At 34.8% G+C, this 57,671-nt stretch carries 46 protein-coding genes and 3 pseudogenes (1 of these 49 running past the window's edge); 31 read left to right on the top strand and 18 right to left on the bottom strand.

Annotated features, from left to right (window positions below):
- Positions 1-53 precede the first annotated feature (53 nt).
- The 7 genes from F6K18_RS25285 (at position 54) to F6K18_RS25315 (ending at position 7,525) form a co-directional block, all read left to right on the top strand.
- Positions 54-236 (top strand): hypothetical protein, encoded by a 183-nt coding sequence (locus F6K18_RS25285; RefSeq protein ID WP_287525070.1) that lies wholly within the window; start codon positions 54-56, stop codon positions 234-236.
- Positions 237-1,380: 1,144 nt separating this feature from the next.
- Positions 1,381-2,412 carry a chlorophyll a/b binding light-harvesting protein gene (locus F6K18_RS25290; protein ID WP_287525071.1) on the top strand — a complete coding sequence of 344 codons (1,032 nt, stop codon included), beginning with the start codon at positions 1,381-1,383 and terminating at the stop codon, positions 2,410-2,412.
- Positions 2,413-3,669: 1,257 nt separating this feature from the next.
- Complete coding sequence (locus tag F6K18_RS25295; RefSeq protein ID WP_287525072.1) at positions 3,670-3,858, top strand: hypothetical protein; 189 nt, start codon at positions 3,670-3,672, stop codon at positions 3,856-3,858.
- An 81-nt stretch (positions 3,859-3,939) separates the two neighbouring features.
- Positions 3,940-4,452: a flavodoxin FldA gene (gene fldA, locus F6K18_RS25300; protein WP_287525073.1), complete on the top strand. Its 513-nt coding sequence runs from the start codon at positions 3,940-3,942 to the stop codon at positions 4,450-4,452.
- A 660-nt stretch (positions 4,453-5,112) separates the two neighbouring features.
- The gene (locus F6K18_RS25305) at positions 5,113-5,862 is read left to right on the top strand and encodes an alpha/beta hydrolase (protein ID WP_287525074.1); all 750 of its coding nucleotides are present in this window, start codon (positions 5,113-5,115) and stop codon (positions 5,860-5,862) included.
- 303 nt (positions 5,863-6,165) lie between these two features.
- Positions 6,166-6,480 (top strand): hypothetical protein, encoded by a 315-nt coding sequence (locus F6K18_RS25310; RefSeq protein ID WP_375341346.1) that lies wholly within the window; start codon positions 6,166-6,168, stop codon positions 6,478-6,480.
- Between the two features lie 484 nt (positions 6,481-6,964).
- Complete coding sequence (locus F6K18_RS25315) at positions 6,965-7,525, top strand: Crp/Fnr family transcriptional regulator (protein ID WP_287525075.1); 561 nt, start codon at positions 6,965-6,967, stop codon at positions 7,523-7,525.
- Here F6K18_RS25315 and F6K18_RS25320 read toward each other — a convergent pair.
- On the bottom strand, positions 7,515-8,318 hold the full coding sequence (locus tag F6K18_RS25320; protein ID WP_287525076.1) for a phosphorylase: 804 nt from the start codon (positions 8,316-8,318) through the stop codon (positions 7,515-7,517). The two genes, F6K18_RS25315 and F6K18_RS25320, sit on opposite strands and share 11 nt — an antisense overlap.
- A 385-nt stretch (positions 8,319-8,703) precedes the next feature.
- Between F6K18_RS25320 and F6K18_RS25325 the strand changes: the two genes are divergently transcribed.
- The 13 genes and pseudogenes from F6K18_RS25325 (at position 8,704) to F6K18_RS25385 (ending at position 21,495) form a co-directional block, all read left to right on the top strand.
- The gene (locus F6K18_RS25325) at positions 8,704-9,498 is read left to right on the top strand and encodes a class I SAM-dependent methyltransferase (protein WP_287525077.1); all 795 of its coding nucleotides are present in this window, start codon (positions 8,704-8,706) and stop codon (positions 9,496-9,498) included.
- A 1,075-nt stretch (positions 9,499-10,573) separates the two neighbouring features.
- On the top strand, positions 10,574-11,452 hold the full coding sequence (locus F6K18_RS25330; protein ID WP_287525078.1) for a M23 family metallopeptidase: 879 nt from the start codon (positions 10,574-10,576) through the stop codon (positions 11,450-11,452).
- A gap of 1,389 nt (positions 11,453-12,841) precedes the next feature.
- Positions 12,842-13,621, top strand: coding sequence for an MBL fold metallo-hydrolase (locus F6K18_RS25335; RefSeq protein ID WP_287525079.1), 780 nt, complete (start codon positions 12,842-12,844; stop codon positions 13,619-13,621).
- A 442-nt stretch (positions 13,622-14,063) separates the two neighbouring features.
- The gene (locus tag F6K18_RS25340) at positions 14,064-14,564 is read left to right on the top strand and encodes a DUF3122 domain-containing protein (protein ID WP_287525080.1); all 501 of its coding nucleotides are present in this window, start codon (positions 14,064-14,066) and stop codon (positions 14,562-14,564) included.
- Positions 14,565-14,604: 40 nt separating this feature from the next.
- Complete coding sequence (petJ, locus tag F6K18_RS25345; RefSeq protein WP_287525081.1) at positions 14,605-14,940, top strand: cytochrome c6 PetJ; 336 nt, start codon at positions 14,605-14,607, stop codon at positions 14,938-14,940.
- A 547-nt stretch (positions 14,941-15,487) separates the two neighbouring features.
- Positions 15,488-15,664: a hypothetical protein gene (locus F6K18_RS25350; protein WP_287525082.1), complete on the top strand. Its 177-nt coding sequence runs from the start codon at positions 15,488-15,490 to the stop codon at positions 15,662-15,664.
- 8 nt (positions 15,665-15,672) lie between these two features.
- On the top strand, positions 15,673-15,783 hold the full coding sequence (locus F6K18_RS25355; protein ID WP_353735162.1) for a GTP-binding protein: 111 nt from the start codon (positions 15,673-15,675) through the stop codon (positions 15,781-15,783).
- Positions 15,776-16,759, top strand: a complete 984-nt coding sequence (locus F6K18_RS25360; protein WP_287525083.1) for a GTP-binding protein — start codon at positions 15,776-15,778, stop codon at positions 16,757-16,759. The genes F6K18_RS25355 and F6K18_RS25360 overlap by 8 nt, the downstream gene beginning before the upstream one ends.
- Before the next feature lie 123 nt (positions 16,760-16,882).
- Positions 16,883-17,521, top strand: a complete 639-nt coding sequence (gene folE / locus F6K18_RS25365; RefSeq protein ID WP_287525084.1) for a GTP cyclohydrolase I FolE — start codon at positions 16,883-16,885, stop codon at positions 17,519-17,521.
- A gap of 1,178 nt (positions 17,522-18,699) precedes the next feature.
- Entirely contained in the window at positions 18,700-18,921 is a 222-nt protein-coding gene (locus tag F6K18_RS25370; protein WP_287525085.1) for a hypothetical protein, read from the top strand.
- Between the two features lie 124 nt (positions 18,922-19,045).
- Positions 19,046-20,335, top strand: a pseudogene (locus F6K18_RS25375) (ATP-binding cassette domain-containing protein).
- Positions 20,332-20,760, top strand: a complete 429-nt coding sequence (locus tag F6K18_RS25380; protein WP_287525086.1) for a hypothetical protein — start codon at positions 20,332-20,334, stop codon at positions 20,758-20,760. Before F6K18_RS25375 ends, F6K18_RS25380 begins: the two are co-directional and overlap by 4 nt.
- A 333-nt stretch (positions 20,761-21,093) precedes the next feature.
- Entirely contained in the window at positions 21,094-21,495 is a 402-nt protein-coding gene (locus tag F6K18_RS25385) for a hypothetical protein (RefSeq protein ID WP_287525087.1), read from the top strand.
- Positions 21,496-21,718: 223 nt separating this feature from the next.
- Here the strand turns inward: F6K18_RS25385 and F6K18_RS25390 are convergent, their stop codons facing one another.
- Entirely contained in the window at positions 21,719-22,867 is a 1,149-nt protein-coding gene (locus F6K18_RS25390) for a glycosyltransferase family 4 protein (RefSeq protein ID WP_287525088.1), read from the bottom strand.
- 820 nt (positions 22,868-23,687) lie between these two features.
- Here F6K18_RS25390 and F6K18_RS25395 point away from each other — a divergent pair.
- Positions 23,688-24,757 (top strand): annotated as a pseudogene (locus tag F6K18_RS25395) (IS630 family transposase).
- A 1,868-nt stretch (positions 24,758-26,625) separates the two neighbouring features.
- On the opposite strand, the pseudogene F6K18_RS36845 reads toward F6K18_RS25395, so the two are convergent.
- The 8 genes and pseudogenes from F6K18_RS36845 to F6K18_RS25435 all read right to left on the bottom strand — a co-directional run bounded on the left by F6K18_RS36845 (position 26,626) and on the right by F6K18_RS25435 (position 34,915).
- Positions 26,626-28,071, bottom strand: a pseudogene (locus F6K18_RS36845) (amidohydrolase family protein).
- 637 nt (positions 28,072-28,708) lie between these two features.
- A complete protein-coding gene (locus F6K18_RS25410; RefSeq protein ID WP_287525091.1) occupies positions 28,709-30,079 on the bottom strand; it encodes an MFS transporter in 1,371 nt (456 codons plus the stop codon).
- Positions 30,066-30,911: a DNA repair protein RecO gene (recO, locus tag F6K18_RS25415; protein WP_287525092.1), complete on the bottom strand. Its 846-nt coding sequence runs from the start codon at positions 30,909-30,911 to the stop codon at positions 30,066-30,068. Before recO ends, F6K18_RS25410 begins: the two co-directional genes overlap by 14 nt.
- 954 nt (positions 30,912-31,865) lie before the next feature.
- Complete coding sequence (gene deoC, locus F6K18_RS25420; RefSeq protein WP_287525093.1) at positions 31,866-32,546, bottom strand: deoxyribose-phosphate aldolase; 681 nt, start codon at positions 32,544-32,546, stop codon at positions 31,866-31,868.
- 619 nt (positions 32,547-33,165) lie between these two features.
- Complete coding sequence (gene rpsU / locus F6K18_RS25425) at positions 33,166-33,354, bottom strand: 30S ribosomal protein S21 (protein WP_011613894.1); 189 nt, start codon at positions 33,352-33,354, stop codon at positions 33,166-33,168.
- 329 nt (positions 33,355-33,683) lie between these two features.
- The gene (locus F6K18_RS36850) at positions 33,684-33,809 is read right to left on the bottom strand and encodes a hypothetical protein (RefSeq protein ID WP_353735163.1); all 126 of its coding nucleotides are present in this window, start codon (positions 33,807-33,809) and stop codon (positions 33,684-33,686) included.
- 3 nt (positions 33,810-33,812) lie between these two features.
- Positions 33,813-34,244: a Uma2 family endonuclease gene (locus F6K18_RS25430; RefSeq protein ID WP_353735164.1), complete on the bottom strand. Its 432-nt coding sequence runs from the start codon at positions 34,242-34,244 to the stop codon at positions 33,813-33,815.
- A gap of 155 nt (positions 34,245-34,399) precedes the next feature.
- Positions 34,400-34,915, bottom strand: a complete 516-nt coding sequence (locus F6K18_RS25435; protein ID WP_287525094.1) for a Uma2 family endonuclease — start codon at positions 34,913-34,915, stop codon at positions 34,400-34,402.
- 93 nt (positions 34,916-35,008) lie between these two features.
- Here F6K18_RS25435 and F6K18_RS25440 point away from each other — a divergent pair, with 93 nt between their 5' ends.
- Entirely contained in the window at positions 35,009-35,083 is a 75-nt protein-coding gene (locus F6K18_RS25440) for a hypothetical protein (RefSeq protein WP_375341348.1), read from the top strand.
- A 183-nt stretch (positions 35,084-35,266) separates the two neighbouring features.
- Here the strand turns inward: F6K18_RS25440 and F6K18_RS25445 are convergent, their stop codons facing one another.
- The 3 genes from F6K18_RS25445 to F6K18_RS25455 form a co-directional block, all read right to left on the bottom strand.
- Positions 35,267-35,704: a PIN domain-containing protein gene (locus tag F6K18_RS25445; RefSeq protein WP_287525095.1), complete on the bottom strand. Its 438-nt coding sequence runs from the start codon at positions 35,702-35,704 to the stop codon at positions 35,267-35,269.
- The gene (locus tag F6K18_RS25450; protein ID WP_287525096.1) at positions 35,692-35,925 is read right to left on the bottom strand and encodes a hypothetical protein; all 234 of its coding nucleotides are present in this window, start codon (positions 35,923-35,925) and stop codon (positions 35,692-35,694) included. Before F6K18_RS25450 ends, F6K18_RS25445 begins: the two co-directional genes overlap by 13 nt.
- Before the next feature lie 467 nt (positions 35,926-36,392).
- Positions 36,393-37,262, bottom strand: coding sequence for an MBL fold metallo-hydrolase (locus F6K18_RS25455; protein WP_287525097.1), 870 nt, complete (start codon positions 37,260-37,262; stop codon positions 36,393-36,395).
- 1,201 nt (positions 37,263-38,463) lie between these two features.
- Here F6K18_RS25455 and F6K18_RS25460 point away from each other — a divergent pair.
- The 3 genes from F6K18_RS25460 (at position 38,464) to F6K18_RS25470 (ending at position 43,421) form a co-directional block, all read left to right on the top strand.
- Positions 38,464-40,614, top strand: a complete 2,151-nt coding sequence (locus tag F6K18_RS25460) for a Tex family protein (protein WP_287525098.1) — start codon at positions 38,464-38,466, stop codon at positions 40,612-40,614.
- Positions 40,615-41,766: 1,152 nt separating this feature from the next.
- Complete coding sequence (locus F6K18_RS25465; RefSeq protein WP_287525099.1) at positions 41,767-42,561, top strand: radical SAM protein; 795 nt, start codon at positions 41,767-41,769, stop codon at positions 42,559-42,561.
- Between the two features lie 230 nt (positions 42,562-42,791).
- The gene (locus F6K18_RS25470; protein WP_287525100.1) at positions 42,792-43,421 is read left to right on the top strand and encodes a 4Fe-4S single cluster domain-containing protein; all 630 of its coding nucleotides are present in this window, start codon (positions 42,792-42,794) and stop codon (positions 43,419-43,421) included.
- Between the two features lie 1,029 nt (positions 43,422-44,450).
- On the opposite strand, the gene F6K18_RS25475 is transcribed toward F6K18_RS25470, so the two are convergent.
- A complete protein-coding gene (locus tag F6K18_RS25475; RefSeq protein ID WP_287525101.1) occupies positions 44,451-44,888 on the bottom strand; it encodes a hypothetical protein in 438 nt (145 codons plus the stop codon).
- Positions 44,889-45,259: 371 nt separating this feature from the next.
- Positions 45,260-46,639, bottom strand: a complete 1,380-nt coding sequence (gene mnmE / locus F6K18_RS25480) for a tRNA uridine-5-carboxymethylaminomethyl(34) synthesis GTPase MnmE (protein ID WP_287525102.1) — start codon at positions 46,637-46,639, stop codon at positions 45,260-45,262.
- A gap of 355 nt (positions 46,640-46,994) precedes the next feature.
- Between mnmE and F6K18_RS25485 the strand changes: the two genes are divergently transcribed.
- The 4 genes from F6K18_RS25485 to F6K18_RS25500 all read left to right on the top strand — a co-directional run bounded on the left by F6K18_RS25485 (position 46,995) and on the right by F6K18_RS25500 (position 53,625).
- Positions 46,995-47,159 carry a hypothetical protein gene (locus F6K18_RS25485; RefSeq protein ID WP_161564749.1) on the top strand — a complete coding sequence of 55 codons (165 nt, stop codon included), beginning with the start codon at positions 46,995-46,997 and terminating at the stop codon, positions 47,157-47,159.
- Between the two features lie 153 nt (positions 47,160-47,312).
- On the top strand, positions 47,313-47,864 hold the full coding sequence (locus F6K18_RS25490; protein WP_287525103.1) for a DUF2062 domain-containing protein: 552 nt from the start codon (positions 47,313-47,315) through the stop codon (positions 47,862-47,864).
- A gap of 681 nt (positions 47,865-48,545) precedes the next feature.
- Complete coding sequence (locus tag F6K18_RS25495; RefSeq protein ID WP_287525104.1) at positions 48,546-50,759, top strand: protein kinase family protein; 2,214 nt, start codon at positions 48,546-48,548, stop codon at positions 50,757-50,759.
- 652 nt (positions 50,760-51,411) lie between these two features.
- Positions 51,412-53,625: a serine/threonine-protein kinase gene (locus tag F6K18_RS25500; RefSeq protein WP_240039198.1), complete on the top strand. Its 2,214-nt coding sequence runs from the start codon at positions 51,412-51,414 to the stop codon at positions 53,623-53,625.
- A 354-nt stretch (positions 53,626-53,979) separates the two neighbouring features.
- Here F6K18_RS25500 and F6K18_RS25505 read toward each other — a convergent pair whose 3' ends face one another.
- Positions 53,980-54,111 (bottom strand): hypothetical protein, encoded by a 132-nt coding sequence (locus tag F6K18_RS25505; protein WP_287525105.1) that lies wholly within the window; start codon positions 54,109-54,111, stop codon positions 53,980-53,982.
- Between the two features lie 413 nt (positions 54,112-54,524).
- Between F6K18_RS25505 and F6K18_RS25510 the strand changes: the two genes are divergently transcribed.
- Positions 54,525-55,340: an S-adenosyl-l-methionine hydroxide adenosyltransferase family protein gene (locus tag F6K18_RS25510; protein ID WP_124147682.1), complete on the top strand. Its 816-nt coding sequence runs from the start codon at positions 54,525-54,527 to the stop codon at positions 55,338-55,340.
- A gap of 492 nt (positions 55,341-55,832) precedes the next feature.
- On the opposite strand, the gene F6K18_RS25515 is transcribed toward F6K18_RS25510, so the two are convergent.
- Positions 55,833-56,588, bottom strand: coding sequence for a phycobilisome rod-core linker polypeptide (locus F6K18_RS25515; protein WP_287525106.1), 756 nt, complete (start codon positions 56,586-56,588; stop codon positions 55,833-55,835).
- A 206-nt stretch (positions 56,589-56,794) separates the two neighbouring features.
- Complete coding sequence (locus F6K18_RS25520) at positions 56,795-57,385, bottom strand: phycobiliprotein lyase (RefSeq protein WP_287525107.1); 591 nt, start codon at positions 57,383-57,385, stop codon at positions 56,795-56,797.
- A 239-nt stretch (positions 57,386-57,624) separates the two neighbouring features.
- On the opposite strand from F6K18_RS25520, the gene F6K18_RS25525 reads away from it, so the two are divergent.
- On the top strand, positions 57,625-57,671 hold the start of the coding sequence (locus F6K18_RS25525; RefSeq protein ID WP_124147679.1) for an NblA/ycf18 family protein. The gene runs 124 nt beyond the window's last position; only the first 47 of its 171 coding nucleotides appear in the window; its start codon is at positions 57,625-57,627; its stop codon lies beyond the right edge, outside the window.

A 57,671-nucleotide genomic window follows, 5' to 3' on the forward strand; every position in this document is an offset into this window, starting at 1 on the left:
GAGTGGTTGTGGTGTTTAATGTTTTTTTTTTCCAGCCGGAAGAGGGATAAGGAGTGGCCCTTAAATCGGTGATGGGGTTTAGGAGTGGGGTTTTCCGGATTGGGGAGATGGGGAAATGGGGAGATGGGGAGATGGGGAGGTGGGGAGGTGGGGAGGTGGGGAGATGGGGAGGTGGGGAGGTGGGGAGATGGGGAGATAAAGACACCTACAAACAAAAATCTATTCCACAGTTTTAGCTGTGTCAGTCTAGTAGAGACCTTCCATGGAACGTCACTACTGTGGTCTATTCAAATGAAAACTGCTGTAAGTTGTGGAGAATGGCAAATAAAAAGAGTCCCTAATTGCTTTCCAGTCAAGCTGTGAATATTTTCAGTATGACTGAGGGACTCCGTTGTCCTACCAGAGAGAAGAACACCATAAGCAATGTAATTTATATTATTAAATTAATGACAAGTTTTGTCAATACTTTTAGGTGATTAATTTCAGATTCGTTTTGCATCAACCATTTGTAGCAGCAAAATCAAAGAGTTTTATTTCCTCAATTTTAGGGATTCTTAAGATTTCACTGTACTAAGGCCAAAAAAAATAATGATCAAAAATATCAAAAAAACTCTTGACAAATCCATAAATTTATTGAATATTAGTTGCAATAAGTATGTAATATCCTCTGTAACAAGAGGTAAAAGGCCATAACTATCAATCTGGACATCAGAGAAAAAGTATCCAAACTTACTCTAGTCCAGAAGCAAAAAAAATGACCACTGTAATTAGTGGCCAAAGCTATGTATTTTGATTAAGAATATGATATCACAATTAGAACCTTCCACCCATTTCAGCAATACAGAATAGAGCTGAGTCATTACTGAGATGAGCGATCGCATTTCTACATACTGCCATCTGCTCAAATTAGTGACTTGGCCGACACAAAATTAGAATTTATGCTAGGGCAGTCTCCAATTTCATACTGCCATAGTTGTTGACTTTATGAAAGAAAGTTTTACCAAAAATGGTGTAACTTTCTGATAGATTGTCAACCAATTTTATCTGTTAAAATATAGATAATTATTACTGCTCAATATCTGCTTTATCAGTAGTTTAATTTGCATATTTAGTAGACAATAATCTATTAGTAGCCATCTTAAGCATAACTGCCTAAGCATTATTTAGTTGTAAAATTTATTGAACAAAATTATCTTGATATTTTTCAAAATACTCTTCAATTCAATCAATTTTAAAAAAAAAGTAATTAATCATACTGTTTTTATGTTCAATGTGTATAATATATTATTATGTATACATTAAATAACTAATGTATAAAAAATAGTAGTAATTGTTGCCATGACAATTGCTAATCGGACTATAATCCAAGGAAACAAAACCATGCAAACTTATGATAATTCAGAGGTTAAATACGATTGGTGGGCTGGTAATGCTCGCTTCGCTAAACTATCTGGTTTATTCATCGCTGCTCACGCAGGTCAAGCAGCTCTAATTACCTTTTGGGCAGGAGCATTTACTCTGTTTGAAATTTCTCGATATTCTCCTAATTTACCTATGGGAGAACAAGGTTTAATTTTACTGCCACACCTAGCAACTTTAGGTTTAGGTATCGGTAACGGTGGAGAAGTTGTAGATACTTATCCCTATTTTGTTGTTGGTATTGTACATCTAATTTCATCAGCAGTCTTAGGTGCAGGAGCACTTTTTCATACCTTTAAAACTCCAGAAAATTTAAAGGATGCAACAGGTGGAGCTAAGAAATTTCACTTTGAATGGGATAACCCAAAACAGCTCGGAATAATCTTAGGTCATCACCTACTTTTTTTAGGATTTGGCGCTCTATTATTAGTAGCCAAAGCTATGTATTTTGGTGGGCTTTATGATGCGACAACTCAAACTGTACGTTTAGTAACTAATCCCACTCTCAATCCATTAGTAATATATGGATATCAAACTCATTTTGCCAGTGTTAATAGCTTAGAAGACTTAGTTGGAGGTCACGTTTATGTGGGAATTCTGCTAGTTTTAGGTGGGATTTGGCACATTATCAAAGAGCCACTTCCTTGGGCAAAACGGGTTTTAATCTTCTCTGGCGAAGCAATTCTTTCTTACTCTCTAGGTGGAATTGCTCTAGCAGGATTTGTTGCTGCTTATTTCTGTGCCGTTAATACTTTAGCTTATCCTGTAGAGTTTTATGGCCCAGTTTTGGATATTAAGCTTGGGATTACTCCCTATTTTGCTGATACTGTGGAGTTGCCTTTAGGCGCTCATACCGCTCGTTGTTGGTTAGCTAATGCCCATTTCTTCTTAGCTTTCTTCTTCCTTCAAGGTCATCTCTGGCACGCTCTGCGAGCTATGGGTTTTGACTTTAAGCGTGTTGAAAATGCTTTGAATGGTGTTGCTGAGTCTTAACAACTAACGCCTAAAACTCAGGAGTCAGGATGTTCTTTTACTTAGGTCTGAGGAACTGACTCCTGTCATTTCAGTTATCAGTTGTCATCAAAGTGTTTCAGGGAATAGAGAATAGAGGAATGTCCGCGCCATATTTATATAGCGCTATAGTTTTATAGTCAGTAGTTTATCTTCAGTAGTCAATAGTCGGTAGTTATGAGCAAACAGCAAATATGATGTTTGAGCGATGAACGCTGCTTTTTTTCCTTGCAAGCTTACTTATTTCCTTCTGAAGTAAGTGCTTTTGAGTTTTCTTGATATCAAGTGGAAAAAATTTTGTTTTTAGGCTTGACAAGTTCACTTAGGTTGTGGGTTAATATTAATAGAAATATTTCTCATTAGTTTGACGGAAATCTCCACTAACAATACAAAGGATTAAACATATTGTAAACTAAGACTTTAACCAAAAATCTTTTTCGCATTTTATTGAGATATTTTCTCATTTTTTCTCAGGTAAATTTTGAGTACAGTAAGCTTTCAGGTATCTAAAATTGCATATTTTTCAAGAGTTATTATGGATAAAATACTTATAGGTAAAGGGTGATCGCAATTTTATCCGATAGTAAAATATGCAGCTTGAATAGGCAACAATTCAATAGATATTGCTTTAAATAGAGTAGTTTGTCTTCAAAGCATAGCAGGAAACAGCGGTGGGACCCCTCGTCGGAGCTTCCCGTAGTAGCGCGTCAAGCTTGAAATAGTGTTTTAGGAAAATTCTCCAAACCTTAGTCAGAGCAAGAATTATACTCAAAAATTTAATACACCATTTTCAGCTTGACACGACAGTAGGGTGGGATAACGTTCCGGTTCCGGGACCGTAGGGAACAGTTTCCTCGCCATATCCAATCGACCAAGAGAGGGAACACTCCTGTGAGAGAACAGTGGGAAAAACATTTCCCCTGATTCAGATCATCATCCGCATAAGTCCTAACCTATCTCTCTATTACTATAAGTTAGTTAGTTGGTTCCAATGAATAAGTGGACTGTATATTTATTCTGTGCTATTTTCAGCCACTAACTTATACGCAAACGACGATACCTTTATTAGTTGTTCTCTGTTCGATAATAATTACTGCTTTGTCAAGTGATGTCAGATAAATAAACAATCAGAATTAATGGTAATTTGAATGATATTTAGCTAATAAAAAGTATGAATTACTAAACTTTACTTAAGCAACTTAATTTCATAAATCAAATAAATATAGGAAATCAAAACAAATGCAAACTTCACGAAAACTAGCTTCATGGAAAATCAGACAAGTCAACAAAAATGGTCATCAAAAAAACCAGACTAAATATTTAGAAGGAGAAACTAATGGGCAAAATCAAACAATCAATGCCAACAATAATTTGGATCGATTACAAAGTGATTGGTCTGGTTATTGTGATGAATTAGATATTGATTAATTCTAATTCAAGAACTTTAATTGCCAAAAGTTAGTAACATCTAACTACCATTAATATAAATCATTACCAAGGAGGTAAAAAATGTCAAATATTGGTCTTTTTGTCGGTAGTACAACAGGGAAAACTGAATCAGCAGCAGAGATGGTTCAGGAAGAATTTGGTGGAGACGATGTGGTTACTATCCATAATATGGATGAGGTAAATACCGAAGATTTTGATGGTTATCAAAACATTATAATTGCTAGTCCCACCTGGAATATTGGTGAACTACAAAGTGATTGGGAAGGTTTTTTTGATGAACTAGACAATATTGACTTTAATGGTAAAAAAGTAGCCTATTTTGGCACAGGGGACCAAATAGGATATGGCGACAACTTTCAAGATGCCATGGGTATTTTAGAAGAAAAAATCTCTAGTTTGGGTGGTACAACAGTTGGATATTGGTCAACAGATGGCTATGAGCATACTGAATCTAAAGCTGTCAAAAACGGTAAATTTGTAGGTTTAGCTCTTGATGAAGATAATCAAGCTGAATTTACAGAAGAACGCGTCAAAAAATGGGTAGCACAACTCAAAATAGATTTTGGAATTTAGTCTGATTTTATTCAGGGAGTAAAAGGGGATTTACTAAACTGTATTGATTGATATAAATCAATCTAACTCTCTCAATATATCAATGCTTTCTTCCTTCTATAAAGCTAGGAACATCTGATTTTATTTAGAGGGTAAAAGGAGATTTACTAAACTATATTGATTTATATAAATCAATCTAACTCTCTGAATATATCAATGCTTTCTTCCTTCTATAAAGCTAGGAAAAAAAGAGAACTAAACAAACTCGACTAATACAAAATTCAGAAGTCACGCCCGTCAGAATTTCTGAATTTAATTCTGTACAACTCGCAGATTTCGGGAGTAAATTTGAGAGCCACGTTCAATCATAAATTTGCTGGTATTTTATTAACTAGTAGGAAATTAATACCCACGACTAATTAATATGAAATGTGAAAAAGAATGCTATGGAAAATATTCTCAATTCTTGCTTTTAATAGAAAGAGGGATATGTAGCAATATTTTACTATTTCATTTAATTATTTATCTTGATTTTTCCTCCTAACTACTGACACCAGATTTAATCTATGAAACTCTCAAGACCTACTCCTGAAATTACCTTCTTGCTTCTGCACAATTATTTTGTACTTAAAGATACTATTTACTAATTATTATCTTGATAACTTAGGAGAATGAAAAGCAATGTCTAAGATTCCAGACGTATTGTGGTTAAAGACCAGTCCTAGTCTACAAGTTTTTGACCGACGATTGATTCATTACCTATCAAGGAAAGTATTAATTGCTGAATGGGATTATTTTCAAACTGCTGATGAACCTTGTACTCTAGACGTAGCTGTAACATTACTCCATGATTATCTCAAATCTTTGAATAAACCTATTCATCTTATTGGTCATAGTACAAGTGGATTAGTAGGATTAATGTATGCTCGTAAATATCCAGAAAGAGTGAAGTCTTTAACTTTATTATCTGTCGGCGTTCATCCTACAATTGATTGGCAAGCACATTATTATGTACATCGCCATCTTTTACCTTGTAGTCGCCAAACAATTTTGATTAATATGGTGCAAAGTTTATTTGGCGAACAAGATAAAAAAAATACTCAAAATTTAGTCAGGATATTAGAGAGAGATTTAGATTTATCTCCATCACCTCACTCATTGTTAAAACGCCAAAGTATGGTTCCTAGAGGAGTTCCTGTACCTTTAATGGTATGTGGTGGCAATGACGATCCGATTATCGATCCTAATTTAATTGGAGGATGGCAACCATTTTTAAAACCCGGAGACCGGATTTGGGAATGTCCTGAAGGTGGTTATTTTTTCCATCATTTTTATCCTCTAAATGTAGCACAAGCACTGCTAGAATTTTGGCAGAATAATGCACTGGTTTTATCGGATATAACTCAGGAAGTAATAGCGAGTAAAATTTGATATTAGTCAAATAACTAGAGCGCAAATTATTATTGCTAATTATTGGCTTATTTTTCTGAAAAATAAGTGTTTTATTTCTTTTGAAAAAACCGTAAGTAAATAGTTAGCAATCTCTTAACTTTTTTCCTAATTATAGCGTTTCTCAGGTTAGCGAGGTACAGTTATCTTTTTTCTTTGTATTTCCCTGTTGCCTGTTGCCTAAAACCCAGAATTGTGTACCTCACAAGTATGATAATTACTATATACGACTAAATATAATTAGTAATTTTTCCCAAATTATTAATTCAGAATAGAGTTAAAACTATGATTAATTTGATTCCAGAATATCTACTTCAAAATCTAGGTCGTATCATTTTTATGATGGGTCTTCTATCATTAATTACTATAGGTTTGCGGAATTTTTGTTTGACCTTTCAGCAAGGAATAAGTTATGTTAGACGACTGCATCAAATTCCTTGTAGTCGCTGTATATTTTTTACAGGAGATTATCGTTTGAAATGTACCGTACATCCTTATAATGCTCTTACCGAAACAGCTCTAAATTGTAGTGATTATGAACCAAATAATTATCTAGCAAAACCAATCTTACAACAATGTAAATCTAATTCACAATATTAGTAAGCATTCAGCAGTCAGCATTCAGCAGTCAGCAGTCAGCATTCAGCTATCATATCATGTCCGGTAGCATCGGTATTGTATAGCTAAGGTAAGGAAGAGGGAAGAGGAAGGAAGACTTAAGTTAAGAGCAAGAAAAAACTTAAATTTCCTATATATATTCATATATTCATGCTTGGGTTTACACAAACTATACAAACGGACATGATATCAGTTATTAACTTAATTATCTTAGAAGGAGAATTCAAAATTATGTTTGCTAAGACATTTTTCAATCCTGTTTCCTGACGGATTCCGCAGGAAAAAACCTTTTACAGCTAGCTATTCCCTGCTCCCTATTCCCTAGTGCTACGCGCTATAAAATGAAGTAATTTTGCGATTAATGTATAACCTGATTTTATATTACTCTTTGTTTTGAGAAATTTAACAGCAAATTTTGCTTAGTCAAATCCGGGAATTTTCAGCACAAATAAATAGGAGAATAATTATGAGCTTAAATTCAGTAATTACTAAACCTCAAAAACTGAAGCAGCATCAATTTAAACGTCGCCAATTAATACCATTAACAGATATATTATTATGGCGAATAGATGCTGGGGTGGTTCGCACTCTTACCAAAAATGAAGAAGAAAATACGATAACTTTAGGATTTTGGGGTCAAGGAGACATCGTTGGTCAACCTCTATTTCCATCTTATCCTTATCAAGTTGAATGTTTAACTATTGTAGAAGCAAGTATCTTACCAAGGGGTTATTTCTATACCCAAGAAGTAATGCTTTCTCACATTCAAAAAACTCAAGAGTTACTCAGAATTATTCATTCTAGAAAAATCAAATTGCGACTGTTGAGATTATTAAAATGGTTGACCGATAGATTTGGTAATCAACTGCCAGAGGGAAAAATATTGGATATGAGGTTAACTCATCAAGAATTAGCTGAAATTATTGGTACCAGTCGCGTTACTGTAACACGACTACTAAATCAGTTTGAAAAAGAACAGAAAATAGGATGGTCCCAGAATAATTGCCTAATTATTTTTAATCACTAAAAAGACAACTTGTAACCTCCTGCAATACTTTTAATCCTTGAATACTACCTCGAATAAGTTGGAAAGCAGGCAGTGGTTGGCGAAACATAGTGTTCGCCAATGCGAAAGGTTGCAAACTTCCAGATAATGTCAGAGCAGAAGAGATATTGGGAAGGTCATGGTAACAGTCATCGCTGACCACTCTCACCATCGCTACGGAGACAGGTAAATGAGCAAAGAAATTTAGAATTGCAAAACCTTCCATATCTACCACTTCTGCATCAGTATTTTTTCCCAATAGTTGTTTTTCCGCTGCCTTGTAGATGAAGCGATCGCTAGTTAAACCCGTTACTAAAGAAGCTTTTCCTTTTAAATGTATTTGCAACTTAGCTGTTAAAACACTATCGCACTTTTGCCGGAGTAACTGAGAATAATCTTTTTCTTTTGGGTTTAATACCCTGCCGTCTACATGGTGTTTACAATTGATTGGAGTTTGAGTCCCCATCCACTTCTTCCTTCTTCCCTCTTCCTTCTTCCTTCTTCCTTCTTCAATATATTCAACACACTCATTATAAATAACCACATCTCCAGGTTGATATTGACTAGATAAACTACCACACAATCCCATAACCAATATTGTAGAGGGTTGATGGGAGGAAAAATCTTGTCTTTTTTGCCAGTTATTCAAATAACGAGTAACAGATGCAGCACCTATAGGCAAAGACAATAATTTAGGCTGAGATAACTCAGGGGTAAGGCCGCGCTTCACAGATTTTAGTTCTGGCCCTTGGACAACCAAAATTGTATCAATCATTTCAATTATATATATATATAGTTATAAATAACGAGAGAGGACTGAGTCCTCTCTCCTCAGTCCTCAGGAGGGAAAAAGAAGAAGGAAAAAGAGGAAAGAGGAAGGAACAACACCAGAGAGGAGAAAATTTTTTCATTACTAATTATCCGGACATAATATTACAGTAGTCAGTGCTCAGTCCTCAGTCCTCAGGAGAGAACAAGAAGAAAGAAAAAGAGGTAAAGAAGAAGGGAAAATTTTTTCATTACTAATTATCCGGACATAATATTACAGGTAAAAGTTTTAAATAATTCTAAGCTTTTGAACATTTTAACTGCATATCCTCATATTTTGTTGTTGGAAATATAAGTAATTAGCCAACAATAGAAGGGGGATATTTTTATAGATGTCAGGGTCTACAGACTATATTTTTAGCAATACTCAAAATCTCAAAGAATTAGAAAGACTACAGGTGATCGAACAAATTTTTGACCCAAAAACTCGTGAACGAATTTTAACAACTGGAATCACAGAAAAATGGCAATGTCTGGAAGTAGGAGCAGGAGCAGGAGCGATCGCTAAATGGCTCGCAACAGTTATTGGAGATAGTGGAAAGGTTGTTGCCGTTGACCTAGATACTCGTTTTTTAGCAAAAATTCAATCATCTAATATTGAAGTTTTAGAAGCAGACTTTTGCCGTCTTGCACTGGAAAATCAATCTTTTGACTTAATTCATGCACGTTGTCTTCTCATCCATATTCGAGACTTTCAACTTGCCTTATCAAAAATGGTAGATTTGCTCAAACCTGGTGGATGGTTAGTCATTGAAGAACCAGATTTTTCTGCAGCTAAAGCTATTGCGGGGGATAGTCAAATGTGTCAGTCAGTCAAGCAAGTCAATCTCGCTATTGAGAAAATGTTTGCAGATAGAGGAACAGATTATGCTTTAGGAGCGAAGTTACCAGAGATATTGCAAAAGTATGATTGGCAAAAGTTATCTGTAGAAAATGATGCTCCTGTTTCTCCAGGGCGATCGGAAATAGCCAAAATGATGAAAATGTCTGCAATGCAGCTTACAGAAAAATATATTGCAACTGGTAAAGCAAGCTACTCTGATGTTGACAACTATTGTTTGTTTGCAGAAGACCCTAATACGCAAGCAATTTATCACGCAACAGTAGGAGTTATTGCACAAAAATAAAAATTGGCGTTGCTGAAGCACGTGTATGGTATTAATTTTAATTCTTTAGGAGTCAGTCCTCAGTCCTCAGGAAGGAAGAAAGAATAAGAAACCCCGAGTAAAAGGAGAAAGTTTTTTGCTCGCCCTCTTATCCGGACAAGATATCATACCTCAAATCAGCAACGCCTAAAAATTTTATAGCAGGGAAAAGGGAAAACCAGATATGGGAACAGCAGTACGACCGTGAGCGCACGACAGATGTAATATCAAATCCGGTAGTATCGGTGTAATTAGATAGTTAATCTAGGAGTCAGTCCTCAGTCCTCAGTCCTCAGGAGGGAAGAGAATGCGCGAAACATTTACTCTTGGATGAAGATGAAAATTTTTTTTATACCGAACCCGAGCGGATTTGATATAAATTAGCAAAACCCTATGAGAATACTGACTCCTGTGAGGGAACAGCGGAAAAAACTTTTTCCTGTATTTGATTCACGATCGCAATAAATCCTAAATAACTCAATATTTGCTATAGAACCTATTAGACCTCTGCGGAAAAGAGGGAACTAGGGAGCAGGGGGAAAGAATTGATGATTTTTGCGCGATCATTGTTTAATTTTTGGGCGTTGGTAATTTGAGGTATGATACCATGTCCGGATAAGAGCGCGATAGAACTCCGTTACCTTTACGCGACCAAAAAACTTTCTCCTTCTACTCGGGGTTTCTGATTCTTTCTTCCCTCCTGAGGACTGACTCCTAAATAATTAAGATTAATATCATACACGCGCTTTACCAACGCCGATTTTTGATGATCACCAGATGTCTATTTGGGATCTATGCTGTTGCGTATTGCCTATGTTTACTACTCCCCCACTCCCCTACTCCCCCTACTCAATAGCCAAGTTGAAAAGTTTTTGAGAAATGATATTACTCATCATCTCACTCTAGCTCTAGAAAATTTCAACGTGTCTTCCTCAGACAAAAATTGTCTAGGGGAAAAAATCTCTAATCAAAGGCTAATATCAAACTGGTAACTATTTTTTTCCAATTTGTAATGCTTATGAATTCTCAATCCTACCTTTACCTTTTTACTACATTATTGTGGTTTATTAATCCACTTTTATTAATGCAGGCAAATGCTCAATCCCAACCTATGAAAATTCCTACTCCTTCCATTTCAGAAGAAGCAAAAGAAGTTTGTCCCCTACCAGCTTTATCTCGCCTCCAACGTCATACAATTACCACTGGAGAAACCATTGAAACTATTGCTCAAAAATACAACCTCATTCCTCCTACCCTGTTAGCATTTAATCGAGTACTACAGAAAAGTCCGCCAACCGTAGGTACTGAGATAATTATTCCTCCCTATAATGGTATCGCTGTGAAAGTACCTACTGGCACAACTTGGAAAAATGTTGCAGAAAATTATAATATCCGTGCTGACGCATTATATGAAGTTAATGGTTGTCCACAAACATTAGAACAACAGACACCAGAAGTGGTTTTTTTACCAGGAGTAAATTGGTCTCCAGGGCGAAAAACACCCCCACAAATTTCTTCATTAAAAGGTTATCCTTTACCTTTTGAAACTAGGGTTATTTTAGGTTATGGTTGGTTACTACATCCGATTAAAAATCAAGTAGTTTTTCATAGTGGTTTAGACTTAATTGCTAATAGTGGTACATCAGTTTTTTCTGTAGGAGAAGGGATAGTAGCATTTGCCGGCAAACAAGGTAATTATGGTAATTTAGTAGTAATTAATCACGCTGCTGGCAAGCAAACTCGTTATGCCCATTTAGATTCTATTAATGTTAAAACTGGTCAAAAAATAGCACAGGCAGAACTTTTAGGCACAGTTGGTCAGACAGGAAAACCTGATTTTGAGGAAGCTCATCTTCATTTTGAAATTAGATATAATTCTCCTTTTGGTTGGGTTGCTGAAAATCCTAATTCTTATATTGAAGTTATTTTTAAGTAGCTGAAAATAACTACTAATAAAGTGTAATTACTGATAAGTATACACAACTTAAATATTGACTCAATATATCTCTATTTTGCTTCTGTGTGTTATTAATAAATTTCTCTCCAGTAAATACCAATTTTTCCTGTTGGGATGACAACAAAAGCAAACTATGTCATAATTAATCTTAGGGGTCTTTTTGGTTTTTATAGGAAATGGTTAATAAGTTTCCTAGAAAAAATGAATATATAATTGATTCCCAAACAATAAAAAACACACGAACTAGAATAAAAATTAGGAGTATAGATGATGATAAGCGTACCACTTTACTTAATGATGTTATGTTTCCTAGCTACTATTATCTGGGAAAAAGTAAAATATAATTCTGAAGCAGATTCTCAAAGCTAAATTCAGAACTCAGAAAATTTTTTCTCCTCCAATGGTTATGTACAAAATGATTTAAACTCCCTATATTTACCGATCGAATTTAGTTATTTATGGAATATATAGCAGAATTTAAGAAAGAAGAACGCTTTACTTATCTAGGAGAGAAGGAATAAGGTTGAGTATTGATATCCCATTGTTTTAAATATTCCATAAGTCAAGAGTAATCATAGCAGTTACTATATATTCTTCCCCTATCTCTCAAGATTACTGCTATCTATAACTTTTATATAAGCAGGTTTTGTACGAAAGTTATCGGAAATATAAATTCACTTTTTTTGTTATATCTAAGTGGCATTATATCAATAGTCCTGATCTGAAGTTAATGAATATTAATACTCAATCCCCACCAGTAAAAGACCTTTAAAAAAACACAAAATTTTACCTTACTAAGAAACTTTTAGGATATTTTTTTCAAAGTTAATCACAACTAGATTTAAGAAGTAATATCATGTCCGTTGGTATTGTTCGTATAAAAACTTGAGAAATATCTACTTTTTCTTTCTTTCAAATCTTCTTCCTTCTCTCCCAGATAACTAAAGCCTTCTTTCTTCCCTGAACTTTATAATACTGATCCTGCCGGACTTGATATCAGATATTTGCGAGCAAAATTCTCACACCGTTTACCCAACAAATTTAATTAAACTAGACACAGTAATACTATCGAACATATTAGACATCTGGTAAAAATCAAAAATCAAAGCAATTCTTATCTATAAATTGTCAATTATTTATCCCTGTAACCTCTCTTTGTCCGCTACCAGGTGCATCTGTCGCCGACCCGGAGTCGCACCACTGTTCCCTGTTCCCTCTTTTCTGGAAATGTCTATTATTAATTTCCTCTACTCAGCTATCTGCGATCGCCTCTTACCCTAAGCAACTGATGGCCGATGGACAATATCCCATCAATTGTAATAAATTGTTACAATAATGATTGAAAGATAATTTAATTTTATAGATATTATGCATCTGACTTGGTTAGATAGTAATTCCTGGTTAATTGAAATTGGAGGCAAACAACTCCTGCTGGACCCTTGGTTAGTTGGCCCCCTAGTTTTCGGTAATCTACCTTGGTTATTCAAAGGAGAGAGGCGTACTCCCCGTGCCATACCAGAAAAGATAGATTTAATTGTATTGTCTCAAGGGTTAGAAGACCATGCTCACCCCCAGACCCTAAAACAGTTAGACAAAAATATTCCTGTAGTCGCTTCCCCCACTGCAGCAAAAGTAGTACAGGAGTTGGGCTATTCTCAAATAGTCACACTTGCCCATGGTGAGACATATTCTTTTGACAATAGTATTGAAATTAGAGCAGTTCCTGGTTCACTTGTTGGCCCAACTTTGGTAGAAAACGGTTACATTTTTAAAGACCTAAGCACTGACAATACAATCTACTATGAACCACATGGCAGCCATTCTGAAAAAATCAAAGAATTTGCTCCTATAAATGTGGTCATCACCCCTATTATAAATTTGAATTTACCGTTAGTCGGGCCGATAATTAAAGGAAATGAAAGTGCTTTACAAGTAGCTCAATGGTTGAAACCCCAAGTCATGTTACCTACAGCAGCAGGGGGCGATATAGATTTTCAAGGATTATTAATATCTTTACTCAAAGCAGATGGTAGTGTGGAAGAAACACAACTTCAGTTAACCAAAAATAATCTGGAGACAAAAGTAATAGAGGCTCAACCTGGAGAACGTTTTGAACTACAATTAGAACAGAGAGTATTAGCTAATTAGGGTTTGCTGAATAAATCTTTTGGTATGAGCTAGGAGTCAGGAGCAGGAGTCATAAGTCAGGATAAATGGGGAATTTATAGGAGATAGTCGGATATTTTATCCCTTGATTTTTCTGCAATTATTCTGCCTTTTATCCTAACTTTTTGGTTGCTCAAGCTTCAAAAGTTCACTTTTTTTCGCTGTAAAAAAGCTAAAACCTTTACCTGTCAGTGCTTTTATATTTAATCAGCAGAGCAATAATTAAACTACATTTAATTAACAGCTTTTAATGATAGTTAGTATATTTTGAAAGCTGCTGACTATTAATGTTATGAAGCTAATTTTTGAAGATTTGAGGTTAATCATATTATTAACCAAATGCTGCACAACTGACTTCTCCTAACCATAAAACCCTTTAACAGTTTACTATTCCCTATTTCCTATTCCCTAATGCTATAAAAGTATGATTAATTTTCGTTGGATTTTTACAGTAATATTATCCTTGTTTTTGATTATTGGTAATTCTCAACCAGCTTTAGCTTCTATTCATACTTACCCCGAATCTTCTACACAAATCATGTATCGTTCTCGGCAAAGTTTGCGAGACCTTTCAGATAGAGCATGGCAAACTGTACTATATAAAAGGATCAAATCTGGCAAACTAATAACTTTAAACTTACGATTGGTAGGATTTCCTGGAATAATTGAACTAGCTCATCCCCAAAAATTGCAAATTACTACTGGCACTGGTAATATCTGGAATGCAGAGGATATTTTGGTTGATTCTTCTTTTCCTGCTAATGTTGGAGAATATGACTTTTTGGAAGTAATGAAAAAGTTAAATTATGATGCTCCACTGCGAATAAATATACCTTTGCAAGGTGAAAATTCAGCAGAATTAGTCGTACCAATCTTTGCTGTTAAAGAATGGCATAAATTATTTGATGAAGTTGATTTTTGGTGATTTTTTATTGTATTAGTTTTAATTAATTAAGGAGAAAAAAGTGAAAAAAATCATTACAGTTTGCTTATTAATATTCACATTGATAAACTTTATAGAAATACCTCATGCATTAGCAGCAGAAACATCGAAAGGAGCAGAAATTTTTCAAATTAATTGTGCTGGTTGTCATGCTAGAGGAGGTAATATTGTTAGATGGTGGAAAAACTTAAAAATAGGAACTTTGAAAAGAAATAAATTAGATTCTGTTGAGGCGATTGCTTACTTAGTTAAGAATGGAAAAAATAATATGTCAGCTTATCAAGACCGTTTAACTCCAGCAGAAATTGAAACTGTATCAGCTTATGTATTGCAGCAGGCAGAAAATGGTTGGCATTAGTAAATATAGCTATAAGAGCTAATATTTAAACATTACACATCTCCAGAAAAGAGGAAGTAGAGAGTAGGGAGAAATAATTGATGATTTATCTACAATAACTAATTTTATTTTTGATTATTGGAGATGTATATTATGGTGTATATGACTTACTGTTGCTTTATTCTTACCGAATAATTAATAATTCAATAATTCTGGTTTAAAGCCGACCCTTTTAAGGGGAAAAAAAAGAAATAATATTTCCTGATCTTCAATTCCGTAACGGTTTTAACCAGAGGTAATTATCAATTATCAATTAATGAACGATCTGTGGATAAGTATAGCCAAGAATCTTTGTCAAAATTTACGCGTAAGGAAGAAGATTTGAAAGAAAGAAAAATATAGATATTTCCCAAGTTTTTAAACAAACTATGCCAATGGAAATCACGATTATCCCATCAATTATCAATGCCCATTCAAAAATCAGATTGAGGCGTTTGTCACTCTATTAATGAAAATTTTCCCGAATCTCCATTGACCATTGACTAGATGTCAAATTTTGATTATGATAATGATTATCATAGAGACCCCAAAAGTAAAATATCCACATATTGAAGCAAATCAGCTCAAAGAATCTCTTAAGTCAACTAGAAATAGCAATTTTCCAGCTAGTCAGCAACCCATATTAACAATGCTTTCCTACGGAATGCTGCGCAAACAACCAGAGGTACTGATAACTGATAACTGATAACTGAAATGACTGGTTTTCTTGTTAATGACAAAACAACCTTTCTCAATCATATTCTTCAAAATCAACAAGATTTAAGAGTAGCTGTCTTCGTCAATGAATTTAGCCATAATGAATAATTCACTACAATTAGATATTCCTAAAAGAGGGATGCCAATAACAATAGTAACTGGATTTTTAGGCAGTGGTAAAACAACCTTAATAAATCAAATTTTGCATAATAAGCACAACTTAAAAGTCGCAATATTAGTTAATGAATTTGGGGACATTAATATAGATAGTCAGTTATTAGTAGATATTAACGAAAATATGGTAGAACTTAGCAATGGTTGTATTTGTTGTACTATCAACGAAGGATTAGTAGATACAGTTTACCAAATTTTAGAACGGGATGAAAAAATTGATTATTTAATTATAGAAACCACTGGTTTAGCAGACCCCTTTCCAATTATGTTAACTTTTTTGAGTACAGAGTTAAAAGATTTAACTTACTTAGATTCTGTACTGACTTTAGTAGATTGTGAAAATTTTACACCAGACCATTTTGATAGCGAGGCAGCTTTTAAACAGATTGCTTATGGGGATATTATTTTACTCAATAAAACAGATTTAGTCTCCCAAGATCGAGTAGATTATTTAGAGTCTTATATTAAAACTGTAAATAATGGAGCTAGGGTTTTGAGAAGTGAGTACAGCCAGATACCATTATACTTAATTTTAGATGTAAATCTATCCAAGCTTCAACCTTATTCTCTTCTAGAGAATAATAATCAGCATGAACTACAAAAAATTCCTAAAAATCATCTAATAAATGATGGTTTTACATCTATTTCATTCCAAAGTAAAAGACCTTTTTCTGCCCTCAAATTTCAACATAATTTTCTAGATGAATTACCAGATAATATATTTAGAGCAAAAGGAATTCTTTGGTTCAAAGAAAGTGAATCAAAACATATATTTCAATTGAGCGGTAAACGCTATGATATGCAAGTAGAGCAATGGTCAACTACTCCGACAAATCAGTTAGTATTAATTGGACGAAATTTGAATCCATTAATTATTCAACAAGATTTAACAAACTGTCTAACTATGTGATAAATTAAGAGTAGCTATTCTTGGATAAATACAGATAATAATCTTCATAATTAATCTGAAATTTATGTGGGGAAATATCTGCCAAACTGTCCAACAAAATCTTAAGCTTAAAACTTTTGAAGTATGACTTTACCAGTAATTCCAGAATTTATTTCTACCGATGAATTGAAAACAGAATCTCAGCCTCCTGTTACAGAAGCTGAAATGATTCAAGCAGTGAGAACTTTATTAATAGGATTAGGAGAAAATCCGGATCGAGAAGGATTATTAGATACTCCCAAACGAGTTGTAAAAGCCCTAAAATTTCTCACTTCAGGTTATCATCAATCTCTAGATGAATTGTTGAATGGAGCTGTTTTTAATGAAGATATCTCAGAGATGGTTTTAGTTCGAGATATCGATCTTTTTAGCTCTTGCGAGCATCATATTTTGCCTATTCTTGGTCGCGCTCATGTAGCATATATTCCTAATGGAAAAGTAATTGGACTATCAAAAATTGCTCGAATTTGTGAAATGTATGCCCGACGTTTACAGGTACAAGAACGTCTAACAGCACAAATAGCTGATGCACTTCAAGGATTACTTCAGCCTTTAGGTGTTGCTGTAGTTGTTGAAGCAACTCATATGTGTATGGTAATGCGTGGAGTAGAAAAACCAGGTTCTTGGACAACTACTAGCGCTATGCGCGGTGTTTTTTCTGATGACGTGAAAACTCGTCAAGAATTTATGAGTTTAATTAAGCATAATAATTCTTTTCATTAGTTTTTTTAAGTTTAGCTAGAATAACAAAAAGGTAAGCATTTCCTACGGAATGCTGCGCAAACAGCAGTCAGCTTTATTACCTTTAGTTAACAAGTCAATTTCGTTGCTCTTGTGCTTCAAATATTTGAAAATGTAGGATAATTTAAGCGAATACTTGCTTAATTCATTTTTATTGCTGAGAGCTGAATGCTAATAGCTGAATGCTTAGACAAAAAGTTGCTTGGTATTAGAATTATTGATGATGATAAGACAAAAGACTCTAAGATTCAAATCAGAAAGGAAGAGACTTTTTGCTCCATGCTTAGAATTGCTCTTGTTGACTTACTAATTAGGTGAGCATCAATAAATTTAACAGGACTTACGCACCCAAACAAGAAACCGGGTTTATTGCCCTAATTATTGTTTTTTAAACCACGAAATTTAGTTGGTAAACCTGGTTTATGCGTAAGTCCTGTTTATTAATATTTATGTTTTTCAATGTTACGAAAATGCCTAATGTATTAGGTGCATAAATGACAGAAGGTGCGGAACTTTTTCAGATTCATTGTGTAGGTTGTCATCCTAATGGAGTTCAAGAATTTAGAATTTAGAATGCGCGAATTTAGAATTACCTCTCCTTGAAAAGAAGAGGATTGATTCAAAGGACAATTTTTATTTATTATCCCCTTAAAAGGAGAGGCTTTAAACCACAATTTTTCGGTAATATTGTTAGATGGGGAAAAAATTTCAAAATAGAGACTGTGGAAAGAAATAAACTAGATTCTGTGGAGGCGATCGCTTACTTAGGGTTTGCGTATGGAAAGTCTTTTTGCTGGGGTAGGAGACAGGAGACAGGAGACAGGAAACAGGAGAACTAGGAATTTAGAAGAGGTAGGAGTAAGAATTGTAAGAATGATTTTTCTGCCCAACTATGCGCCTAAAATACGCTCCTTTTTGAGCGTCAAGAGCTGAAAGCCAGGTACTTTTTTAGACCCTAAAAAGGCTAAAGTCTATATATTTCAATGCTTTTAGATTTAATCAGCAAGCTCTACTTAGTTAAGAATGGGAAAAATAATATGTCAGCTTACAAAGACTGTTTAATAGAAACAGAGATAGAAACTGTATCTGGTTATGTGTTGGAAGAGGCAAAAAATGGTTGGTGTTAATATTTAATTTAGACCAACTTTAGGATGCAAGTAATGCAAGTAGAGTTAGAAAAACTAAATCGGCAACCTGAAGACTTTCAGCAAGAAATAAAAAAGCTAATTCAAGATAATCAGCTTGATTTAGCTACTAAAAGAGTCATGGATTTTGCTGATGATTTTGCAGTTTATAAAAAACGTAAATATGAAGCAATTGATTTTCAGCGTCGCTATACTGAACTGAGAGAAGATAAACGAAAGTCGGCGTTGGTAAATTAGTGTATGATATTAATCTTAATTCTTTAGGAGTCAGGAGTCAGGAGTCAGGAGGGAAGAATGAAGTTGAAACCCCAAGTAGAAGGAGAAAGTTTTTCGGGGAGCGTAAAGGTCACGGAGTTCTATCGTGCTCTTATCCGGACATGGTATCATACCTCAAATTATCAACGCCCGAAAGTCTAGTTCTTCAGAAGAAACTATCAGGGAAAAATTTTCAGGTTTAACTTTTTCTATCTTAGATTTTGTTGATTTAATAGTTGAAGAATATAGAGAAAATTACTCATCAATACCCACAGTTGTTCCTCCACAAGAAAATAACAATAAGTCTCCTTCCAAATCTAATTCAAAAGATAATACTACCAATGTTAATAAAAAACATCTAGACCAAGAAAATACCGAAAAAAATATACCAAAAACTTCATACGAACAAATAAAGGAATCATGGAAAAAGCAAAAAAAATCAAGTATTAAAAGCTCTAATATTAATGTAGTAGCTAATATAATAAATATCACCAAAAAATATTCAGGTAGATTAACAGACTTCCAGTTATCTGTATCGGGATTAGAATTAAAATTTGGTGAAATAACCTCTCTTGTTGGTGAAAATGGTAATGGAAAAACAACTTTATTAAGAATAATTGCTGGTGAGTTAAAGGAAACCAGCGGTACTGTTGAATATCCAGCTTTGACAAAATCAAAAGATAAATCTTGGTACTAAATAAAACAACAAATAGCATACGTTCCTCAAGAGTTGCCAAAATGGACAGGAACCCTAGTTGATAATCTCCATTTTGCAGCAGCTATTCATGGTATTAGAGGAGAAGAAAATGAAGATGAAGTTGATTTTATTATCTGGCGACTTGGTTTAGATAAGTATAGAAACGCAACTTGGAACGAGATTTCTGGTGGTTTTAAAATGCGATTTGCATTAGCTAAAGCATTAGTCTGTAATCCTAGATTTTTAATATTAGATGAACCTTTAGCAAATCTTGATGTTAATACTCAGTTACTATTCTTACAGGATTTAAGATATTTAGCTGATTCTCTTGCTCACCCCAAAACTATACTTTTGAGTTCACAACATTTATATGAAGTTGAAAATATTACTGACAATATTATCTTTATCAAAGAGGGTTCTGTAATTTACAATGGTAATTTAGAAGATTTTGGTAAGGATAGGGAAGAAAATGCTTTTGAATTAGGTTGTAACTTATCAAAAAATGAATTAATGGATTTGCTTGAAGAAATATCATACACTCAGATTGAAATTGTTGGTCACAATCAATATATTATCAGTGCTTCAAAAAATGTTGGTAGTAACGAAATGATTAAAGTTTTTATTGATAATGATATTACCTTGAAATACTTTAGAGACATAAGTAAATCTACTCGGCGTTTATTTAATAGAGAAAAATGAAAACTCCACAGCTAAAGCTAATAACAGATTTTTTAAATCCAGGATTTATCAAGAGATTGGATCGATATTTGTTGCTTAATCATCCTAGACTATGGATTTCCAAAATACACTATGTTTTTTATTACGGACTTTGGGCAAATGTAATCTTGAATTTTCTAGTTTTCATATTTTTTAGTGAATCTAGTCAATCTCATCTAATAAATGAGTTTATTAGTTTTATAATTGTCATAGTCATGTTAATTGAATTAGCAGCGTTTGTTTATTGGTTTTTAAAACAGTGTTTATTTAATATTGAAAAAGAATACGGTAATTTCCATTTTACTGATGGAATTGTAGAAATAGTTGTTTATACAATGTGTACCCTTATTATTATTTCTAGTTCATTAACTATGACTGTCACAGCAATTCATAAGGGTAGCAAATAATGACAAGGATAATATTATTACTCATAATACCAATTGTGGTTTTGATGAGTTCGAGTTATTTAGTAGGCAAGAGAAACAAAGGAAATTACAGAGGAAATTGGAATACTTGGGTACATTGGATACATTGGATAGAGATCAATTGAAGAGATTGGAAAAAGAACTACAAGCACAATACTCTTTGTCTGCTAAATGGCAATCTAAATTTTGTGACAAGGGAGAAAGATGTAATCAGAACCATTAAACCAAAAATCTAGAGAAATTATTTTTCAGTCTCCTGTCGATCAAGTTATAATTCAAGAATCACACACAGGAGATAATATCTTGGAGGAGACAATGACAGAAGAGAGAGTTATTAAAATTGGTGGTGATACTCAAATTTCAGCTAGCAGTAATACTAAAATTTCAGACCAATTTACTATTACTAATAATATTGAAAATAGTTTCAACACTTTGGCAGAAACTAAGGTAGACGAGGATATCAAGAATTTGTTAGACCAATTGTTGAAAGCTATTAATGAAGTTAATAAAAAAGCAACTCCTGAACAAGCTGAAACAGTAGAGACTATGGCGCAAGATGCAGAAACCCTTGTTAAAGAATCAACAAAAACTCAACCACGACGTAAATGGTATGAAATGAGTCTTGAAGGACTTAAAGATGCAGCAAAAAATATGGGAGACATTGCTATACCAGTGCTTAAAGTAGTAGATAAGATAAGTCCGATTTTACTACCTTAATTCAACAGTACATTCTTCAATCCCACATTTCATACTAAATCCGGTTATTATTGGCTGATGATTATGGGGTGAGGTAAAAAGTAAGCCTTAATAGGCAATAGAGAGAATTTATAATCAGCTTTTCTAAACCAGATTTGGTATCATACGACAAAATCTAGTACATTAAAGTCGGAAAACTTCAGTAAGTATCTATAACTTCTTGTGAGTAGTGCTAAATGTGGGTTTAAATCAAACTACTTAACTTTGGATTTCTTTCTCGTAAAACTTCATCATAAAGCATTTCCAATTGAGTAATATTTCGACTCAAAGTATAACGTTCCAAAACCCTTTGCCGAGCTTTTTGCCCCAACAGAATATTTAACTCAGGATGATCCCTAAATATAGGTAATAAAGTTTGTAATTGGCTAGTGACATTATGAGTATTTAAAATTATACCAGCTCCCTTCTCCAACACCTCACCATCAGCACCTGCATCTGTAGCTACACAAGCTAAACCACAAGACATTGCCTCCAATAAAGCCAAAGATAAACCTTCCACTAAAGAAGGTAAAATAAATACATCAGCACCACGCAAAATTTCTATCCGTCGTTGCTCATCACTCACATACCCAAACCAACTAATTCCCTGAACATCCCCATAAAACATTTGTAGAGAAGGAGCTAATGGTCCATCTCCAATGATCGCTAAACAACTATCATTAGCCATATCCGAATGTTTCCAAGCTTTGAGCAGAGATTCGACATTTTTAGCTGTGGAAATACGACCCAAATATAGAAATACACGGCTAGCATTTAACTGAGTCTTCAGACTAGAGACACCAGGAGAATATTTATCCACATCCACCCCATTAGGAATAACTGCGACTTTTTTGCCAGGAACCCCCAATTTCATTAATAAATCTTTCTGTATTTCTGAAAAAATAATTACTCGGTCATAATTTGCGAGAAAAGGAGCATAGAGTTGATAGGCTAAAAATTGGGTTCCAGATTTAATATTGCGTGGTTTACTATCAAACTGGGCATGAAAAGTAGCTACTAAAGGAATATTCAACTCTTCACAAATTTCAGGCAGTAGAAAATCTAGAGGAGAGAGGGTAAGAGATGCGTGAACAATATCTGGCTCAAGTTTCTGTAGAGCCTGACTTAAGACTTTGCTAGATTTAAGACTAGGTATGGTGTAACCCTGAGACTTATAAATACAAGGTAGAGACACTTCCTGAAACCTTGGCCATTTGTCAAGTTCAGTATCTTCCGTCGCAAAGTGAAGGAAGCTAACCTGATAACCTCTATCCAATAGAGCATTGGTTATTTCTCTGGAGTAGGTGACGTTGCCACAAAAAGGATATTTTTTTCCAAGCCAAGCAATATGCATTCAGATGAACGGGCAGATATTATTATTGAGGGATTTTATCGTTATAGTGCTACGCAAAAGTCAAAAGTCAAGCATTCAAAACTCAAAAGTAATACCTGACTGAGTTTGAACATTTATAAATGTCCTAACCTTTGCTTCGGCTGCCATAACAGACAAAAAGCACCTCAGTCTGTAAATAATACCACCTGCCATCCAAAAAGTAAGATAAGTCTAGTTATTAGTCAGGAGCCAGGAGCCAAGAGCCAGGAGTTAGGACGTATAAAATCTCAGAATTTTTTTGTCAACCTCTGTTATTAATTCTACAGAGCAATTAGTCTCAAATCAAAAGTTGTTTAGTTTGTCTCTGAACCAATTTTTCGTAATACTACCCAGGAAATACAAAGGATAAAGAAAAATGAGATAGGTAGTATTAAGTTGTTACGGTATAGTACTTCTAAAGTTCCAATATGCCCATAGTCAAAGTTATAAACTTTTCTTTCTGCATCAAATTCATATAAGCGCCCCCATCATGAAATTTTAGCTTCATCAGGATTTGTACCTCCTGACTAAGAACAGTAATTTTCTTTTCCATGCTCTTCTTTTTGGTACTCGTTTAAGCCACAAGTTTGGTATTTTTCTTCAGACTTAGAGTAAGTAACTGTTTGATTAATTGATCATGGATAATTACCTCTGGTGAAAACCTACCTTGATTGAATATAAGGAAATCTCCTAGCACTTTTTTGATCTTGAAATAGAAGGCTTTAAACCTTTGGGGATTAATTATCAATTATCAATTATCTATAGCAATCCTAAATAGGTCGCAACAGATATAATAGTAAGAATAAAATCTCCAGTCAAAATACAAAATCATCAAGATTATAGATGAACTTACTGGATTTTATTAATCAAACGAAAAAGTCAAAAGAAATAAAAAGACCCTGGGCGGTCAAAATGATTTTGTGGGGAAAATCCTACCATGAAATCAAAGAATTATTAAATGTTTCTCACAGTTTTATTAGCCAATGGAAAAACCCCGCACTGTTTGATGGCGTAGAAAGCTTAAGGCTTCAAGATCAAGGAACACAAGGTTACTTAAAGCCCAAAGAAAAACACAGAACAATTGAGTGGTTGAGACCCCAAGATTATCTGAGATGATCAGACAAACCAAAACTATTTACAGAAGGAGTATAATCTGGTTTTTGAGTCCAATCAAAGTGATGATAGCTTACTCAAAGAAGCGGAAATAAGTTGGAAAAAAACTCCAAAAAATCATCCAGCTAAAGATGATGAATTAGTGAAAGAAAAAAAAGAAATAGAGGAATTGCTGGCTAAATGGCCACCGGGAATAGAGGCTGTAAACCTTGGGGTGTTTATGATTGATCAATATCATCTGCTATGGGCAGACCTACTAGGTTACCCCTGGGGAAGAACAGATAAAAGAATAGAAATTAATCTCAAAAATGAAAAAGAAAGACAAACTCCCAGATGGTGCATTAGACTATCAGACAAAGGAATTTATTGTTCAAGAATATAAATGTGGAATGCCCTGAAAATACCATGGAATTTATTAAATATTTGCAAAGCGCAAAGGCCGGGAAAAAAATTGGCAATATTCTGGGATGAAGCAACTTACCATAATTCCCCAGAATGCGCGAGAATATTTGATCACAATTAATCAAGATTTACCAGAAGAAGAATGGTTGATAAATTGTACAAAATTTGCCCCGAATGCCCCGGAGCAAAACCCCGTTGAAGATATTTGGTTACAAACCAAAAAATTCATCAGACAATATGATCATCTTTGCAGTTCTTTGAAAATAGTTAAGTGGCTATTTAAGTAAATTGCGCTATGGTCAAATATTCGATTTTCCTAAACTTTTTGATTATGGTATTTTTCCACAACCTAAATAGGATTGCTATATTACCTATTGGTAAGTTCGCTCTGACTTGAAAGTAACCATAGAATCATTTGTCCGACCTTGCCAACCATTATGATTAAATTTACCTAATAATTAATAATTAAATACCTTGGTTTAAAGCCTCCCCCTTCAAGGGAAAAAAATCTTTTTTTCGTTGAGTGTCAATCCTTTCCCCTTTAGGGAGAGGTAATTATTAATTGCTGAACTTTGGTCTGGTCAAAAACAACTTTAAATTCATTACCACTTTTAATGTGTTCGATCATCTCACTTCTTTTTGATGGTTGACAATTTTGTCTTGGGAGTTTTAACAAGGATCTAATCTCTTGTGAAAAATAGGGGTTACTATGGCAAGTACCGCAACAAATATACCAACTACATCAACTTTTTTTCCCAATTACTCATTTCTCATTCAACATAAAATCAGAGTTATTTAAACATTTTAATCTTTGCTTTTTTATTTCTATATTTTGTTTAATCCTCATTGCTGATTTTAGCGATCGCTACAGTTAAAAGTTTTAATTATCAATTTCTACTTCTAGTTTTAAATTTTTCAATTTGGTCATCAATCTCTGACAAAAAATCGGAAAAATTTCCTGAAATAGCTAACAGAATTTCAATGGTTTCAGCTTTTCCGTGATAAGATAATCGAAGAATAATCCAACGGAGTTTATTACCTCAAAGGATTTTAAAGCCTCAAATGCTGATGATTTCGTTGTTTAGAGAGGCGATCGCCTCCTGTTGATTTAGGGATGACGATCTAATTTTTCTAAGTTACCTATATGCTTGTTTGACGGATTTGTAACTATATGGTAGTTATAAAAAGTTATCGAAATAGACCAAAAATAATATCGGACTTGATATTAATCATCTTTTGTACCTTTTTCCTATTTCCTAAAAATTCCCCTGTTGCCTACTTCTATTAAATTGAAACTTTAACAAGGTTTGTCAAGGTTTTTCGTTAACAGGACTTTAGGAAAAAATAGGCTAAAAATAAGGTAAAAACTTTATACAGTAATGCTTTTACCTTTAATTAATCGTTTTCTTGATATATCTAGCTTTCAACTATTTTGAGCTAATTCAGGTATTTCCCTTGCTAATACTGGGTTTGAAGCCATTTTTGGTGTGAAAAATATCAAAGTACCGTTAACTAATGCTCCTCTGAAAATTACTATAGTCCTCGTTGCTTATTTTAGCGATCGCCAGACTTAAAAGTTTTAATTATCAATTTCTACTTCTAGTTTTAAATTTTTCAATTTGGTCATCAATCTCTGACAAGAAATAGGAAAAATTTCCTGAAATAGCTAACAGAATTTCAATGGTTTCAGCTTTTCCGTGGTAATATAATCGAATAATAATCCAAGGGTGTTTATTACCTCAAAGGATTTTAATGCCTGAAATACTGATGATTTCGTTGTTTAGAGAGGCGATCGCCTCCTGTTGATTTAAGGATGACGATCTAATTTTTCTAGGTTACCTATATGCTCATTTGACTGATTTGTAACTATATGGTTGGGGATAAAATTTCCCGAACTAGACCAAAAATAATAATTTTCTTCTTGATAGTATTTTTAATGAAGTCTTGAAGATTTCTGAGGGTTAAATATTGGATTAAAAAAGCTGAGAAAATTATCTATATCTCATTCCTTTTTAGAATGACTATTATTTTTAATTTTGCTGAAAAAGTTTTTGTTTTTTTCTGGTGGTAAGAGTCAGGAAGCTGGAGCTATGATTCAGGAAAAATAGAGACAAATAAGGATGAAATAATCCTGCCATGACAAAAGGAGACTGGCAGGATAATGTTAAATTACTTTTGCATCGATGATTACTTTGTTACTGTAGTTCTGATTTTGCGCAATTCAATTATTGTGTAAAAGCAGAATCACTTTTGTAAATCTTTCCATCCTTCATAATTACTACAAAGTTCTTTTCTGGGTCAGTAATAAGACCGATATCTTCCAATGGGTTGCCATCTACTAATAGCAAATCAGCCAGTGCCCCTTCTTCTACAACACCTAGCTTGCCTGGATAAGGATTGCGGGGACCAGACAAAGCAAAAAGTTCTCCATTGACGCTAGTTGCCATCTTTAGAATTTCCACAGGCGTATACCAGCGCAAAAGTTTCACCAGTTGTGCCCCTTGTTGCTGTGCTAGGTCTGGGTTAAGAAGAATATCAGTACCAAAGGCAGTTTTGAGGTGATATTTTTTAGCTAACTTGTAGGTCTTGTCTGTTCCCTCAACCACCTGTAAAAACCTTTCCTGGTTTGGGGCATACTTAGCATCATCCTCTACGAAAGGCTGTATACTCAGCCAGGCATCTTTTTCAGCCATAAGCTTCGCAGTTTCCTCATCCATGAGATGGCCATGTTCAATGGACTTCACTCCTGCCCGAATTGACCTTTGCATGGAACGAGGCGTGTAGGCATGAACCATGACATAAGTATTCCAATCTTTAGCAGCATCCACTGCAGCTCGGATCTCTGCATCTGTATATTGGACAACATCTATGGGATCGTAGGTAGATGATATTCCACCCCCCATTGCTACTTTAATCTGAGAAGCACCTTTCCTCAGTTGTTCGCGGACTGTACGAAGCACCTCTGGGACACCATCAGCGATCGCTGTATCCCCTAATTTCTCAGATATACTCAGCTCCGATGTAGGTATTCTAGGCAATTCTCACAGAAGGCGAAAATCTCCATGGCCACTGGTTTGCGAGATCATAGGACCACTGGGATAAATGCGTGGCCCAGCAATGTCGCCAGCGTCAATGGCCTGCTTCAGTTCAAAAACGTTTCCACCCGCATCGCGGCCAGTAGTAAACCCACGCATCAGCATATCTTCAGCAGCAGTTTTCGCGTTTTCTTGGAATTTTTTAACTAGATCCTCAAAAGGAATCTCTGGGTCAAATACTTTGTCATCCCCAAGAAGAACAAAATTGAAGTGAAAATGAGCATCGGTGAGACCAGGCATTAGTACCTGTTGTCCCTTGCCATCTATAACAGGAACTGATAATTCATATTCATCTCTTGAAGGGATAGGAATTCCCTCGGTAGAGATGGTCTGAATTTTGTTGCCGACTACTAAAACATCAGCAGGACCGTATAGTTGGTCATAGATACCATTAAAAATCCGTACATTTTTAAAGAGGACGGCAGTAGGTAATGTTTCTTCAGGCATTGTAGAAGATAGAGCCTGGGAGCAACCAATCGGTAAAATTGCTCCTATGGAGAATAAAGCGATAGTGTTGACTAAGATTACATAGCTCTTTAACACTGAACGCCATAGGTTGTTCAATAGAGTATTCATGGAATTTAAAGTTATTGAAGTTAGGGAGATTGAAGATTTTTAGAGTTTTGAGTAGCATTATTCTGAGATAGCTGGGGTACTACTATTAATGTGGTAGCTAGCATACTCATTTCTCTATCTAAATCTCTCAAAGCAATGGCTGTCTTTATCAGAAAAGAAAACTTAGCTTACCAAGCTGGAGATTAACTCAAAAAGTCAACAAAGAAATTATCCCACACTTAATATCAATTTTTTTGAGCGATCGCTTTTGCTGAAGCACCTCGCCAGATGGGGTGAGTGGTGAAAAATTTCCTTCTATTGCGTATAGAGCAATAATAAATTCATTTTATGAAGTACCTCGCCAAAGGTGATGATTAGTGGTGAAAAATTTCCTTCTATTGCGGATAGAGCAATAATAAATTCATTTTATTAAGCACCTCGCCAAAGGTGATGATTAGTGGAAATTTCCTTCTATTGCGGATAGAGCAATAATAAATTCATTTTATGAAGCACCTAACCAAAGCTGATGAATAGTGAAAATTTCCTACCAGACTAACACACCTTGAATGTTGCATTAGAAAAAACGCTCAAACCTTGCTATAACGAAAAAAGCGCTCTGCACATTTTTAGCTGTGTCATTCCACCACTGGAATATTCCCTATTCCCTATTCCCTAAACTGAAAAATATACCTGCTATTATTACCACTCCTGCTAACCCCAATAAAACTTTTGGTAAACCTAAAAAAGTTTCCATTACCCCTGCTAAAGCCAAAGGTAAACTTAGAGCAATATTCACTGCATTATTCTGGAGACCAAATACCTTTCCCCGCATTTCTTCAGAAGTTTCAGCTTGAACCGTAGTTTGCATTGGCACTCCAACCACTGCACCAAACATTCCTAAAATACCAATCAAACCCATAGCTACCCAAAACTCTTGATTAAATATAGATAAACCCAACAAAGAAACTGCCATTCCTAGAAACCCTATCAAACTAAGTTGGAAGTGAGATAACCAATGCCCAAGTTGACCTACTATTCCAGCACCAATACCCAAACCCACTCCAGCAGCAGCTAATAATAACCCAAACTCTTCAGCTTCCATGGCAGGAATAATTTCTGCCAAACGTACTGCCAAAACTGCCAAAGCTGCAAAAATCGAAAATAAAACTATTTGCTGGATAATGGCATTACGAACTTGATGATGATTTTTCAGGTAACGCAAGCCATCTTGCAAGTCTGCCAAAATATGGGGTTGTTCCTTGTCACTCAAATTTTTCTGTTCCCCAGTTTTGAGTAATATTAAAAGTAAACCAGCGATCGCGTAACTTCCTCCTACTATTAATTCTTTACCTAAAGCTTCCCCAAAACCAATTTTAGCTACTAAACTATCGGCTAATTCTAACAAAGGGTCTCCCACTGCAAAGCCAATAATTACAGAAGCCATCATTGTAGTGGTGTAAAGAGAATTAGCCGAAAGTAGGTGTCGCTTTTCCACAATTAAAGGAATAACGGCCTGTTCCGCAGGAGCAAAAAATTGAGTCAGGGTAGAAACCAAAAAAGTCAACAATAACATTAGGCAAAATCCCAAAGGTAAATTACCTAGATTAAAATCATTAGATAGCCACAATACAATTGGCAAAATCAGAACCAAACCACCTCTGACAATATTTGTCACAACTAAAACTGCTTTTTTTGGCCACCTATCCACATAAACACCAGCTCCAGCTCCAAATAATACTGCCGGAATAGTAAAAGCAATCATAATTGCCGAGACCCATCCACTTATAGTCTGGTTTGCTGCTTGGAAATGATTGGCAATAATAGCAATCATTAGTACCAGGTAAACTTTGTCTGCAAGTTGGGAAAATACTTGACCACTCCAGAGGATTAAAAATTTACCATTTTTCAGTACTGGCAAAAGTCCACGTTCGGGTTCCATGTCTGCTAAGGATGTAGCCGAAATAGGGTCTGCTTTTGGTTGTGTTTGTTGTTTTTCTTTTGTATTTAACTCTGAATCAGACAATTGCATTTTTTATTGAAGGAGATATGGATTGTAAATAAGTATCGATAAGAGCAGCAGAGCGGATAGAGTAATCCAAATGATATTGGGTATATTTTCTTAAAAGTTTTTCAACTATGATCCAATCTTGATGAGAAGTGAGTTCCACCTGAGCATTGAGCTGAGGTTGAGCTAACTGTTGAAATAGTGAAAGTTGATTGGCATTTAGCATAGTATTCATCCTAACTTGCTGCTGTGAAGATGGAACTACAGAAGTATCAGTAAGTTTAATAGTTCCACCTGAATCTATACTAAATCCCACTTGCCAATTAGGATGATTAAAGTTTGGCTGTAATGGATGTCCAGTAATACAACAGATTTGTACTTGGGGGGCAATTCCTTCTATGGCTAATAGATGATAAATGCCATGAGCGAGATATGATATGAGTTGGGTATGCCAGAGGCGGTCAGTTTTGTTTTGTAGTTTTTCTATACGTCCCAAATGTTCGCTGAGAAGATAGAAAAGTTCTGTTTGAGGATGTTCGCTTAAGGCTTGATGGAGAACTAATTCTGCTAAGTATTGACCTGCTGCTAGTTTTCCTAAGTTTTGACTAAGACCCGCGTAGGATAATATAGTTTCTGCTTGATTTATTCTATCGAGCGATCGCCCTTGGGAAATTAATAATTGATTTACTACAAATAGTTCACTTCTACCCCCCAATTTTGATTTTGGCTTCCTCACTCCTGGTGCTACTACTCGAATCAAACCATATTCTGGAGTCAAAATGGTTAATAAACGGTCTGATTCGCCTATGGGTATAGCTTTAAGATTTATTCCAGTTGCTTTGTAGGTTAGGGCCATATTTTAAGTTAAGAGGGAAGAAGGAAGAGGGAAGAAGAAGTTAGAAGTCAAAAGTCAAAAGTCAAAAGTCAAAACTGAAGAAGAAGTTAGAAGTCAAAAGTCAGAAATCAGAAGTCAGGATATCAATATTTAATTACATAATTATTAGGTATCTCCAATAATCAAAAATAAAATCAATTATTGCACTCTTATTCATCAATTCTTTCACACTACTACTCTCTACTTCCTGCTCCCTAATGTATTTCATAGACCACTGAATACGCTATGTGTCCGCACCCTTTCCTTATACTGCTATATCAGCTAATAGCGATCGCTTTCTCTTCGTCAAATTTGAGCCAAAACACTATATATACTAGGTACAAACTATAGTGCTACACTAAATATAGAGTTTATGGATATTTTCCAGATGCGATGCCAAATTTAAATAGTCACTAATTATATCATATCCAGACAATTAAATATAATCAAATAATCAAAAAATCAGGAACAAAGGGATTAGTTATCTAGAAAAGAAGGAAAAATCTGGCATTATCTGAGTTTTCAGTTTTTGATATGTCTAGACTTTTTCCTTCCACTGCTATATCAGCTCATGGCGATCGCTTTCTCTTCGTCAAATTTGAGCCAAAACACTATATATACTAGGTACAAACTATAATGCTACACTAAATATAGAGTTTATCAATATTTTCCATATGCGATGCGTAATTCTAATAAATAATAATTATATCAAATTCGTTTAATTCAGTATAAAAAAATGTTCTATCTGAGCGCCGTTGCCAAATCTTTCTTTCTCAAAATAATATGGGTATAAAACCCCGCTTTTTAAGGAGAAATATTTTTGGAGCGAAGCTCAAACCCCCTACTTCCCGTCCTGGGAGGGGTTAGGGGTGGGTTAACTTTTGACTTTTGACTTCTGAATTATGACTTCGTTAACTCCCCACACTGATGAGAATGTCAATATCCGGATTTGTCCTTTTGCTGTTTGAGCAATTCTAGACCACGAGATGTACCTAACCGAGTAGCACCCACAGAAATTAGATCCACTGCTTGCTCATAACTTTTAATTCCTCCAGCCGCTTTAATTCCAACATTAGTCTTGGTCATTTCCTTGAGCAGTTGCACATCCGCCACTGTTGCTCCACCATACCATCCCGTATTAGTGACAATAAAAGCCACACCAGAATCCATTAAGACTTCTGTCGCTAATCGCTTTTCTGCTTCTGTAAGTAATGCCATCTCTAAAATGGCCTTAACTGCTTTACCAGTTTCCTCAGAAATTTCGGCAATTTCCCGATGTAATTCATTAGTTTGGCCTGTTTTGATTTGACTCAAATTAATCATCACATCTAATTCTGAAGCGCCATTTTCTACAGCTTCTGAAGCTTCATATAATTTAGCTTGACCAGTAGTTTGACCATGAGGAAAACCAATCACAGTACAAACTTTTGGATGTTTGCCATGGAGAAATTCAGCTACTTGTTTGACGTAGTAAGGATATACGCAAACTGATGGAAACTTAAATTTTTCAGCGTCCGTACAGAATTTTGAAACTTGTTCTGGGGTCGCGGTGATTGTTAATAAAGAGTGGTCAATAAAAGAGGAAATATCTATAAGTTCCGGCTGCTCTACAGCCATTTTTTCTCTCCCAAAATATAGTGCCAAATTCAATTATTAAATTAATATTAATTTAACAGAAAACTGTTACTTATAAAGTAAGCATTCAGCTATTAGCTGTCAGCTATCAGCAACAAGACTCTCTCCTTCAGGATAGTGTTTAAATTAAAATAGACTTTAAGGGCAAGCTTTTGTAGTAAGACAATTAATAAAGCTTTGATCGTAAACTAAAGAATTAAGAATAAATAAAGTTTACAGATGCGGAAAATAAAGATATAAAATTAAGTCTTTAAATCCGGCATAGTGTAAAACTTATTTTTTCTCAATACTAAAAGCAATCGCTGATAGCTGACGGCTGAATGCTTACCTGATAAATATGATTTTTGATATATAAGGTTTTTGACCAGAGGTGAGGTACAGTTGTCTTTTTCTTTGCTGTTTGTTTGTTGCTTAAAACCTAGAAATTTGTACCTCACCAAATATTAGTAATTGCTGATGTTTAGTTCTTTTTTTGTTAGTAGTCTCAGGGAGACGCACCCAGGCGTCTCAACAAAAGTTATCTTAACAGCTTCTTAATGACTTATAGACTTAGAAAGACACTAATTGACAACAAATTCAAATTAGAATAAAGCAATAAAGATTAATAACGGGAACGTCTTTTCCTTTGTTTTTGTAAAGCCATTGCTTTACGCTTCCGTTTTTCAATAGGGGTCTCAAAGTGACGATGTTTTTTCATATCTGGGAATATTCCAGCTTGAGAAACTTGTCGTTTAAAGCGACGTAATGCAGATTCAATTCCTTCATTTTCTCCTAGTATCACTTGGGTCATCTATGCATTATCCTCCTAATAGATATTTTGACTTTATTTTTGTTTTGTGGAGCAAAAGCAGTTAGTCTTTGCTAGTTCAGTTTACAGAAAGCAAGGTTAGCCAATTGTGGCTACTACTCTAAATAGCTCTAACAGATTCAAGTTTTAGTATATTAGCATAAATTATCTAATGTTTATAGCAGAAGGAGGAAGGAAGAAGGAAATGGTCTAATTGTGGTATAATCGAAGTTAATACTTATGATTCAAGATTATTTCTGAAACTGATTTAATAACCAAGTGTAAACTTGAGTTTGGTTTTCTTGACGAGTACGTTGCAGTGCTTCTTGCAATCAAGAAATAGCTAACCCTGGCAAAACTTGAGACTCATTAATTTTTTTACTACCTCCATCGGCAATAGCAAAGGCAATAATTTCTACATTCTGTACGTCAATTATCCAATATTCAGCAACATTCATTGCTTAATATAGCAAACGCTTTTTGCCCTTATCATCTGCTAGGGAGGTATTGGCAACTTCAATAACTAGACTTGGTGGAGGATAAATACCTAGGTTAGTCATAGAAGTTCCCCAAGGAACGACATCAGCATTTTCGCCAATGTAATAGGAAAGATCGGGTTGAGTTGCTTGACATCCCGTTTTGCAGTAAGTGCAATTATCTTTACCAGTCAGGGTGATGCTTTTCGTGATGGTAAAGAGAGTAATTGCTGCGACGACAAGTATATGGTCGTTAGCATAGTCGCTTCCTAATGGTGACATTTCGATTCTGAGTTTTTCGTTGTGGTAGTAAATTTTTGCTTTTTGGTAACTTGGGTCGTCAATAGTTTGGATATATTCTTGCCAAGTTGCTGTTATCCAAGTATCTTTAGGTAGTTGGGATTGGGTTTTGTTCATGGTCTTTTCAGTTATTAGTTGTCAGAAAATTTTGGTTTTTCAGAAGGATTATTTAATCTTGAGCGATCGCTATATAAAAATCCTATAGCTAAGAAAGAATTGGTTAGGATATAGACTGATGATGAATCTTAGAATCTCAGAAATGTTTTTCACTCCTATTCCCTATTCCCTGCTATTGAAACTGACTGAATAACCAAGTGTAAACTGGGTTGATTTTCTTGATGAGTGCGTTGCAATGCTTCTTCTAATAAAGAAATGGCTAACCCTGGCAAAACTTGAGACTCATTAATTTTTTTACTACCTTCATTGGCAATAGCAAAGGCAATAACTTCTACCTTCTGTACGTCTACTATCCAATATTCAGAAACATTCATTGCTTCATACAACAAACGTTTTTCCCCTTTATCATCTGCTAGAGAGGTATTGGCAATTTCTATAACTAGATTTGGTGGAGGATAAATATCTAGGTCAATAATAGATGTTTTCCTAGGAACTACATTAGCATTTTCTCCAAAATAATAGGAAGCGTCTGGTTGAGCCGCTTGAAGTCCAGTTTTGCGATAAATACACTCATTTCTGCCATCTACCTTAATCTTTTTTGCCATTGCAAATAAGTTAACTATGGTAGTAATAACCATGTGGTCTTTACTGTGCTTGTTTGCTGGTGACATTTCGATTCTGAATTTTCCGTTGTTGTAGTAACTTTTGGCTTTTTCGTAACTAGGGTCTTCAGTAGTCAGATTGAAGATTTACTTTTGTCTGATTTGGAAAGTTTAACAGAGGATATTTTAGATTTTAATAGTTTGGAGGATTTAGAAAGTTGGTTGCAGGAACGTTAGTTTTCTGAATCAAAGAGAAAGATAATTAATATGATTTTTGTCAAACGGTTATAATAAAAAAATAGTACTTTGTTGGTTGGGTTGAGGAACCCCTAAACCTAACAGTAATTTGTTAAATCTCAATGTATATTAGTGTTGTTGGGTTACGCTACTGCTTAACCCAACCTAAAGTATATTTGGCGACTATAAATTAGATAAAATAAGAACATTAATACCAGAAAGAGCTTCTAAGCGTTTATCATTAGTTAAAAAAGTTTCACATCCATTTAAAATTGCAGTTGCACCATGAATTGCATCTGGCAATCTTAAATTAATTATGGTTCTTAATCGAGCTGATTCTATCAGAATTTTTCGATTTATTGGTACTACTTCAAGCAATTGCGAATTTTGGATGGCATTTTCATAAGTTAAACAAACTTCAGTATTATTATCAATTAATGGTTTCACTAAAACTTCTGCTAAAGTTAATTCGCTAGTAATGGCTTTGAGATTTCTATTATCAAAAGCCTCAAATAACTCATTTAATAAAGCTTGAAATTCAGCATATCCTTCTACTGCGTAAATAAAGATATTAGTATCTAAATAAACTCGTGTTCCTGTAATTGCTTCTAAAATTCCCATTTATCTCGCTCTTGATTAATAAAATTATCTACTTCTTCAGGAGTAGCAAAACATCCTTTGCCACTACCGATGATACTTTTTAAAGAGTTTTTTTTGTTGGGTGAAGATTTATATTTCTGGATTTTATTAGCAATATAAGCAATTAATTCTAATTGTTGCTCCAGATTCATTCCATCTATTTGTTTAATTACATTTTCCACAGAAACAATATTTTCGTTCATAGTATAACTTCCTTTTTGTCTACTATTTGAGTCAGATACTTACTATTACTATAGCAGATAGAAAGGGTGCATCTCAATTTTGAATCAAGCCAAAAAATTATCGCTTTTAGGCAACAGGCAACAGGCAACAGGCAACAGGGAATATATAGGAAAAAAGTATTTTTGCAAATATTGAGATGCACCCTTCTTAATTGAATAAATTAGAATCTATTTCATTCAGATAAAAGAGGGGATGATAAAAAATAGGAAGGGAAAAAGCCACCTTGACCTTAATTTTTGAATCCTCTTTTTATAGTGCTATTTTTGATAATTGAGATACAGTGGATTCCACCTTATTGAGGTATACCCTTCGCGGGCAAGATGCCCGCACTACAAACATTTAATTATTAATATTTTTACTTAATATACTTGGAATATTCTGTAAATCCTAACTACTTTATATTAATCGTCATAACTGTTAGAAAAACTCATAATTTTTCCATCCAATTAATACAGTTTTGTAACTGTTGTTCCATGGTTTTTGTATCAGCATGATATCGATGACCATGACCAGGTAATACCCACTCAAAACTATAGGGGATGAGTTTACTTATAGATTTAATTTGTTCTGACCAAGAATACCCACAATAACGACGAAAAGCATAAAGTTGATTTAAACTACTAGACCAAGCTAGATGGTCGCCAGTAAATAAAAATTTTCGATATAGTAAGACTGTATGACCTTTAGTGTGACCAGGTACAGGAATAATTAATAAATCAGGACTTAGGGAAAATGGTTCTGTGCCAGTTAATTTTATTTCTACATCATTAGTATCTGAAGAAATATCATCTACATGAAGGATGCGATCGCAGTTAAAATGTTCTCTAAATTTTTGATGGTCTGCTACGTCATCTTGGTGGGTTAAATACATATATTTAATTCCTCCCATTTCTTCCAAACGCTTCACTAATGGAGGTAAAAATTGGGGTGAGTCTACTAAAATATTCCCCTCTGGTCTGACAATAAAATAACTAGCTGCTCCAAAAGATTTTTCTGAATGATATCCACAATGATAAACATTATCTGCTACTAAAATTGGCAAGGTTTGCTGAATTTTTTTAATATCTTTTGGTGCTTCAATAGTACCGATAGAATTTGTTGGGCAAGATAGTAAAGCTTGCATTGCTTCTTGTCTTTCTTTGTCGTTTTTTGGTTGATGATAAACTGCTGATTTATCTCCATTTCGATGAAAAACTGTAGGTGACATCCAGCGACAAGTATCACAGTCTATACAGGTACTATCAACGTATATATCGCCATTAATATTTTCAGTACGTCGTAATTTAATTTTAGCCATTTTTACCTATTCAAAAAAGCTTATTATGAATTATGATTAATTTTGTAAGCATTTAGCTATTAGCGGTCAGCGGTCAGCTTTTTATTTTTGCTTAACCTGTTAATAATAATACCATTTATCAAAAACTTTTCTACACTTTTTTAAGTAGGGGATTCATTAATGGATAATGGATAATGGATAATTACCTCTCCCTAAAAGGAAGAGGATTGACTAAAAGGAAAAAAATTATTTTTTTCCCCTTGAAAGGGGAGGCTTTAAACCTGAATTATTTAATTATTTAATTATTTCATTATTAATTCTTCGATAAGGGAGTGGGGGACTGGGGGAGAGACAAACATCAGAATAATTATCATTAACTTGCTAATAATTAGGAAATAAGTTATTAAACCTGTATTAATTACTTGATAACTGAAGTTTCAGCCAAGTATAGCATTACTTTTGGGTATTGGTATAATCCCTCTGACAAAGATAATTATATTCTGTCTGTTGGAATACCTACAAGAAAAAATTTAGGAATTAGGGAGTAGGAAACAAGGGGAAAGAGCGAAAAATATTCTCACTTCAACAGCTATATAGCAATTCTAAATAGATTGTGAAAAATCAAAAAGTAAATAAAAAAACTGAAACTCTTATCTGTTCCCTGTTCCCTGTTCCCTGTTCCCTGTTCCCTGTTCCCTGTTCCCTGTTCCCTGTCCCTAAAAAGCAGTAAGATTTTTGACACGAATAAAATAGGATTGCTATATAATTTTTATTATGAATTGATATTAGCTTATGGCTGATAGCTGATAGTTTTGCCTGAATGCTTACTTAATTTTAACATTTTCCGACAGGAATTCAGATGTAAGAATTTGAATGTTCCTTCAAAGTAGAGAATATAGTAGTTATCATGTTCATATATATTCATTTTTTTCTTTTTTTCTGTTCCCTGTCCCCTGTTCCCTGTTCCCTTTTTCCTGTTCCCTGTTCCCTAAAATTCTCCAATATTTCACAAGTTAAATCATATTGCTATAAAAATAATTGATAATTGATAATTGATAATTGATAATTGATAATTGATAATTGATAATTGATAATTACCTCTCCCTAAAAACGGATAGGATAGAATAAAAGGAAAATTTTTTCTTGTTTCTCCTCATTAGGAGAGTATTTTTACCTTAATTATTCGGTAAAATCAAAAAAAATATATTTATATAGATGATTTATGCTGGACATAAATAAAATTTTAGCTCAAGAATTAAATATCAATTCTCAAAGTATTAAAAATGCTTTGGACTTGTTAAATGGAGGAGCGACTATTCCTTTTGTGGCTCGTTATCGGAAAGAATATACAAATTCTTTGGATGAAACTCAACTGCGAAATATTTGGGATAGATTTACTTATCTTCAGGAACTTGAAGAAAGAAAAAAGGTAATTCTTAAAGCAATTAATGATGCTGGCAAACTTACTGATGAATTACAGGAAAAAATTGATTTATGTCTGCAAAAAACAGAGCTTGAAGACCTTTATCTTCCCTATAAACCAAAACGACGGACTAGGGCAACTATTGCTAAGGAAAAAGGTTTAGAATCTTTGGCAGAATTTATTCAGTCTCTGAATAATTATCAAGCAAAATCTACATCTATTGAGCAAGAAGCTGTGAAGTATATTGATGAAGAAAAAGGAGTAAAAAATATAGAAGAGGCAATTCAAGGAGCATCTGATATTTTGGCAGAGTCAGTGGCAGAAAAAGCTGAGTTACGCTCTTATATCAGAGAATATTTTCTCAAATCTGGTTGTTTTAGTTCCAAAATTAAAGATGATTATCCTGAAGGTACGACTAAGTTTGAAATGTATCGGAATTTTCGGGTAAATGTTAAAGATATTGCTCCTCATAATATGTTGGCTTTATTACGAGCAGAGAGTGAAGGAATATTAAATTTAGAGCTTGATTTTGACCGAGATTTTGTACTGTCTTACTTAGCAGATTCAGAAATTAAAACTAGGGTTAAAGAAGTCAGAAGTTTTTATCAGGAAATGCTCAAAGATGCTTTGAATCGTTTGATGAAAAATTCTTTGATTAATGAAGTCCGAGGGCAAAAGAAAGCTGAGGCAGATATTGAGTCAATTAAAACTTTTGAAACTAATCTCAAAGAGTTATTATTATCTCCACCAGCAGGGATGAAACCTACTTTAGGAATTGACCCAGGATTTAGAACAGGTTGCAAAGTTGCTGTCTTAGATGAAACGGGAAAGTTCTTAAAATATCAGGCGATATTTCCCCATAAATCTGCGGCGGAAAAACAACAAGCTTCTACAACTATTAAGCAGTTAATTCAAAAGTATAAAATTGAACTTATTGCTATTGGTAATGGTACGGCAGGAAGAGAAACAGATGAATTTATGACTGAAGTAATTTCTACTTTAGATAAAAAGCCAATAAAGGTAATAGTAAATGAATCTGGTGCTTCAATTTATTCTGCTTCTAAAGTAGCAATAGAAGAATTTCCCGAATTAGATATTACAGTGCGGGGAGCTATTAGTATTGGCAGACGTTTACAAGACCCTTTAGCAGAACTGGTAAAAATCGACCCGAAGTCTATAGGAGTCGGTCAATATCAACATGATGTAGACCAAAAATTGTTGAAAAAAAAGTTAGATGAGACAGTGGAAAGTTGTGTAAATTATGTGGGAGTAGATTTGAATACTGCTTCAAAAGAACTACTAATTTTTGTTTCTGGTATGAGTTCGACAGTAGCCAAAAATTTAGTTAAATATCGGAATGAAAATGGAGCTTTTAAGAATCGTCAAGAAATTTTGAAAGTATCAAAATTAGGAGGGAAAACTTTTGAGCTTTGTGCTGGTTTTTTAAGAATTAGAAGTGGTGAAAATCCTTTAGATAATACCGCAGTACATCCAGAAAGTTATTCAGTTGTAGAAAATATAGCTCAAGATTTAGCTGTATCGATAAATCAGATTAATCAAATTTCAAATAGAGTAAAATCTCTGGATTTAAAAAAGTATGTAACCGATAAAATTGGCGAACCAACACTCAAAGATATTATCAGTGAATTAGAAAAACCAGGACGCGATCCTAGAGCAGAATTTAAGTATGCAACTTTTCGAGAAGGCATTAAAGAAATTAAAGATTTAGAAGTAGGAATGGAGTTGGAAGGAATAGTAACTAATGTGGCAAATTTTGGAGCTTTTGTTGATGTGGGAGTACATCAAGACGGGTTAGTACATATCTCTCAATTAGCAGATTATTTTGTTAAAGATCCAAAGCAAGTTGTGAAAGTTGGGCAAGTGGTAAAAGTAAGAGTTTTGGAAATAAATGAAAAGTTAAAACGAATTGGTTTATCGATGCGAAAGTAAGTTTAAATAGGAGTCAGGAGTCAGGAGTCAGGAGTCAGGAGAGAAGAAAGAGGAATACAAGAAGAAAGTTTTTTGGTCGCGTAAGCGCAACGGAGTTCTATCGCGCTCTTATCCGGACATGATATCAGATCAAATCTGTTTAATTCGGTATAAAAAAATGTTCCATTTAAGGTGAAATATTTTTGGAGCGCAGCTCAAATCCCCGTTACAAAAATAACTTCTGACTTCTGACTTCTGACTTCTGACTTCTGACTTCTGACTTCTGACTTCGTTAAGGGTGGTGGTGCATTGTCATTATTTTTGTTACCAGACACGATAGTGGGAGCATCTTGCTCCCGTACTGTTGCTCCTGTACTCTCTAGACCAGGGTGCCCACACTAGACCAGGATACTCACACTAAAAAGATAATTTATGGGTGGTGGTGCATTGTCATTATTTTTTGTTACCAGACATGATAGTGGGAGCATCTTGCTCCCGTACTTAGGTTTATTAATTTATGTAAAAAAACAGAATATTTGTATACCGCAATACTTCAAAAAACATCTACTTATATCTATCTTCTTAATAAAGACATTATAAGTAGGTGAGCATAAATAAAGGCAATATTAAGGAGGGGGTTTTTAGAACTCGATCGCGCTTAAGTCAAAGCTTTCGGTTAAACCCGCCACTACAATTTTTTTTACGTTTAATTAGACCTACCTACTTATGCAGATTTTATGATTCGTTAGAATAGAAAAAATATACTATCTCCTGATTAATTGAAATCCAGTACTGATGTATAAAATTAGAGATAAAAAACTGAAATATAGACTTGTGAATTCGACAAAAAATTATTTATATAGCGTTTTGATATGGGGTGTGGAGACCAAGTGCTATGAAAAAGGTATGGAGGAAATAGTAAAGGAGGGAAAATAGCATTAAATAGCAGCAAAAACAAGAATATAAGGTAATAGAACGGCGCACTTTTTTTATTAGAAAAAAACTCAATCTATATTTACATCTCAAATAAACACACTATAGATAATAAATAGACTTCTTGCAAAAGTTTTAATTAAATTAATTCAAGATATGAAATCAATAATTCCCTATTCCCTATTCCCTATTCCCTGACTTCTGCAAGAAGTCTAATGTCAGAAATAAAAATTAAATCAAATGATGACAAAATTAACTGATGAATTTATACCAGTCTATGGACCAGTAAAATCTTGGCGATATGGTCAGTCTCTAGGAATAGATCCCATAGGCAAAATTTCTACCTGTTCCTTCAATTGTGTTTACTGTCAATTAGGAGAAATAGAACAAAAAATAAGCGATCGCTCAGTCTATGTCTCTACCACAGAAATATTATTAAATCTGCAAAAATTTGCGCCGTGGGATGTGGATATTATTACTTTGAGTGGCAGTGGAGAACCAACATTAGCTCTGAATTTAAAAGAGATTCTACAAGAAACGAAAAAATTAACAAACAAACCCATATTAGTATTAACAAATGGCACAACTTTAACTAATCCAGAAGTTAAATTAGCCTTAACTTTAGCAGATCGAGTATCAATCAAAATAGATGCAGTAACTCTCAAACAACTACAAGGAATTAATCGACCTGCAGAAATATTAAATCTGTCAGATATCTGGCAAAATATCAAAGATTTTCGAGATAAATATCAAGGTAAATTAGCAATCCAAACAATGATTTTATCTCCATGGAATACTCAAAACAAAATAGAATATATTAACTTGATAAAATCTATCAAACCAGATGAAATTCAACTTAACACCCCCACTCGACCTAAACCTATAAAACGTCAATTAGATGGCAGAGAAAATCATACAGAATATCGTCCTTATGCAGTACAAAAATTAAAGTGTATTAGCCTAGAAAAGTTACAAAATTTTGCAGAAGAAATTTACAAAAATACTAACATTCCTGTTCGTTATAAACAGAAATAACATCCTGGTTGTTTGATGATAAAAAAACCAGGTAAGCATTTCCTGCGGAATCCTGTGCAAACAGCTTTTTAATGAATGAAGCAAGCACTTGCTTAACTTCTACTACATTTTTAAACAAAGAATTGAAGCACAAGAGCAACGAGCTTAAATTGTCCACTAAAAGTAATAAAGCTGATAGCTGATAGCTGATAGCTGACCGCTGAATGCTTACAAAACAAGTAAATAGAAATATGAGTAACTTAATAGCCAAATCATCAACAATAACACCAGTAGAAATTTCATCAGAATATCTCAATATTATGGGCTATATTGATGAATCTGAAGTAAACGGACCTGGTTGTCGTGCTGTAGTATGGGTACAAGGTTGTAAACGTGGATGTGCTGGATGTTTTAATCCTGATTCTTGGTCTTTTGATATGAATCAATTAATCAGTGTTGAAGAACTAGCAAATAAAATATTAAATAATCCTCGAAATACAGGAGTTACCTTTTCTGGAGGAGAGCCATTTTTACAAGCATCAGCACTGACAGAATTAGCAAAAATCTTAAAATCTAATGGTTTAAATGTAATGTCTTTTAGTGGGTTTACTTTACAAGAATTAGAGTCAAAAAATGCTCCAGTAGCTGCTCAGGAATTATTATCTCAGTTAGATATTTTAATTGACGGACCATTTATAGAAACCTTAGCTATTCACTCTCCTAATTCCTTAGTTTCTTCTAGTAATCAACAAGTTAGAGTATTTAATCCAGAATTGAAAAATCAATTAAATTGGGCAAGCGATCGCCTAGAAATTCATGTGCTTAAAGATGGTAGTCGGATATTTACTGGTTATTGGGGACAGTTAGGTTTGGGCGAGTAAAATAAATATTAGACCGCGTAGGGTGCGAAACATTTTACGTAATGCACTATTCCACAGCAAAAAGGCGTGACAGTAAAACCAACTATTTCATCAATATTTAAAATTAGGCAAATGCAAATGTAGATACTATATAATCCGCGCTTAGTAAGGTTTCCTGATTAATGTAGAATAAAACTTTTAAAAATTAGTTTTGCTCAAAATAAAGTATTCCTAGGTGCGGACAATTTTTCCTAAAAAGCATCAGCTTCCAATGTTAATTAATATCAATTTCAAGAGATTTTATTTGACTTCAGCATCAATGTTCTAGCTTTTCTATCTTTGCCTTTAACAACTAATACCAATTACTCAAAATAATTCTATACTTCTTAAAAACTTCAGTTATTAAGTAATAATAATAGTTAATTAATGTTTTGAGCAATTATTTGTATGAAATCAAGGTATATTGTTCGTTATTTACCGAAAAATTGTGGTCTAAAGCCTCCCTTTTTAAAGAGATAAAAAGCGGTCGTTAGCGTAGCTTCCCGTAGGGTGGGATGGCGTTTTGCTCCGCAACATGTAAAGCGAAGCGGTTCTGTCACTCTTCGGGTCTCCTCGCCATATCCAATCTACCAAGAGAAAAGAGACTATTCCTTATGTAAATCCTCTAGCTTTCCTACGGAATGCTGCGCAAACAGCTAGAGGTACTGATAACTGTTAGCGAAGCTCCGACCATAGGAGGCTAACTGATAATTGATAACTGAAATGACCTACTCCCTATTCTCTACTCTCAAGAAAATGTAGCAAAAATGGGTCAGATAAGGTATAATGTTCATTATTTACCTACTCCCTACTCCTTACTCCCTATTCTCTACTCTGAGAATGGGAAGAAATTATTAGTCAGAAACAAAAAATATAGCAATTATTATCAGGTCTTGAAACTATGCCATTGTGCAATAAATTACCTCAATGATCGAGTTTCAAAACCTAAATTAGACTGCTATATTTTAAATTGAGAATCTATAAACTATATAACCTAGTAAAACAAAGAAATTATCTCTTCTTCTTAATGTTACGAGCCATGCTTGTAAAATCTATTTCAGAGTTAGAATTACTAATGCTACGAGGCTTTACAGTAGTAGGGGTAGTAGGGGTAGTAGGGGTAGTAGGGGTAGTAGGGGTAGTAGGGGTAGTAGGGGTAGTTGAACTAGAAGAAATAGATGCGCTAGAAGCATAGGAAGCAGTTTTAGTTTCTCCTATAGTTTCTTTCACTTGCATAGAAGAAGCACTCTTTTCTGTCTCTCCTTCTATTAAATTAATCTTACCTGCTGCTTTGGGATAGCTCCTCTTAACTGCAATAGATTTCCGCATAAAGTTTACATCACCAAGACTACTTGCACTATCTGCATCTAGAAAAAAAGCTTCTTTTGGTTGGTTATCGTCCTGATTACCGCCAAATAGTCCAAAAAATGCTCCGATAAATCCACTCATCTGTTTTTATCCTTATGTATTATGTTGATATTGTTATGTTATTTAACACTTTATCATAATTTATCACAAATATTCACAAATTTTCTCATAATTTTTTTGATCTTCCAAAAATAGTCAGGAGTCAAGATTCTGAAGTCAGGAGTCGGAATATAGTGCTGCTACGCGGAAGTCAAAAGTCAAAAGTCAAAAGTCAAAAGTATTGATTGGTAAGGCTTTTAGGATTTTGTAACTGATTAGTTATTTCTGGCATCCTGCACTAGGAAGATGCACCTGATGTCTAATAGATAATGATGACCCAAATGCCTAAATATTGAGATGACAGACAAAATAAAAAATATAGAGTAGAGAGTAGATAGTAAAACTCTGAGAAATTATTTCCCGATACAAAAGCGACTAAAAATTTTATCTAAAACAGATTCCGTTACATCCTCTCCCGTAACCTCTCCCAAAGCATAAATTGCTCCCCTTAAATCTATTGTCCAAAAATCTAGAGGTAAATTATTTTTAATCGTATTTAAACATTGCTCCAAAGCCACCTTTGCTCTAGTTAAAGCTGCTGCTTGCCTTTGATTAATCGCAAAATCTAGATTTTCTGCCTGCAAATTACCCAAATTTACAGAATTAATAATAGCTGCTTCAAGTTCCTCAATTCCTTGATTATTAATAACTGCTGTAGTCACAACATTCTTAATAGTTTCTGGATAAAAAATAGACTCCATAAATTCCGACTTAACCAAGTCAACCTTATTAATTATCAAAATTAAAAAACGATGTTTTACCTGTTGATAAATAACCTCATCTAACTCCGTCCAACCAGCACTAGCGTCAATAGTCAATAAAACAAGGTCAGCAGACTCAGCAGCTCGACGCGACCGCTCTACCCCCATTTTTTCCACCTGGTCTTCAGTTTCTCGAATACCCGCCGTATCCAAAACCTGCACCGGGATACCACCTACTACTAACTGAGACTCTACCACATCCCTCGTAGTGCCAGGAAGATTAGTCACAATAGCGCGATCGCTACGACTCCAGGCATTTAATAGACTCGACTTACCCACATTCGGACGTCCGATAATAGCCACCTTCAAACCACTTCGTAATAACTCACCCCTACTTGCAGTTGCCAGTATTTGTGATAAATTTACCAAAATATTATTAACTTCTTGAGCAATTGTAGACTCATCCAAAGGTGGTAAATCTTCCTCAAAATCAATACGAGCCTCTATCTCTGCTAATATATCAATACAGTTAGCCCTTAACTGACGAATTGGACTAGCTAACTTACCTTGTAAACCAGCCAAAGCAACTTGAGCAGCTACAGGAGATTGAGACCCCACAAGATCGGCAATACTTTCCGCCTGAGTCAGATCCAGTCGTCCATTTAAAAAAGCTCGTAAAGTAAACTCCCCTGGTTGAGCTAGTCGTGCCCCTGCCTCAATACATAACTGTAATACTTGTTGTATAGGGATAATTCCACCATGACAGTGAAACTCAACTATATCCTCACGAGTATAAGAACGAGGAGTCTTCATAATTAATAATAAAGCTTCATCTACTAACTGTCCAGTTTGGGGATGGCGAATATAACCATAGAGAATGCGGTGAGTCTCCCAAACCTGCTTCCCTGGTGCATGAAATAAGGTTTTGGCAATTTTCATTGCCTCAGAACCAGACATCCGGACTATGCCCACACTTCCTTGTTGGGGGATAATAGCGGTAGCGATCGCTGCAATAGTATTTCCAGTAGTCATTGACACTCCCCCGTCTATCTTTTGCGATTCATGTTTGTAGAGCATTCGGTAGGAAATTACCTATTTTCACCTTGGGGAGTCTATGTATCCCTGCTCTAAAAATATGTGGTTTTATAGTAGACTAAACCTACTTTTTGATCATTCTGACATATTTCTGTTTTTGATACAAGTAAATTACTTACAGCACTTTTTAGACAGCGTGAGGTACAGTTTTAAGGTTAATCTTTTTTCCCTACTGCCTACTCCCTAAAGTCCTAAAATTTTGTACCTTATCAACTTCAAAACTGCTGTGATTTTTGCCCTGATCATATCAAATCCGGTAGCATTGATGTAAAGAGGGTGGAGAGATGGGGAGATGGGGAGATGGGGACCCACACTTAACCCCTCCCATGAGGGAGAGAGTGAGAAAGATTTGGCAATGGCGCTGAGGATGGAACATTTTTTTATACCGAACCCGAGCAGATTTGATAATCAATTACCAGTTTTTGGCATAGTTATGCAGAAAATCAATATCCTGTAAAAAGATCGTCAGAAATAGAGATAATAGTTTCAGACTTTATTATCTATTTGAGGATTTTTCCCAATCATTTAGACTAACTATAATATTGAAGAAAGAAGAAGATAAACTCCATAAAAATCATAGTCATCAAAAATAAATTTACTTATATATTTTATGTTCAAAAATATCTCAAATATTTCACAAATTCCCCAGCAACTACTACCTAAGCAAGTCACAACAAAATATCCATCTCATAGACATACACAAACAAAGTGGAATAGATACGGGCGATATTTATACTGGCGCTTCATTCGGATGCGGGGAACTCCAGAATATATTGCTAGAGGTTTAGCAATGGGGGTCTTTGCCGGATTATTTCCAATTTTTGGTCTTCAAACCATAGTGGGTATAGTACTAGCAACTTTGTTCCGAGGTCATAAAGTTGCTGCGGCTGCTGGTACTTGGGTGAGTAATCCCTTGACTTATGTGCCAATTTATGCAATTAACTTTCAAGTTGGTCAATTATTACTCAACTCTCAAGAGGAGTTTATGGCTGAAAGTATTATTTCATTTCAAGAGTTAATGAAATACGGGAGTAAGTTTGTAGCAGCCCTATTTTTAGGTTGTTTAGTAATGGGTCTAATTTGTGGGACATTGAGTTATTTTGTCGGGTTAAAATTGATTCATTTATGCCGTCGCCAGCGCCTCAAAAAAATGAGCAATTGATTGAGATGAAATAAATTTTTTTGAAGTTTATATAATTATTTAATTCTGACAATACAATCCGATCATTTTTGATGACTATAGTATCGTCAGCTATGATAAATAACCAGAAATAATGAATTGATATGATTTTACTAAGAGAGTAGCATTACCAAACTAAATCTTTTTACAGTCAAACTATATAAAGCTTTTCATGTTGACTTTACTTACTTACTCAAACAAACCTTGAATAGACAGGCAGAGAAAAATTAAAAAGCTAATAGCTGAAACCTAATTGCTACTAATTGCTATATGTTGCCAGAAAATAGCCTATGAAAAAATAGGAAAAAAGGCTTAACTTTGATCGTGATTTTAGCAGGAGTAGTTGATAAAATTCCTCCTAAAACCTGAAACCTAGAACCTGAAACCTAAAACCTAAAACTTGACTCCTAGAACCTGACTCCTGACTACTAATTCTTTAATGTAATTATCTTTTTCAAATTTTATATATAGCAGTCGAAGGAAAGGTTAGGACATATAAAAAGCTTAAAACTTAGACAAGGCAAGATTTATCCTTCTGTCATAGATAACTAATCGCCTACCTACTTAAACGCCTTTTTCCTTCTTTATTCTGTCCTAGATAACTAAACATCTTCTTTCTTCTTCCTTCTGCCATAACACACATTTATAATGGGGTAAAAATAGATGATAATTGACCAAATTGTAGATAAACGCTATCGTTTGATCAAACCTATAAATTCAAGTATCTTAGGACAAACATATCTGGCTACAGATACCCACCGTCCAAAATCTCCTCAATGCCTAGTCAGAGAAATTAGACTAAGCAATTTTAAGAAAGAAAATCGAGAAGTTATATTATCATTATTTCAAGAAAAAGCAGAAAAGATTTATCGTTTGAGTCAACACAATGGTTTACTTAACTTATTAGCTTATTCTGAAGAAAACAATAATATCTACTTAGTTGAAGACTATATAGTAGGTTTATCTCTAAATCAAGAATTAGCTATAGTTAAGTTTTTACCGGAAGTAGAAGTAATCAAAATATTAAAGGATGTACTAGAAATTTTAGCCTTTATTCATGGTCATGGGGAAACTCATGGAAAAATAACACCAGCAAATTTAATCAGGCGAGAATTAGATGGAAAATTAGTCTTAATAAACTTTTGGTTAGAAAGAAAAATTACAATAATTTTAGAAGAAAACGAGGGATTATTAATCTCAAAAAATGGTAGCCAAAATAACTCTGATAGTTTACTTTATATACCATTAGAAGAAAGTCAAAAAGAGCTAGATAAAAATAGCGATATTTATGCTCTAGGAATAATTGCTATTCAAGCACTAACAGGATTATCTACTCAAGATTTACTCAAGCAAAAGCAGACTAACAAGACTCTAGGACTAGAAATACCTTGGCAAAATCTACAAGTATGCTCTCTAAGTCTATCAAATATCATTGACAAAATGGTAAACAGTCAAGGTAAACAACATTATGACTCAGCTTCAGAAGCGCTTACAGAATTAAAAAACATAGTAATATTTACCAAGAAAAACATTCTCTCAAAACTAGAAACAATAATTACAGTGCCTCAAGAAATAGATACTCCCACACCACCACCTCAACTCAGCAACAACACAAAAATTAGACTTATTGCAGGTTTAATAGTGATAACCATAGCAGGAGTAGCGATCGCCTATTTCTGGCATTGGCAGTTTATATTCAAAGCACAAGCACTCTATAAACAAAGTCGAGAATTAGCTAAACAAGGAGATCAACAAGCAGCGATCGCTAACTATACTCAAGCACTGCAATTAAACCCACAAAATGCAGCCATCTATTATCAAAGAGGCAACTCTTATTATTCCCAAAGAGCTTATGAAAAAGCAATTAAAGACTATACAGCAGCTATTACAATCAAAGAAAATTATCACACTTATTATCAACGTGCCTTAACTTATTATGAATTAGGCGACAATGAAAAAGCGATTACCGATTTAACACAAACATTAAGAATTTATCCCAAGTATACTCAAGCTTATCAAAAACGAGGACGAATTTATGACAAAATTGGGGATTACAAAAATGCGATTCAAGATTATAGTCAATCAATTAAACTTAATCCTCAACATAGCGATGCTTATCTTCATCGAGGAATAGCTAGAGCAGCGATCGGAGACCAAGCAGGTGCAATAAGTGACTACACTCAAACCATAAAACTTAACCCCAGCAATGCACAAGCTTACGAAAGTCGAGGTATAGCTCAGTTTGAAATCGCAGATTATCAAAGTGCAATAACAGACTACGACCGGGTACTAGAATTAAAACCAGATTATTCCGATACCTATACAAAAAGATGTAGTGCTTATCTAAAGCTAGCAAATTATCGAGCAGCAATTAAAGATTGTCACCAAGCAATAGAGATAAACTCTCAAGATTCTCTAGCATACCATAATCAATGTATTGCGTACTTGAATTTAGGAGAATATCAAAAAGCAGCAGAAAACTGTAGCATAACTATTGATATGAATCCTGAAAATGCTGAAGCATACAAAAACAGAGGTAGAGTGCGGTCTGCTAGTGGTGATTTGTCTGGTGCTATAGAAGACTTGACCACAACAATCAAAATAAATCCTGACAATTCTTTTGCCTACAGCGATCGAGGTATAATTTTCTTAGATATAGGAAACTATCATCAAGCTATTGAAGACTTTGACCAGGCAATAAAAATAAATCCGAGTAATGCCATAGCTTATTATAATCGAGGTATTATTCTTTCTGAGCTACAAGAGATACAAGCAGCAATAGCAGACCTTCGCCAAAGTGCCAATCTCTTTTTAGAGCAAGGCAGAACAAAAAATTATCAAAACTCACAAAATATGCTCGAAAAACTACTCCAATAATCAACTGCTTCAACAACCAAATTTTGCTACTTCAAAACCTGTAATATTTGTTTTCCTTGATTCAGTCTACTGACAAAATATTAAAATTTACCTACCACCTAATGCTAGTTCGATCAATGTTTGATAGAAATAGTTATACTTTTTCTAGTAGTTATGATTCTCAAATCAGAATAAATATAGCAGGGAACAGGGAACAGTGGGACAAACAATTTCCCCTGATTCGGATCATCATTCGCATAAGTCCTAACCTACCTGTCTATTCTTATATCTTAAATATTACTTATTAAGGTGAATATCCCTTACATCAAACCTCGTCTTTAAGGACAGAGTTTCAATAGAGATATCTAATGCAAAATCTTTTTAATTCCCCTGATTATTCATGAAATTATTTTTTAAAATTTGTATTATACCAATTTTATAAATCTTTGCTACAAATAGCTAGGTTATTTCTGAGGAGTTAAACCACCCCTAGCCCCTCCCAGGAGGGGAAGTCAGGAATCATAACGAATAGCTTTAATACCATTTATTAAGTCGTAAGTTATCTTTTTAGTCAAAGGGAAATCTCCTGCATTTGTCTTTTGATTGCCCTTATTATTTGTAACATTCTTTTTTCAAAATGGTATAACACCTAAAACCTACCACCTACCACCTTATGAGTAACACGAACATGATTGGTCAACTTCTAGATGGACGTTACCGCGTCGTTCAAATCCTGAGTGCTGGTGCATTTGGACAAACCTATCTGGCAGCGGATACTCGTCGCCCTGGGCATCCTCAATGTGTGGTCAAACAACTACGCGCTCCTGGCAATAGTTATACAATAGTTAGAACTGCTCACCGTTTATTTAAACAAGAAGCAGAAATATTAGAAAAATTAGGTAGGCACGAGCAGATTCCTTTACTACTAGCTTATTTTGAAGAAAATAACCAATTTTATTTAGTTGAAGAATTTATCCCTGGAAAACCATTAAATAAAGAAATTATACCCGGTAAACCTTGGCAAGAAAAACAAGTAATCAAACTGTTGTTAGAAATTTTAGAAATTTTAGTATTTGTACATGAAAATGGCGTAATTCATCGGGATGTTAACCCATCTAATTTAATTAGACATCAAACAAATAAAAAATTAGTTTTAATTGATTTTGGTTCTGTCAAAGAAGTTAGTCATAAAATTGCAGCAGAAAATGGAGAGGTACAACGAACAATAGCGACAGGTACTCCTTCCTATATGCCCATCGAACAATTTCAAGGAATTCCTCAATTTAATAGCGATTTGTATGCAGTGGGCATGATTGGTATTCAAGCTCTGACAGGTATTCCCGGTAGCGAACTCCCTAAACTACAAGACCTTCGTCCATCAAATCCTAGTGGTATTCTCTGGCGAAATCGAACCCTATGTTCCTCAAATCTAGCTAATATTGTCGATCGAATGGTACATTACCATTACACAAAACGTTACCAGTCTGTAGAAGAAGTTGTGAAAGCGCTACAGAAAATTAGCAGTCGCCCTCAAAAATTGACAAAACAACTACCCAAAACTAAAAACAATCGAAATTATCAAACTAAAACAAGCTCACGGAGAGTGAAATCTCATCCTTTATGGTTTGTTTTGTTTGGTTTTGCCAGCGTGGGGGTCATTGCAGTGCTGATTGGGTTAGTGTATTTCTTGAATCGCCCAAACCCGGTCAAAGCAGAGAGGATATTTGAGAAAGGGATAGAAAATGCGAACAATGGTAATCAACAAGCAGCAATTGCCGCTTATGACAAAGCAATTCAACTAAATCCCAATGAAGAAGAATATTACTATAAACGTGGCAACGCTTACTATAACTTAGAAAATTACCAAAAAGCTATTGCTAACTACAGCAAGGTAATTAATTTGAACCCTAGCCATGTTAATGCCCATTTTAACAGAGGGACAGCTCGTTATGATACCCAAGATTATGCCGGAGCAATTAATGATTTCACTCAAGTATTGCGCCTCAAACCTCAAGATGCGGAAGCTTTTTATAAAAGAGGATTAGTTCACTACAGCTCTCAAAACTATCCCGCTGCTATTCAAGACCACACTCAAGCTATTCGACTGCAACCCAATAATATAGATGCTTACCATGGTCGAGGATTAGCTCGTGCTGCTAATAATGATTTACAAGGAGCAATCACAGATTATACTGAGATGGTTAGACTTGAACCCCAAAAGATAGATGGTTATTATAGTAGAGGCAGAGCGCGCTTTTTTATGGGAGATTATCAAGGATCTTTAGATGATTATAATAAAGTTATTGAAATAGACCCTGAAAATGAAGAAGCTTATGCTAATCGTTGCAGCACATATTTGAATTTAGCAACTTATGAAAAAGCTATATCTGATTGCACTAAAGCAATTACAATTAACCCTGAAAATGAAGTTGCTTATAATAATCGATGTATTGCTTACCTCAATATTAAAGAGTATGAAAAATCTATATCTGATTGTACAAAAACAATTGAAATTGCTCCCAAAAGTCCGTCAGCTTATACAAATAGAGGATTAGCTTACGCTTCGGCAAATCAACTGGAAAAGGCAATAGAAGATTATACTCAAGCAATAGCTATTAGTCCGAATAATGCAGAAGCTTATGCAAATCGTGCTAGTGTTTATTCTGAACAAGAAAATTATGAGCAAGCGATCGCTGACTATGTTCAAGCAATTCGACTTAACCCTGAATATGCTGATGCTTACTATAGTAGAGGATTGGTTAGAGTTAATCTTGGGGATAGAAAAGGAGCAATTAGTGATTTTGAAAAAGCAGCCAAACTTTATTTAGAGCAAGGTCGAACAGGAGGTTATAGAGATGCCCAATATCAAATTGAACAATTGAATTAAATGGGGAGATGGGGAGATGGGGAGATGAGCATTTTTCTACCTGCTTGGTGCGCATTTCCTTGCGTCTGGCGTGCCCCGCGGGATATGACCGCTTTCTAAGTCGATTGGATATGGCGAGGAGACGCGCTCTTGACAGAGCCGCTACTTCTTACAGAGGTGCTTTCCTATGGTCATGCTGCGCAAACGCTAACGCTAACGCCATCCCACCCTACGGAAAGCTCCGAAGATCGACCGCTTGCGCCGTACGACAGTGAGTGCAGTAATTTACACCTACCACCTACCACCTAAAAACTTTAACGTTCGCGGAACCCATAAGGGAGTTCTATCGTGCCGTGCTATTAAACGGACATAATATTAGTGTTTGATATCAAATCGGTTTAATTGGACATAAAAAAAATCTCGAATCGTCATAACTACTAAATCTTTGTGATTCTCTCTCATCCTGACTGCTGAGGAATGACTCCTGACTCCTAAAGACTTAACCAATCTATAACTGTTTAACCGGATTTAATATGACATAGATTGATGATGAACCCTAAGACAGGAAAATTTTTCCTACTATTGTCTATTGCCTATTGCCTGTTCCCTGTTCTCTGTTCCCTACTATAGTATCATGTTAGGTTGAAACTTATAAATAACTTAGCGAGGATTCAGTCCTCAGCAGTAGGGGGAGGAAAGAAGAAAAGTAAAGATAATTGGCGTTGGTAAATTACAGGATGAAATTTGTAGGGGCAATCCCCCAATGATTAACCGGGGTCGGTTACAGAGCGCTACCCCAAAATATAAATCATCCCATCAATTACCAACGCCAGATAATTTCAGTATTTATTCGGTACTGTCAGTTCTTAAATTTTATTTATAACTGATTATCCGAACATGATATAATATCAAAAATAATCATGTCTGATAGAAAAATAGTTACACTCTTAACTGATTTTGGATTAAAAGATGTTTATGTCGGTGTGATGAAAGGTGTAATTTATCAAATTAATCCGACAGTAACGCTAATAGACCTCACCCATGAAATTCCTGCTCAAAATTTATTTGCAGCAAGATTTTGTTTAAAAAATGCTTATCCCTATTTTCCCACAGGAACAGTTCACATAGCTGTTGTCGATCCAGGTGTAGGAAGTGCCAGAAGAGCGATCGCCATTCAATTATCAACAGGTTTTTTTGTCGGACCCGATAACGGTATTTTTAGTGGTGTGCTGGAAAACCTAGAAACACAAGAAATAAAAGTTGTGGAGTTGACTAATTCTGACTATTGGCGCACAAATTCACCTAGTACAACCTTTCACGGTCGAGATATATTTGCTCCTGTTGGCGCTCATATTGCTAGAGGGGTTTCATTAGAAAATTTGGGAGAAAAAATTAACCCAGAAAGTTTAGTAAAATTACCTTTAAATAAAATTACTCTCACAGACTCAGGTATTGAAGGTTCAGTTCAATATATTGACTATTTTGGCAATATAATTACTAATATTCCCAGCAGTTATATTCAGGGTAAAACCTGGTTAGTTGTGATTCAAAAAAATGACAATCTTTCATCCTATAAAACTATAGTCAGTGGCAATACTTATAGTGACTGTCAACCAGGAGAAGTAATTGCAATTGTTGGTTCTCACGATTTTGTCGAAATCGCTGCTAATGCTAGTAGCGCTCAATCTCAGCTTAATTTGAAGTATGGAGATAAAGTTCAAATTACTCAACTCTAACTCAGCATTGTTTTTTTCAGTAGACATCTCTAAGTAGGGTTTGCAGCAAAAAGTCTTATGGGTGAGGGTAGGAGTCAGGAGTCAGGAGTCAGGAGTCAGGAGAAATGGGAATTATAGAGGAGGTAGGAGTAAGAATTGTCCCTTGATTTCTCTGCCATAATCGTCCCAAAATACTAGCTTTTTGAGCTTTTTCCACCGAAAAGCTAACACTTTTTTAGACCTAAAAATGCTATAACCTTTATCTGTCAATGCTTTTAGATTTAATCAGCAAGCCCTAAGTAATAAAAAATCAAATCAATTATTGCACATAAATCATCAATTTTTTCCCCCCTACTGCCTACTGCCTACTCCCTCTTTTCAGTAACTAAAAATTTGTAGGGATACAATACTCATGTTCCTTGTTTTGGCAAGTTAACCAAATACTTTGCACGAATATCCCACCCCTACCAAATTTAATCCTACTCAACAGAGATGCTAGAGTAATAATATAAATTATACCTTACGATAAGGTACCATAGCCAGATTGATATTACCTAAATTAACTCGTGCTGATGCACCTTGAGCATTAAGACCTTGTGCTAAATTTAAATAAAGAGAAGGATCGCCTGCTTTTGGTTTCTGTTCTTCGGGAGTAAAGCGACGTATTTGATTTTGGTAAATTACCTGAGGGAAACCAAGAAGACTCCGATAGTAGAAATCATAACGAGGTGTCTTTAGGTTAAAAGGAGTTTCTCCTCCATCCCTTTGGGGTATAACCCGACGACGCTGGTAAGGTACAGTATCAAAGCCAAAGTTCTCGAGGTATTCCTCGCTATTAACCAACTCATCAATGAAACCTTCCATACCTTTAGTCGCTACAACGATAGACCAAGCAATCTTTTCCTTTTCGCTGTAAACATCACGACCTAAAACACGTTGAACACATAACTCAACAAAGCGATAGTTGCTATTTGTATCGTAGTTGTTACGACGGAATGGATCGGAAATGACCAAACCACGAATAAAATCTCGAACTGTAAGTTGACCATTTTTGAGTTGAGATTCTAGGAAGATTTGGCGATCTCTCTTAAGAATCTGATGTTCGCTATAAATTTGACGATAAGCTGCCCAGATTAACTCATCCCATCCTGACCCAGAGGGCAAAGATTCGGCTGAATAAATCATTGGTTGGTCATCACCGGGGACTTCATAACCCGCAACTCGTGAGTTTTGACTGATAGGTTTGTATTCTAATAATGGAATCGCCACGTGAGAATCTCCTTAAAATTATTAAATTTGATTTATCAAGTGTGGCCAGAGCACACTAAACCTTGCTGCGATTCAAAAAATTGCATCAATAGCCAACCTTTAGATTAAGGGATTGAGGCAATCCAAGTCTCACTTTTATTAACTTACGCAACAATCTGTAACAATTTTGATAGCTATTTGCTAACTTTGGGCATATTGTTATCTATCTACCAGCCAAAAGCAGAATAAAACTGTGCAGTATTCTGTGACGTTTCTATTTCAGAATCTGAGTTGTTTTCCTCTACTCGAACTTCTGTACAAAATGTAGAAGTATTAAATCCACCAAACCGCTTCACTGCACTGGTTCGCATTCTCAGATTAGGGCTAGGAAACCAGAATCTTTCAATAGAACTCATAGTTTCATATTCTGTAATTAGATTTAGTCCATCTTCATCATCCATCTCAAACAGTCCCACTACTGGGACAATTTCTGCATAGCCTCGTTCTCGCAACATTCTGCCTTTTCTAGGATTTTCTGGATCTGGAACAATCGCAAATACAGTTGAACCTTTGTGATTTTCATCATCTTTATCCCAGGCCATGGAACCATCCCAAGTAACAAAAGCGCCTCCAGCAGCCAAACTTGGGTCAATTTCGTGCATTTTACAGATTTCTACTACTTTCGGATCTCCAGCACCCAAGCTAGTTACTTGAATATCTGAACTGCCCATTTCTGCTTGTCTGAAGGCCAGATGATGGGTTGTTCGTTGCGATCGCCATTTACCAGCACTCTTTTGAAAAAATTCCATTGCATCCATTTGCCCTTCTCCATCTTTAGAATTTTTAGGATATTAGTTCTAGCCTAATCATCATAATACTTCTAGCTTTTATTAATTTAATGTTAACTTTTGTCGAATAAATTATTTTCAAAATGTACATCATGGACAGTATGTCAAGTAAATGTTACGATAATTTACATAAGAGTCAATAAATCAACTTAACTGTGGCCTTAATATATAGGCCAATATCTATTATCTAGATAAGCAAGGAGTAAACTATGGAAATGTCTAACAGCTTAACTATGGAGCAACAGTTCAAATTACA

The organism is Okeania sp. SIO2C2, from assembly GCF_010692625.1.
GTDB classification, from domain to species: domain Bacteria; phylum Cyanobacteriota; class Cyanobacteriia; order Cyanobacteriales; family Microcoleaceae; genus Okeania; species Okeania hirsuta.

What these genes read in the sequence shown, in the direction of transcription:
- F6K18_RS25490 (WP_287525103.1), top strand. Translation starts at nt 47,313, where the DNA reads ATGTTCAAAAATATCTCAAATATTTCACAAATTCCCCAGCAACTACTA.
- F6K18_RS25360 (WP_287525083.1), top strand. Translation starts at nt 15,776, where the DNA reads ATGAATAATTCACTACAATTAGATATTCCTAAAAGAGGGATGCCAATA.
- F6K18_RS25315 (WP_287525075.1), top strand. Translation starts at nt 6,965, where the DNA reads ATGAGCTTAAATTCAGTAATTACTAAACCTCAAAAACTGAAGCAGCAT.
- F6K18_RS25295 (WP_287525072.1), top strand. Translation starts at nt 3,670, where the DNA reads ATGCAAACTTCACGAAAACTAGCTTCATGGAAAATCAGACAAGTCAAC.
- fldA (WP_287525073.1), top strand. Translation starts at nt 3,940, where the DNA reads ATGTCAAATATTGGTCTTTTTGTCGGTAGTACAACAGGGAAAACTGAA.
- F6K18_RS25350 (WP_287525082.1), top strand. Translation starts at nt 15,488, where the DNA reads ATGATTATCATAGAGACCCCAAAAGTAAAATATCCACATATTGAAGCA.
- F6K18_RS25335 (WP_287525079.1), top strand. Translation starts at nt 12,842, where the DNA reads ATGCATCTGACTTGGTTAGATAGTAATTCCTGGTTAATTGAAATTGGA.
- F6K18_RS25390 (WP_287525088.1), bottom strand. Translation starts at nt 22,867, where the DNA reads ATGCATATTGCTTGGCTTGGAAAAAAATATCCTTTTTGTGGCAACGTC.
- recO (WP_287525092.1), bottom strand. Translation starts at nt 30,911, where the DNA reads ATGGCCCTAACCTACAAAGCAACTGGAATAAATCTTAAAGCTATACCC.
- deoC (WP_287525093.1), bottom strand. Translation starts at nt 32,546, where the DNA reads ATGGCTGTAGAGCAGCCGGAACTTATAGATATTTCCTCTTTTATTGAC.
- F6K18_RS25450 (WP_287525096.1), bottom strand. Translation starts at nt 35,925, where the DNA reads ATGAACGAAAATATTGTTTCTGTGGAAAATGTAATTAAACAAATAGAT.
- F6K18_RS36850 (WP_353735163.1), bottom strand. Translation starts at nt 33,809, where the DNA reads ATGAATGTTGCTGAATATTGGATAATTGACGTACAGAATGTAGAAATT.
- F6K18_RS25385 (WP_287525087.1), top strand. Translation starts at nt 21,094, where the DNA reads ATGACAGAAGAGAGAGTTATTAAAATTGGTGGTGATACTCAAATTTCA.
- rpsU (WP_011613894.1), bottom strand. Translation starts at nt 33,354, where the DNA reads ATGACCCAAGTGATACTAGGAGAAAATGAAGGAATTGAATCTGCATTA.
- F6K18_RS25290 (WP_287525071.1), top strand. Translation starts at nt 1,381, where the DNA reads ATGCAAACTTATGATAATTCAGAGGTTAAATACGATTGGTGGGCTGGT.
- folE (WP_287525084.1), top strand. Translation starts at nt 16,883, where the DNA reads ATGACTTTACCAGTAATTCCAGAATTTATTTCTACCGATGAATTGAAA.
- F6K18_RS25435 (WP_287525094.1), bottom strand. Translation starts at nt 34,915, where the DNA reads ATGTCACCAGCAAACAAGCACAGTAAAGACCACATGGTTATTACTACC.
- F6K18_RS25455 (WP_287525097.1), bottom strand. Translation starts at nt 37,262, where the DNA reads ATGGCTAAAATTAAATTACGACGTACTGAAAATATTAATGGCGATATA.
- F6K18_RS25370 (WP_287525085.1), top strand. Translation starts at nt 18,700, where the DNA reads ATGCAAGTAGAGTTAGAAAAACTAAATCGGCAACCTGAAGACTTTCAG.
- F6K18_RS25470 (WP_287525100.1), top strand. Translation starts at nt 42,792, where the DNA reads ATGAGTAACTTAATAGCCAAATCATCAACAATAACACCAGTAGAAATT.
- F6K18_RS25485 (WP_161564749.1), top strand. Translation starts at nt 46,995, where the DNA reads ATGGGGAGATGGGGACCCACACTTAACCCCTCCCATGAGGGAGAGAGT.
- F6K18_RS25465 (WP_287525099.1), top strand. Translation starts at nt 41,767, where the DNA reads ATGATGACAAAATTAACTGATGAATTTATACCAGTCTATGGACCAGTA.
- F6K18_RS25320 (WP_287525076.1), bottom strand. Translation starts at nt 8,318, where the DNA reads ATGATTGATACAATTTTGGTTGTCCAAGGGCCAGAACTAAAATCTGTG.
- F6K18_RS25310 (WP_375341346.1), top strand. Translation starts at nt 6,166, where the DNA reads ATGATTAATTTGATTCCAGAATATCTACTTCAAAATCTAGGTCGTATC.
- F6K18_RS25475 (WP_287525101.1), bottom strand. Translation starts at nt 44,888, where the DNA reads ATGAGTGGATTTATCGGAGCATTTTTTGGACTATTTGGCGGTAATCAG.
- F6K18_RS25430 (WP_353735164.1), bottom strand. Translation starts at nt 34,244, where the DNA reads ATGAACAAAACCCAATCCCAACTACCTAAAGATACTTGGATAACAGCA.
- F6K18_RS25380 (WP_287525086.1), top strand. Translation starts at nt 20,332, where the DNA reads ATGAAAACTCCACAGCTAAAGCTAATAACAGATTTTTTAAATCCAGGA.
- F6K18_RS25460 (WP_287525098.1), top strand. Translation starts at nt 38,464, where the DNA reads ATGCTGGACATAAATAAAATTTTAGCTCAAGAATTAAATATCAATTCT.
- F6K18_RS25500 (WP_240039198.1), top strand. Translation starts at nt 51,412, where the DNA reads ATGAGTAACACGAACATGATTGGTCAACTTCTAGATGGACGTTACCGC.
- F6K18_RS25305 (WP_287525074.1), top strand. Translation starts at nt 5,113, where the DNA reads ATGTCTAAGATTCCAGACGTATTGTGGTTAAAGACCAGTCCTAGTCTA.
- F6K18_RS25520 (WP_287525107.1), bottom strand. Translation starts at nt 57,385, where the DNA reads ATGGATGCAATGGAATTTTTTCAAAAGAGTGCTGGTAAATGGCGATCG.
- F6K18_RS25325 (WP_287525077.1), top strand. Translation starts at nt 8,704, where the DNA reads ATGTCAGGGTCTACAGACTATATTTTTAGCAATACTCAAAATCTCAAA.
- F6K18_RS25495 (WP_287525104.1), top strand. Translation starts at nt 48,546, where the DNA reads ATGATAATTGACCAAATTGTAGATAAACGCTATCGTTTGATCAAACCT.
- F6K18_RS25445 (WP_287525095.1), bottom strand. Translation starts at nt 35,704, where the DNA reads ATGGGAATTTTAGAAGCAATTACAGGAACACGAGTTTATTTAGATACT.
- F6K18_RS25355 (WP_353735162.1), top strand. Translation starts at nt 15,673, where the DNA reads ATGACTGGTTTTCTTGTTAATGACAAAACAACCTTTCTCAATCATATT.
- F6K18_RS25510 (WP_124147682.1), top strand. Translation starts at nt 54,525, where the DNA reads ATGTCTGATAGAAAAATAGTTACACTCTTAACTGATTTTGGATTAAAA.
- mnmE (WP_287525102.1), bottom strand. Translation starts at nt 46,639, where the DNA reads ATGACTACTGGAAATACTATTGCAGCGATCGCTACCGCTATTATCCCC.
- F6K18_RS25410 (WP_287525091.1), bottom strand. Translation starts at nt 30,079, where the DNA reads ATGCAATTGTCTGATTCAGAGTTAAATACAAAAGAAAAACAACAAACA.
- F6K18_RS25340 (WP_287525080.1), top strand. Translation starts at nt 14,064, where the DNA reads ATGATTAATTTTCGTTGGATTTTTACAGTAATATTATCCTTGTTTTTG.